The 55,864-nt window shown below is 63.0% G+C and carries 56 protein-coding genes and 1 pseudogene (2 of these 57 cut by a window edge); 30 read left to right on the top strand and 27 right to left on the bottom strand.

Annotated features, from left to right (window positions below; translation table 11 throughout):
* From ACXAJT_RS06920 to ACXAJT_RS06900, 5 genes are all read left to right on the top strand, one after another.
* Window positions 1-105, top strand: the final stretch of a protein-coding gene (locus tag ACXAJT_RS06920; protein WP_475234135.1) for a hypothetical protein. It extends 111 nt beyond the left edge of the window; only the last 105 of its 216 coding nucleotides appear in the window; its start codon lies beyond the left edge, outside the window; the stop codon is at window positions 103-105.
* Window positions 106-698: 593 nt separating this feature from the next.
* Window positions 699-2,009 (top strand): flagellin N-terminal helical domain-containing protein, encoded by a 1,311-nt coding sequence (locus tag ACXAJT_RS06915; protein WP_475234134.1) that lies wholly within the window; start codon window positions 699-701, stop codon window positions 2,007-2,009.
* An 83-nt stretch (window positions 2,010-2,092) separates the two neighbouring features.
* Complete coding sequence (gene flaF / locus ACXAJT_RS06910; RefSeq protein ID WP_475234131.1) at window positions 2,093-2,524, top strand: flagellar biosynthesis regulator FlaF; 432 nt, start codon at window positions 2,093-2,095, stop codon at window positions 2,522-2,524.
* A complete protein-coding gene (gene flbT, locus ACXAJT_RS06905; RefSeq protein WP_475234130.1) occupies window positions 2,521-2,925 on the top strand; it encodes a flagellar biosynthesis repressor FlbT in 405 nt (134 codons plus the stop codon). The genes flaF and flbT overlap by 4 nt, the downstream gene beginning before the upstream one ends.
* Window positions 2,922-3,731: a DUF1217 domain-containing protein gene (locus ACXAJT_RS06900; protein WP_475234128.1), complete on the top strand. Its 810-nt coding sequence runs from the start codon at window positions 2,922-2,924 to the stop codon at window positions 3,729-3,731. Before flbT ends, ACXAJT_RS06900 begins: the two co-directional genes overlap by 4 nt.
* Before the next feature lie 24 nt (window positions 3,732-3,755).
* Here the strand turns inward: ACXAJT_RS06900 and ACXAJT_RS06895 are convergent.
* A pseudogene (locus ACXAJT_RS06895) lies at window positions 3,756-5,230 on the bottom strand (FliI/YscN family ATPase).
* 85 nt (window positions 5,231-5,315) lie between these two features.
* Here ACXAJT_RS06895 and ACXAJT_RS06890 point away from each other — a divergent pair.
* From ACXAJT_RS06890 to ACXAJT_RS06850, 9 genes are all read left to right on the top strand, one after another.
* Window positions 5,316-5,765 (top strand): flagellar basal body protein, encoded by a 450-nt coding sequence (locus ACXAJT_RS06890; protein WP_475234127.1) that lies wholly within the window; start codon window positions 5,316-5,318, stop codon window positions 5,763-5,765.
* A gap of 110 nt (window positions 5,766-5,875) precedes the next feature.
* Window positions 5,876-6,268 carry a flagellar basal body rod protein FlgC gene (gene flgC, locus ACXAJT_RS06885; RefSeq protein ID WP_475234125.1) on the top strand — a complete coding sequence of 131 codons (393 nt, stop codon included), beginning with the start codon at window positions 5,876-5,878 and terminating at the stop codon, window positions 6,266-6,268.
* 86 nt (window positions 6,269-6,354) lie between these two features.
* Window positions 6,355-6,645, top strand: coding sequence for a flagellar hook-basal body complex protein FliE (fliE, locus tag ACXAJT_RS06880; protein WP_475234124.1), 291 nt, complete (start codon window positions 6,355-6,357; stop codon window positions 6,643-6,645).
* 3 nt (window positions 6,646-6,648) lie between these two features.
* Window positions 6,649-6,918, top strand: a complete 270-nt coding sequence (locus ACXAJT_RS06875) for a flagellar biosynthetic protein FliQ (RefSeq protein WP_475234122.1) — start codon at window positions 6,649-6,651, stop codon at window positions 6,916-6,918.
* A gap of 1 nt (window position 6,919) precedes the next feature.
* Window positions 6,920-7,633 carry a flagellar hook-basal body complex protein gene (locus tag ACXAJT_RS06870; RefSeq protein ID WP_475234120.1) on the top strand — a complete coding sequence of 238 codons (714 nt, stop codon included), beginning with the start codon at window positions 6,920-6,922 and terminating at the stop codon, window positions 7,631-7,633.
* A gap of 12 nt (window positions 7,634-7,645) precedes the next feature.
* On the top strand, window positions 7,646-8,431 hold the full coding sequence (flgG, locus tag ACXAJT_RS06865; RefSeq protein ID WP_475234118.1) for a flagellar basal-body rod protein FlgG: 786 nt from the start codon (window positions 7,646-7,648) through the stop codon (window positions 8,429-8,431).
* A 1-nt stretch (window position 8,432) separates the two neighbouring features.
* Window positions 8,433-8,873: a flagellar basal body P-ring formation chaperone FlgA gene (gene flgA / locus ACXAJT_RS06860; RefSeq protein ID WP_475234115.1), complete on the top strand. Its 441-nt coding sequence runs from the start codon at window positions 8,433-8,435 to the stop codon at window positions 8,871-8,873.
* Between the two features lie 3 nt (window positions 8,874-8,876).
* Complete coding sequence (flgH, locus tag ACXAJT_RS06855) at window positions 8,877-9,614, top strand: flagellar basal body L-ring protein FlgH (RefSeq protein WP_475234113.1); 738 nt, start codon at window positions 8,877-8,879, stop codon at window positions 9,612-9,614.
* 9 nt (window positions 9,615-9,623) lie between these two features.
* Window positions 9,624-10,181, top strand: coding sequence for a flagellar basal body-associated FliL family protein (locus ACXAJT_RS06850; protein ID WP_475234112.1), 558 nt, complete (start codon window positions 9,624-9,626; stop codon window positions 10,179-10,181).
* 6 nt (window positions 10,182-10,187) lie between these two features.
* Here ACXAJT_RS06850 and ACXAJT_RS06845 read toward each other — a convergent pair whose 3' ends face one another.
* From ACXAJT_RS06845 to ACXAJT_RS06790, 12 genes are all read right to left on the bottom strand, one after another.
* A complete protein-coding gene (locus ACXAJT_RS06845; RefSeq protein ID WP_475234110.1) occupies window positions 10,188-10,613 on the bottom strand; it encodes a hypothetical protein in 426 nt (141 codons plus the stop codon).
* Window positions 10,610-11,719 (bottom strand): EscU/YscU/HrcU family type III secretion system export apparatus switch protein, encoded by a 1,110-nt coding sequence (locus ACXAJT_RS06840; protein ID WP_475234108.1) that lies wholly within the window; start codon window positions 11,717-11,719, stop codon window positions 10,610-10,612. The genes ACXAJT_RS06845 and ACXAJT_RS06840 overlap by 4 nt, the downstream gene beginning before the upstream one ends.
* A gap of 6 nt (window positions 11,720-11,725) precedes the next feature.
* Window positions 11,726-12,493, bottom strand: coding sequence for a flagellar biosynthetic protein FliR (locus tag ACXAJT_RS06835; RefSeq protein ID WP_475234106.1), 768 nt, complete (start codon window positions 12,491-12,493; stop codon window positions 11,726-11,728).
* Window positions 12,490-14,571 (bottom strand): flagellar biosynthesis protein FlhA, encoded by a 2,082-nt coding sequence (gene flhA, locus ACXAJT_RS06830; protein ID WP_475234104.1) that lies wholly within the window; start codon window positions 14,569-14,571, stop codon window positions 12,490-12,492. The genes ACXAJT_RS06835 and flhA overlap by 4 nt, the downstream gene beginning before the upstream one ends.
* A gap of 65 nt (window positions 14,572-14,636) precedes the next feature.
* Window positions 14,637-15,272: a transglycosylase SLT domain-containing protein gene (locus tag ACXAJT_RS06825; RefSeq protein ID WP_475234102.1), complete on the bottom strand. Its 636-nt coding sequence runs from the start codon at window positions 15,270-15,272 to the stop codon at window positions 14,637-14,639.
* Window positions 15,273-15,719: 447 nt separating this feature from the next.
* Window positions 15,720-17,948: a hypothetical protein gene (locus tag ACXAJT_RS06820; RefSeq protein WP_475234100.1), complete on the bottom strand. Its 2,229-nt coding sequence runs from the start codon at window positions 17,946-17,948 to the stop codon at window positions 15,720-15,722.
* 131 nt (window positions 17,949-18,079) lie between these two features.
* Window positions 18,080-18,949, bottom strand: a complete 870-nt coding sequence (gene motA, locus ACXAJT_RS06815; protein WP_475234098.1) for a flagellar motor stator protein MotA — start codon at window positions 18,947-18,949, stop codon at window positions 18,080-18,082.
* 62 nt (window positions 18,950-19,011) lie between these two features.
* The gene (locus ACXAJT_RS06810) at window positions 19,012-20,097 is read right to left on the bottom strand and encodes a flagellar basal body P-ring protein FlgI (RefSeq protein ID WP_475234179.1); all 1,086 of its coding nucleotides are present in this window, start codon (window positions 20,095-20,097) and stop codon (window positions 19,012-19,014) included.
* A gap of 53 nt (window positions 20,098-20,150) precedes the next feature.
* Window positions 20,151-21,152, bottom strand: coding sequence for a flagellin (locus ACXAJT_RS06805; protein WP_475234096.1), 1,002 nt, complete (start codon window positions 21,150-21,152; stop codon window positions 20,151-20,153).
* Window positions 21,153-21,163: 11 nt separating this feature from the next.
* Entirely contained in the window at window positions 21,164-22,624 is a 1,461-nt protein-coding gene (gene flgK / locus ACXAJT_RS06800) for a flagellar hook-associated protein FlgK (RefSeq protein WP_475234094.1), read from the bottom strand.
* Between the two features lie 76 nt (window positions 22,625-22,700).
* Window positions 22,701-23,999 (bottom strand): flagellar hook protein FlgE, encoded by a 1,299-nt coding sequence (locus ACXAJT_RS06795; RefSeq protein WP_475234091.1) that lies wholly within the window; start codon window positions 23,997-23,999, stop codon window positions 22,701-22,703.
* A 261-nt stretch (window positions 24,000-24,260) separates the two neighbouring features.
* Window positions 24,261-25,097 carry a flagellar motor protein MotB gene (locus tag ACXAJT_RS06790; RefSeq protein ID WP_475234089.1) on the bottom strand — a complete coding sequence of 279 codons (837 nt, stop codon included), beginning with the start codon at window positions 25,095-25,097 and terminating at the stop codon, window positions 24,261-24,263.
* Window positions 25,098-25,356: 259 nt separating this feature from the next.
* Here ACXAJT_RS06790 and ACXAJT_RS06785 point away from each other — a divergent pair, with 259 nt between their 5' ends.
* Together ACXAJT_RS06785 and ACXAJT_RS06780 are read left to right on the top strand one after the other, a co-directional pair.
* A complete protein-coding gene (locus ACXAJT_RS06785) occupies window positions 25,357-27,486 on the top strand; it encodes a YjbH domain-containing protein (RefSeq protein ID WP_475234087.1) in 2,130 nt (709 codons plus the stop codon).
* Entirely contained in the window at window positions 27,483-28,160 is a 678-nt protein-coding gene (locus tag ACXAJT_RS06780) for a YjbF family lipoprotein (protein ID WP_475234085.1), read from the top strand. Before ACXAJT_RS06785 ends, ACXAJT_RS06780 begins: the two co-directional genes overlap by 4 nt.
* 4 nt (window positions 28,161-28,164) lie before the next feature.
* Here the strand turns inward: ACXAJT_RS06780 and ACXAJT_RS06775 are convergent, their stop codons facing one another.
* Window positions 28,165-28,776 carry a sugar transferase gene (locus tag ACXAJT_RS06775; RefSeq protein ID WP_475234083.1) on the bottom strand — a complete coding sequence of 204 codons (612 nt, stop codon included), beginning with the start codon at window positions 28,774-28,776 and terminating at the stop codon, window positions 28,165-28,167.
* A 154-nt stretch (window positions 28,777-28,930) separates the two neighbouring features.
* On the opposite strand from ACXAJT_RS06775, the gene ACXAJT_RS06770 reads away from it, so the two are divergent.
* Complete coding sequence (locus ACXAJT_RS06770; RefSeq protein WP_475234081.1) at window positions 28,931-30,058, top strand: polysaccharide biosynthesis/export family protein; 1,128 nt, start codon at window positions 28,931-28,933, stop codon at window positions 30,056-30,058.
* An 87-nt stretch (window positions 30,059-30,145) separates the two neighbouring features.
* Here ACXAJT_RS06770 and ACXAJT_RS06765 read toward each other — a convergent pair whose 3' ends face one another.
* The gene (locus ACXAJT_RS06765) at window positions 30,146-30,562 is read right to left on the bottom strand and encodes a c-type cytochrome (protein ID WP_475234079.1); all 417 of its coding nucleotides are present in this window, start codon (window positions 30,560-30,562) and stop codon (window positions 30,146-30,148) included.
* A 150-nt stretch (window positions 30,563-30,712) separates the two neighbouring features.
* On the opposite strand from ACXAJT_RS06765, the gene idi reads away from it, so the two are divergent.
* On the top strand, window positions 30,713-31,228 hold the full coding sequence (gene idi, locus ACXAJT_RS06760; RefSeq protein WP_475234077.1) for an isopentenyl-diphosphate Delta-isomerase: 516 nt from the start codon (window positions 30,713-30,715) through the stop codon (window positions 31,226-31,228).
* Between the two features lie 30 nt (window positions 31,229-31,258).
* Here idi and ACXAJT_RS06755 read toward each other — a convergent pair whose 3' ends face one another.
* The 3 genes from ACXAJT_RS06755 to ACXAJT_RS06745 are packed head-to-tail and all read right to left on the bottom strand — an operon-like array spanning window position 31,259 to window position 33,587.
* Window positions 31,259-31,867, bottom strand: a complete 609-nt coding sequence (locus ACXAJT_RS06755) for a Smr/MutS family protein (protein WP_475234075.1) — start codon at window positions 31,865-31,867, stop codon at window positions 31,259-31,261.
* Window positions 31,864-32,877, bottom strand: a complete 1,014-nt coding sequence (mltA, locus tag ACXAJT_RS06750; RefSeq protein WP_475234072.1) for a murein transglycosylase A — start codon at window positions 32,875-32,877, stop codon at window positions 31,864-31,866. The genes ACXAJT_RS06755 and mltA overlap by 4 nt, the downstream gene beginning before the upstream one ends.
* A gap of 50 nt (window positions 32,878-32,927) precedes the next feature.
* Window positions 32,928-33,587: a Tim44/TimA family putative adaptor protein gene (locus tag ACXAJT_RS06745; RefSeq protein ID WP_475234070.1), complete on the bottom strand. Its 660-nt coding sequence runs from the start codon at window positions 33,585-33,587 to the stop codon at window positions 32,928-32,930.
* 105 nt (window positions 33,588-33,692) lie between these two features.
* Between ACXAJT_RS06745 and ACXAJT_RS06740 the strand changes: the two genes are divergently transcribed.
* Both ACXAJT_RS06740 and secB read left to right on the top strand, forming a co-directional pair.
* Window positions 33,693-34,217: an FxsA family protein gene (locus tag ACXAJT_RS06740; protein WP_475234068.1), complete on the top strand. Its 525-nt coding sequence runs from the start codon at window positions 33,693-33,695 to the stop codon at window positions 34,215-34,217.
* A gap of 53 nt (window positions 34,218-34,270) precedes the next feature.
* Window positions 34,271-34,792: a protein-export chaperone SecB gene (gene secB, locus ACXAJT_RS06735; RefSeq protein ID WP_475234066.1), complete on the top strand. Its 522-nt coding sequence runs from the start codon at window positions 34,271-34,273 to the stop codon at window positions 34,790-34,792.
* Window positions 34,793-34,808: 16 nt separating this feature from the next.
* On the opposite strand, the gene dnaQ is transcribed toward secB, so the two are convergent.
* The 4 genes from dnaQ to ACXAJT_RS06715 are packed head-to-tail and all read right to left on the bottom strand — an operon-like array spanning window position 34,809 to window position 37,510.
* The gene (gene dnaQ / locus ACXAJT_RS06730) at window positions 34,809-35,501 is read right to left on the bottom strand and encodes a DNA polymerase III subunit epsilon (RefSeq protein WP_475234064.1); all 693 of its coding nucleotides are present in this window, start codon (window positions 35,499-35,501) and stop codon (window positions 34,809-34,811) included.
* Window positions 35,494-36,084, bottom strand: a complete 591-nt coding sequence (gene coaE / locus ACXAJT_RS06725) for a dephospho-CoA kinase (RefSeq protein ID WP_475234063.1) — start codon at window positions 36,082-36,084, stop codon at window positions 35,494-35,496. The genes dnaQ and coaE overlap by 8 nt, the downstream gene beginning before the upstream one ends.
* Window positions 36,084-36,914 (bottom strand): shikimate dehydrogenase, encoded by an 831-nt coding sequence (locus tag ACXAJT_RS06720; protein WP_475234062.1) that lies wholly within the window; start codon window positions 36,912-36,914, stop codon window positions 36,084-36,086. Before ACXAJT_RS06720 ends, coaE begins: the two co-directional genes overlap by 1 nt.
* Window positions 36,911-37,510, bottom strand: coding sequence for a Maf family protein (locus ACXAJT_RS06715; protein WP_475234060.1), 600 nt, complete (start codon window positions 37,508-37,510; stop codon window positions 36,911-36,913). The genes ACXAJT_RS06720 and ACXAJT_RS06715 overlap by 4 nt, the downstream gene beginning before the upstream one ends.
* A gap of 526 nt (window positions 37,511-38,036) precedes the next feature.
* On the opposite strand from ACXAJT_RS06715, the gene rho reads away from it, so the two are divergent.
* The 6 genes from rho to ACXAJT_RS06685 are packed head-to-tail and all read left to right on the top strand — an operon-like array spanning window position 38,037 to window position 44,860.
* Window positions 38,037-39,320, top strand: a complete 1,284-nt coding sequence (rho, locus tag ACXAJT_RS06710; RefSeq protein ID WP_475234059.1) for a transcription termination factor Rho — start codon at window positions 38,037-38,039, stop codon at window positions 39,318-39,320.
* A gap of 24 nt (window positions 39,321-39,344) precedes the next feature.
* A complete protein-coding gene (gene mnmE / locus ACXAJT_RS06705) occupies window positions 39,345-40,628 on the top strand; it encodes a tRNA uridine-5-carboxymethylaminomethyl(34) synthesis GTPase MnmE (RefSeq protein WP_475234057.1) in 1,284 nt (427 codons plus the stop codon).
* A 3-nt stretch (window positions 40,629-40,631) separates the two neighbouring features.
* Window positions 40,632-42,509 carry a tRNA uridine-5-carboxymethylaminomethyl(34) synthesis enzyme MnmG gene (mnmG, locus tag ACXAJT_RS06700; RefSeq protein ID WP_475234054.1) on the top strand — a complete coding sequence of 626 codons (1,878 nt, stop codon included), beginning with the start codon at window positions 40,632-40,634 and terminating at the stop codon, window positions 42,507-42,509.
* Window positions 42,506-43,126 (top strand): 16S rRNA (guanine(527)-N(7))-methyltransferase RsmG, encoded by a 621-nt coding sequence (gene rsmG / locus ACXAJT_RS06695; RefSeq protein ID WP_475234052.1) that lies wholly within the window; start codon window positions 42,506-42,508, stop codon window positions 43,124-43,126. The genes mnmG and rsmG overlap by 4 nt, the downstream gene beginning before the upstream one ends.
* Window positions 43,119-43,928 (top strand): ParA family protein, encoded by an 810-nt coding sequence (locus ACXAJT_RS06690; protein WP_475234050.1) that lies wholly within the window; start codon window positions 43,119-43,121, stop codon window positions 43,926-43,928. The genes rsmG and ACXAJT_RS06690 overlap by 8 nt, the downstream gene beginning before the upstream one ends.
* A 26-nt stretch (window positions 43,929-43,954) precedes the next feature.
* Window positions 43,955-44,860 carry a ParB/RepB/Spo0J family partition protein gene (locus ACXAJT_RS06685; protein WP_475234048.1) on the top strand — a complete coding sequence of 302 codons (906 nt, stop codon included), beginning with the start codon at window positions 43,955-43,957 and terminating at the stop codon, window positions 44,858-44,860.
* A 241-nt stretch (window positions 44,861-45,101) separates the two neighbouring features.
* Here ACXAJT_RS06685 and hemW read toward each other — a convergent pair whose 3' ends face one another.
* Genes hemW through rph form a run of 3 tightly spaced genes read right to left on the bottom strand, consistent with a single transcriptional unit; the run spans window position 45,102 to window position 47,582 of the window.
* The gene (hemW, locus tag ACXAJT_RS06680) at window positions 45,102-46,259 is read right to left on the bottom strand and encodes a radical SAM family heme chaperone HemW (RefSeq protein WP_475234178.1); all 1,158 of its coding nucleotides are present in this window, start codon (window positions 46,257-46,259) and stop codon (window positions 45,102-45,104) included.
* Window positions 46,252-46,875, bottom strand: coding sequence for an RdgB/HAM1 family non-canonical purine NTP pyrophosphatase (rdgB, locus tag ACXAJT_RS06675; RefSeq protein ID WP_475234046.1), 624 nt, complete (start codon window positions 46,873-46,875; stop codon window positions 46,252-46,254). Before rdgB ends, hemW begins: the two co-directional genes overlap by 8 nt.
* Entirely contained in the window at window positions 46,872-47,582 is a 711-nt protein-coding gene (gene rph, locus ACXAJT_RS06670; protein ID WP_475234044.1) for a ribonuclease PH, read from the bottom strand. The genes rdgB and rph overlap by 4 nt, the downstream gene beginning before the upstream one ends.
* Before the next feature lie 114 nt (window positions 47,583-47,696).
* Here rph and hrcA point away from each other — a divergent pair, with 114 nt between their 5' ends.
* On the top strand, window positions 47,697-48,761 hold the full coding sequence (gene hrcA / locus ACXAJT_RS06665; RefSeq protein ID WP_475234041.1) for a heat-inducible transcriptional repressor HrcA: 1,065 nt from the start codon (window positions 47,697-47,699) through the stop codon (window positions 48,759-48,761).
* Between the two features lie 9 nt (window positions 48,762-48,770).
* Window positions 48,771-49,325: a nucleotide exchange factor GrpE gene (locus ACXAJT_RS06660; protein ID WP_475234039.1), complete on the top strand. Its 555-nt coding sequence runs from the start codon at window positions 48,771-48,773 to the stop codon at window positions 49,323-49,325.
* Between the two features lie 148 nt (window positions 49,326-49,473).
* Here ACXAJT_RS06660 and mutS read toward each other — a convergent pair whose 3' ends face one another.
* A complete protein-coding gene (gene mutS, locus ACXAJT_RS06655) occupies window positions 49,474-52,113 on the bottom strand; it encodes a DNA mismatch repair protein MutS (protein ID WP_475234037.1) in 2,640 nt (879 codons plus the stop codon).
* A gap of 133 nt (window positions 52,114-52,246) precedes the next feature.
* Between mutS and ACXAJT_RS06650 the strand changes: the two genes are divergently transcribed.
* Both ACXAJT_RS06650 and ACXAJT_RS06645 read left to right on the top strand, forming a co-directional pair.
* A complete protein-coding gene (locus ACXAJT_RS06650) occupies window positions 52,247-54,502 on the top strand; it encodes an NADP-dependent malic enzyme (protein WP_475234034.1) in 2,256 nt (751 codons plus the stop codon).
* 72 nt (window positions 54,503-54,574) lie between these two features.
* The gene (locus ACXAJT_RS06645) at window positions 54,575-55,447 is read left to right on the top strand and encodes a ribokinase (RefSeq protein WP_475234032.1); all 873 of its coding nucleotides are present in this window, start codon (window positions 54,575-54,577) and stop codon (window positions 55,445-55,447) included.
* Window positions 55,448-55,514: 67 nt separating this feature from the next.
* Here ACXAJT_RS06645 and msrA read toward each other — a convergent pair whose 3' ends face one another.
* Window positions 55,515-55,864, bottom strand: partial view of a peptide-methionine (S)-S-oxide reductase MsrA gene (msrA, locus tag ACXAJT_RS06640; protein ID WP_475234030.1) — the 3' portion only. The gene runs 301 nt beyond the window's last position; only the last 350 of its 651 coding nucleotides appear in the window; its start codon lies beyond the right edge, outside the window; its stop codon occupies window positions 55,515-55,517.

Below are 55,864 nucleotides of genomic sequence, written 5' to 3'. Positions count from 1 at the left end.
GGCGGTTCGGGCGAAGCGCAGTTCGCATCGTTCCTGCGCGAGGCGTACGCGGCCCAGCTCTCCGAAGCGCTGACAGTGCTTCCCGTCGACACCTTCCGAACATGACCGGGTCATCGCGCAAAGTCGGAAAGGCCGCGCACTCCCAAAGTATGATCGCTGCGCTTCTGTCTCTCCTCGACGCAGAGAAACGGACTCTACTGAGTGGAAACTTGGAAGCACTTGAAGAGCTAACGAAGTTCAAGGAAGAGCATTTGAGGCAATGCTTGAGTGACCCCGCTCTTTTGCGGCGCGCACCGGAGCTTGCCGCAGCGCTGCGCCGAAATCAACGGCTTCTTGAGGCCTCATTGCGCGGCCTGGCCGAGGTGTCGGCGCGGATCGACTCTCGGCAAGAACTGTTGTGTCGTATGGACACCTATGGCCCTTCGGGACGAAAGACACAGATCGGGCCCTCGGAGACGCAAGGCGTTTTCAAGAAATTTTAGCTGTTCAGTCCAGATGTTATCATCGAGAGCCTCAGGCGATTTAGCGTTGTCTTAAGACCCTCAAGGTTAGCGTGACACCGCATCCAAGCTGGATGGCGCAGCGGGACATGGCGCCCGACTGCTTCGTCAGAACGACGTCCGAATGGGCTGCCGCGGCTAGGTCCCGGCGGCCGATGGAAAATGGCGCAAAGCGCCCAAGCCAAGGACGAATAAACTATGTCTAGCATCCTGACGAACAACGGCGCGATGGTCGCGCTGCAGACGCTGAAATCGATCAATATGAACCTCGCGACGACTCAGGGAGAGATTTCCACCGGGAAAAGCGTGGCCAATGCCAAGGATAACGCCGCAGTTTGGGCTATTTCCAAGGTGATGGAAGCCGACGTGAAGGGCTTCAAAGGCATCTCTGACAGTCTCAATCTCGGCCAGTCCACTGTCGCTGTCGCGCGACAAGCGGCGGAGACGGTGACCGAACTTCTGACCGACGTGAAGGGCAAAATCGTCGCCGCGCAGGAAGAGAACGTCGATCGCGCCAAGATTCAGGCCGATATCGACGCGCTGCGCGGCCAGATCGGCGCCGTGGTCAGCGCCGCGCAATTCAACGGTCTCAACCTTCTGTCGAACATCGAAGAAACCGAAGGATCGGGCAGCATCAACGTACTTGCGTCGCTCGATCGCTCGGTCACAGGTGTCGCCGCCTCTGACATCAACGTCGGAAAGCAGGATCTCGGCACCGGCGCTGCCGCCATCGCAGGCACCGTCGCCGCGACCGCACTGACCGCCTCTGTGGACAGCGTGTCTTTGGCTGCCACGCAGACAGACACGATCGATGTCGGCGCGACCAACAGCGGATTCGAAGCAGGCACCGGCTATACTCTCACGGTCTTCGGCACCGATGCTGACAATTCGAGCTTCACCCAAACCGATTATCGCGAGACCACCGCCGCCGGCCCGACAGCAGCTGAAGCGCCCGCGCTTTCGATTGTCTACGTCGCGCGCGAAGGCGATACAGCTGCGGATGTCGCCAAGGGTCTGCATGCATCATTCAAGAGCTTCATGGCCGAGAACGAGCTGAACACCGACGTGGTCGACGCGACGGTCTCTGGCGACACGTTGACTTTCACCTCGACCGTCACCGACGCGACCGACACAATCGCAGTGACCATGTCGTCGGTCGACGCCTCCGAGGGCAATACGATCGGCGGCAAACTTGAGCAGCTCAGCAATCTTGATGTGACCACGCAATCGGGTGTCGACTCGGCGCTCGACCAGGTCGAGGGACTGATCCAAACCGCAATCGATTCCGCTGCAGCCTTCGGTTCCACACAGGGCCGCATCGAGACCCAGACCGAGTTCATCTCAGGCCTGACCGACGCGCTGAAATCGGGGATCGGTACGCTGGTGGACGCGGATATGGAGGAAGCCTCGGCAAGGCTGCAGGCCCTGCAGGTTCAACAGCAGCTTGGCGTACAGGCGCTGTCGATCGCCAATCAGGCGCCACAATCCCTCCTGTCGCTCTTCCGCTGATTTGAACCGCTCGGGGCCGGCCCCTCCGGCCCCGGCTTTCCGCCAGGATGGACGGCACAGCACCCAGAATGAAGGGGCTCGTCATGAATGCACAGCTCATGGCACGGCGCGCCTATGCGCTTTCGAATTCAAGCACACGGACCGAGCGCGCGATCGAATACGATCTCATCGCGCGCGTCACACATCGCATCAAGGCGGCGGCAGAGGCAGGCCCGCGAAGCTACCCAGCGCTTGTTGCCGCGCTGCACGACAACCGTCAACTCTGGACTACGCTCGCCGTGGACGTGGCCGACAGCGACAACAAATTGCCTCAGGATCTACGCGCACGAATATTCTATCTCTCTGAATTTGTGCAACTTCACACGGCCAAGGTCCTTGCCCGCAAGGCCAAGCTGGCACCTTTGATTGAGATCAACAGTGCGATCCTCGCCGGCCTCAAGCAACTTCCGGCAAAGCCATCCCCCTCTCCCGGAGCAACATCGGCACGCAGTTCTAAAAGGGCACCCCTGCAATGAGCGGGCTGGTCCTGAAGCTCGGTCCGCATGAGCGGTTGCTTATCAATGGCGCGGTGGTCGAAAATGGCGACCGCCGCAGCAAGTTATCCATCATGACACCCGGCGCAAATATTCTGCGCCTCAAGGACGCGATTCATCCGGAAGAGGCCTGCACCCCCGTGCGCCGCCTATGCTATGCAGCGCAGCTTCTGCTCACTGGGGACGCGGCCCCGGAAGAGGCCTGCAGCCAGCTTTTGCGCAACATTGAGGAGTTAAGCCGAATTCTCACTGATCCCGACAGTCGCGCTCTGCTCACCCGGGCGACGGAGGCGCTGCTGGATGAACAATTCTATCAATGCCTGAAATCCCTGCGGGCGCTCATCCCAAGAGAGGACCGGCTGCTTGCCGCAGGACGCGCATGAGTTTTCAGCCAATCATCACAGGTCGAGGCCTCGTCGCATGGCAGTTCCTGCAAAATACTGGCGAACTGCAGCGTGCGAGCTTTGACAAGGCCCCAAACCTTGTCCGCGAAACCGATTATTTCGCTCAGACCATCGGCACGATCACCAGCGCCGAAGATTTGGTGGCCGACCGCCGTCTCCTGCGTGTCGCTCTCGGCGCATTTGGCTTGCAGGACGACATCGACAGCAAGTTCTTCGTCCGAAAGCTCTTAGAAGAGGGAACAAGCGCTTCGGATTCCCTCGCAAACAACCTCGCGGATGAGCGCTACAAGGCATTTTCCCGCAGCTTTGGCTTCGACCGCGCAGATGGTCCGCTGACGCAGACTGAGGGGTTTGCCGATATCATCGTATCGAAGTACCGCGCGCAGCAATTTGAGGTCGCGGTGGGGGAGCAGGACAACGCCCTTCGCCTCGCCCTCTCATTGCAGCGCAACCTACCCGAGATCGGCGCAACCGATCTCCCGAACGACACCAAATGGTTTCGCATCATGGGCGATCAGCCATTGCGCACGGTTTTCGAGGGGGCGCTCGGCCTGCCCAGCGCTTTGGGACAGCTCGATATCGACCAGCAGCTGGACATCTTCAAGGACAAGGCCAGCGCCCGTTTCGGCACCAGCGACCTCGCTGAACTTTCGACGGATGAAAACCTCGACACAATCGTGCAGACCTATCTGCTGCAGGAGCAGGTGAAAGAGATCAACGTCGCAGGACGTGGCCAGATCGCCCTAACGATGCTGCAGAGCCTGCCGCGTTGGGATGAACTCTGAGGCGCTGACCTGCGAACTTCACGATCACATACCGAGCTTTCGGGCGCCTTGCCCCGAAGGGTCCCGCTTCGAAACACCTTGATCGAGTTTGCCCTGAGCCAAATCTACCGAACCCGAAGCCCCCTGCCTACCTGTGCCCAATCCCTGAGCGGAGCGAGGGGCATTTCGTCCAGTGTTGCCCGCCTCGGCCCGACGAAGCAGGAGCTCAAGTCGGGAAAAGGCTGCAGCCGGGCCGTTGGGGGCGCTCTCGGTCATGAACAAATCCAAACCTTCCCACACCCGAATAGCTCGATCTAGAACCGGGTCCTCTCCCTCACGATACAGTCCGGCGCGGATCATTGCTTCGGATCTGTCATAGGCTCCGAGCAGCTTGCGCACCGTCAGAATAAGGTGGTTTTCTGAAGCGCTCGCGGCCTCCGGCAGGCTCCGCGAGACCGAGCGCAGCACATCTATCGCGGGATACCGCCCGCGCTCGGCGATCTCACGGCTTAGCACCACGTGCCCATCCAATACACCGCGCAGGATATCGGCAATGGGTTCTTCCATGTCCGATCCTGCAACGAGGACTGAAAAACCGCAGTGATGTCCCCGCACAGCCCAACACCGGGCCCGGCACGTTCGGCCAGCCGCATGATCTGATGCGCAGTCGAGGGCGGGAACCCTCGCAGCGCGGGGAGTTCCCCCGCGGCGATGGCCACCTCTCGGTGCGCCTCGGCAAACCGGGTGATGGAATCCACAAGCAAAAGCACCTGCTTTCCCCGGTCGCGAAAATGCTCAGCCACGGTCATAGCTGCCATAGCGCAGCGCCGGCGTTCCAGCGGTGACCGGTCCGAGGTTGCCGCCACGATCACGGTGCGGGCCATCCCCTCGGGACCTAGAACATTCTGCACGAAATCATGTAGTTCGCGACCACGCTCGCCAACCAACGCCAGCACCACCACGTCTGCCGTCATCCCCTGCGCAAGCGCCGCCAAAAGCCGCGATTTCCCCACACCCGAGCCCGCAAACAGCCCCATCCGCTGTCCCCGGACAATCGGCAAGAGCGTATCGAACACGGCCAGACCGGTCGCCAGTCGCGGTCCAAGGCCGCGCCGCTCCGCCGCCGCAGGAGGCCCCCTGCGCACCGCGCGCAGCTGTGGCCCCGGACTGATCGCCAAACCGTCCAGCGGCGCGCCGTAAGGGTCAATCACGCGGCCGATCCAACTGTCCGCCGGCGCCAACCCCGGCTGCCCCAGAACCGCGACCCGATCACCCTGCGAAACGCCATCAGACCCATCATCGGGCAGCATGGCCACCAGATCGTCGCGGATGCGCAGAACCTCGCCCTCCAGCGGTGCACCGCTGCGGTATAGCCGCAGCCGATCACCGATACGCGCCAGATGCGCCAGACCACGCACCCAGATCACCGTCCCTTCGACAGAGCGCACACGCCCCACCGCACGCACCGGCTGCACGTCCGCGATCCGCTGGCGGAGGCTGGAAATCTCGCTCTCGTCCATCGGGCGATCCCTTCATGCGTCTCAAACCATTTCTAAAGGAATCACCGTTAAGCCTTGATTGAAGCCAATCGAGGGAGAAGCCCCGATGTTCCAGAATCTGGACGTGTTTCGAACCGCCATCGCCATGGCCCGCCACGCGGGCCTGCGACAGGCCGCAAGTGCACAGAATATCGCGAATGCGGATACGCCCGGCTACCGTGGGGTAGATCCACCGGATTTCGTCGAGAGCCTCAGGCATCCGCGTACCGCCATGCAGGCCTCTCGAGGAGCACACTTGAACGGTCAACCCTTGGGAGGAGGCCTGTTCCCGACCTCTGCCAATCGTCAGGCCGGGCTGATTGGGGACACGGCTGGATTGAGCCCACACGAGGCGCCAAACCTGATCGAAAGACGCGGCAGTTGGGACCCGAACGGAAACACCGTCTCGCTGGAGACCGAAATGCTCACTGCGGTGGATGCACTTCGGGCCCACAACAAGGCTCTGGCGATCTACCGATCGAACCTCACGATACTGCGGGCCAGCCTTGGGAGTTAGAGCTGTACCCCGCGCCTGGAAAACACCCGCCAGATCAACCGGATCTCTAGCCCCACAGCGCCCCCAACACGGCACAAAAATCGCGCAGCAGACACAGAAAGGAGCCTGCAATGAGCGCTTTTGCTGACGCCCTCTCCGTCACATCCAGCGGACTGAAGGCGCAATCCCTCCGGCTTCGCACGCTGGCCGAGAATATCGCAAACGCCGACACACCGGGCTACCGGCGCAAGACACTCCCCTTCGAGGCAGACCCCAATCCGCAATCCACGCTTGCCATGGTGCGCCCGGGAAGGGTTTCTCTCGATCAAAGCAAGCGGCCGCAGATTTATGACCCCGACCATCCCTTGGCGAATGCCACCGGGCACTACGAAGGGTCCAATGTCGATCTGTTGATCGAGATCGCTGACGCCCGCGAAGCGCAGCGCAGCTACGAGGCAAATCTGAGGATGTTTGAACAGACCCGCAAGATGTCCTCCGGTCTGCTCGACCTGCTGCGGCGCTGACCAATCGCCACCCCCTCGCGCCGCCGCACTGAAGAGCCGGAGGCGAACGCATGACACCAACACATCAATCGTGAAAGGAATTCAGAATGGATGTCCGATCGCTCTTTGCCGCGCAGCAATATGCGGCGTCCCGGCCTGCGACCGATCCCGATCCCAGCGCTAACTCTCCGAGCGCGCAGCTTGCCTCGGCAACAGAGGATTTCACCGAAACTCTCCGCACAGCTGAATCCACCGCACAGGCGGCAATGACGGGCGATGCGGACCCGCATGCGCTTGTTCAAGCGCTCGCCCAGTCCGAGTTGGCCGTCGAGACGGTCGTCACCCTGCGCAACAAAGTCGTGGAGGCCTATCAGGAACTGCTGCGGATGCCGGTCTGACCCATGCTCACGGAAACGCTCTTCTTCGACACGCTTCGACAGGGCCTTTGGGTCGCCACGGTCACCTCCCTGCCGATCCTCACCGCCGCGCTTCTGGCTGGCGTCGGCGTCGGCTTGTTTCAGGCCCTCACGTCGATTCAGGAAATGACGTTGACCTTCGTGCCGAAACTGCTCGCCATCATCCTCGTCTTCTGGGCGTCCATGAGCTTCATGACGGAAACACTGGTCGCCTTCTTTCAGACGCGGATCATCCCGCTGGTCACCGGAGGCTGAGATGGAAATCACCGGCTATACGATCCTCTCCCGCCAGCGCGGTCTGATGCGCGAGATGCAACTCATCGCGAACAACGTCGCCAATGCCGGCACCACAGGATACCGCCAGCAGGGCCTGATTTTTTCCGAGTACATCAGGCCCACCGCAATTGGCGGCTCTGTGTCGATGAGCGCCGCACATGTGCGCAATAGTTCCTTCGCGCAGGGCAGCATCACCCGCACCGGCGCGCCTCTCGATCTCGCCATCGAGGGGGAGGGCTTCTTCATGCTGCAGACCCCCGCGGGCGAGCGTCTTACCCGCAACGGCGCCTTCACCACCAGTGCGCAAGGCGATCTTGTCAGCCACGACGGCCATCCGGTGATGAGCGCCGGCGGCGGGCCCGTGTTCATTCCCCCCGGTGCTGCGGATCTCGCCATCGCGCAGGACGGCACGATCAGCAGTGACGGTCAGCCCATCGGGCAGATCGGTGTCGTCGCGCCGCCCGACCGCGGAAGCCTCGAACGCGATGGGGCCACGATGTTCCGTGCCCCCGACGGGGCCGAGCAGGTCGCCGCACCTAAACTCACCCAAGGCGCTTTAGAGTCCTCGAACGTCGACCCTATCTTGCAGTTTGCCCGGATGATCGAGGTGCAGCGCGCCTACGAACTTGGCCAGAGCTTCCTCGACCGCGAGGACCAACGCCAGCTTGGCGCCATAAAGACCCTTTTCAGCTGATGGAGACCGCCCATGCGCCCCCTGAAAATTGCCGCCACAGGTATGAGTGCCCAGCAAATGCGGGTCGAGGTGATATCGCACAACCTCTCGAACATGAGCACCACAGGCTACAATGCGCGGCGGGCGGAATTTGCCGATCTGCACTACCAGCAGCTGCACCGTGCAGGAACCATCAGCGCCTCGGATGGCACCATGCTGCCCACCGGCGTGCAGCTTGGCCTCGGTGTGCGGCCGTCTGCGGTGTCGGTCAACCTCGCGCAGGGCAGTTCCTCGGCCACCGGCGGCGATCTGGACGTCGCGATCGAAGGTCAGGGCTACCTTGAGGTGACCCTGCCTTCGGGCATTCCCGCCTACACCCGGGACGGCGGGCTGAAACGCAGCGCCGAGGGGGTGATTGTCACCTCTGAAGGACTGCCCATCGCGCCCGACATCACCATTCCCGACGATGCCAAGAGCATCTCGATCAACCAAGAGGGCGAGGTCTACGCCTATTTCGACAATCAGGTCGACGCGCAGTTGCTGGGGCAATTTACCCTCGTCGGCTTCACCAATCCGCGCGGTCTCGAGGCGATCGGCAGCAACCTTTTTACCGAAACCGAAGCCTCCGGCGCGCCGCTGCAAGGCACCCCTGGGATCGACGGTCTGGGAATGCTGCGGCAGGGTTATCTTGAAGAAAGCAGCGTCGATCCGATCTATGAAATCACCGAACTGATCGAGGCACAGCGGGGCTACGAGCTTAACTCAAAGGTGATCACCGCCGCCGATCAGATGCTTGGCGCAACGGTACAGGTGCGCTGACATGCTGCGCTCGTATCTTGCCCTTCTCACAATTGTCTTCGCCGCGTCGGCAGGTCCCAAGATCGCCCAAGCCGAGAGTGTCGTCGCGACCCGTACCATCCGCGCTCAGCAGATCATCGAGGCCGACGCCGTGCGTCTCGATCCCAAGCAGATCAACGGCGCAGTGCGTAGCCTCGACGCGGCCATAGGCAGAGAAAGCCGCAGCGCCATTTACGCCGGTCAACCGCTGATGGCCGCGGCGCTGACAGAACCAGCGCTGATCGAACGCAACCAGATCGTCGAGCTCATCTATGCCCGCGGGGGTCTGCGGATCAGCGCCGAGGGCCGCGCCATGGGCCGCGCCCGCGCCGGAGAACAGGTCCGCGTGATGAACCTTTCGTCGCGAAACATGCTCGTCGGCACCGTCGGGCCCTCGGGCCTGATTGACGTTTCTCCGGAGTGATCCATGCGCATTAATTCAAGGCTCCCGAGTTTTCTTCTGCTGCTTGTCGCCATAAGCGCCTGCGAGCGGATAGACCATCTGGGCAAGGCACCCGGCTTCACACCAAAGAACGATGGCGAGGAACACGCCGCCATGGCCTATTCAGCTGTGCCAGCCACGGGCCTGCCGCTTCGCGTCAGCGATCACGCCTCGCTATGGGATGGCGGCCGCAGTTCGCTCCTTGGCGACCGGCGCGCGATGCAGGCGGGCGACATCCTCACCGTTGTCATCGAAATTGACGAGCAGGCCGAGATATCGAACGCCACGGATCGCTCGCGCTCTGCCTCGGAAAGCCTCGGGATTCCGCAGCTTTTCGGCATCCCCCAGCGACAAGATCCAAAACTTCCCGAAGGGGCCACGCTCGGCAACGCGGTCGACATCGGCAGTTCCAGCAACGCCAGTGGCGACGGATCGGTCCGGCGTCAGGAAAGGCTCACCCTGCGTGTGGCCGCGACGATCACGCGGGTTCTGCCCAATGGCGTGCTGGAGATCACCGGCTCGCAGGAGGTTCGGGTGAACTTCGAACTGCGCGACCTGCAGGTCTCAGGTTTCGTCCGGCCCGAGGACATCACCCGGCAGAATGAGATCACCTATGACAAGATCGCCTCTGCCCGGATCGCCTATGGCGGGCGCGGACAGATCAGCGACATGCAACAGCCCCGCTACGGTCAGCAGGTGCTCGAGATGATCCTGCCGTTCTGAGGAGGGCCAATGAAAAAGCTCCTACCCGTTCTGCTCGCACTGATCGGTACTGCCGCCGGCATCGGTGCCGGGATATTTCTGGCGCCCGTCCCTCAGGACCACGCTGCGCAGGAGCAAGAGAGTCATGACGAAACGGAAGCTGCCGGGCATGACGGCGCGGCAGGAGCTTCTGTCGAGACGCCCCGGAACGAACATCAGGCTGAGGCAGACCACGGTGCAGACGGTCACGGGGCGGAGGCGGGCGATACAGAATATGTGAAGCTCAACAATCAGTTCGTCGTCCCCGTGGTCGAGGACTCCCGCGTGGGCGCGCTGGTCGTTCTGTCTATTTCACTCGAAGTGCCCACAGGAAGCGCCGCAGAAATCTTCGAACAGGAACCCAAGCTGCGTGACGCCTTTCTGCGTGCGCTGTTCGATCACGCCAATATCGGCGGTTTTGACGGGAATTTCACCCAGACCGCGCGGATGGATGCTTTGCGCAGGGTGCTGTTCGAGACAGGGCGAAACCTGCTCGGAGGGCAGCTACATGACGTTCTGATCACCGACATCGCCCGGCAAGACAACTGAGGCGCCTCACCCACCGCCGTGCCACAGCCGCAACCGTGCCAGATCTTCCAGTGAGCGCTCCTCCGCAGCGAGCCTTTTTGCCCGGCGCGCCAAATTCGCCCGAGCAGCCAAGGTCCGCGCCGCCTCATCCCGCGCAAAAGCCGCCTGAGCGGCCGCGCCGGTATACCCCTGCCCCGCCCGAGCCTGCGCGATACCGATCTGAAGCTCCGTGCGCCTTTGCATCAACCAGCCCTGCCACAGACCGTTCAACCCCAGTGCCTGCCGTACGCCGGGCGTCAAATCCTCCCGCAGCGCCGACTGCCTCAGGCCATCGATCTGCGCGCGCTCTTGCCGCAGCGCTGCCTCGGCCTCAAGGTCGGCGCGATAGCGTACCAGCGCACGGTCGCGCAGCAGCGCTGTGATATGAAGCAATTCCCTGTCGGGCGAGCTCATTCTTCGGTCCTCTTGTCGCGTCGCCAGCCCCTTTGCCGCGCCCGAGCGCGCATCTCTTCGGAAAAGCGGATGGCCGCAGCCACCGGGCGATATAGGTCGGGGGCGATTTGCGCGCCGATCTCGACTGTTGCGTGCAGCGCGCGCGCTGTCGGCGGATCGGCATGGATCGGCACGCCATGTTCGATGGCAATTTCGCGGATACGCCGAGCCACCTCGTCCTGACCTTTGGCAATGCAGACCGGGGCGGTGCCCGGCGCACGATCCCACCGCAGCGCAACGGCGATATGTGTCGGATTGGTGATCACGACATCCGCGTTGGGCAAGTCCGCGATCATCTGGTTGAGCGCAATTTCCTGCGCCCGCGCCCGACGCTGCTGCTTAAACATTGGATCGCCTTCCGCTTCCTTATGTTCGTCGCGCAATTCCTTTTGCGACATCCTGTTGCGGCGCAGATGCTCGCCGCGCTGCCAAAGATGATCGAGCAGCCCGAGCGCTAGCGCCACCAGCACTGCGAGCCCCAGAAGATCGCGCAGCAGAGTCACCAGAAGCAGCGCCGCCTCGCCCGCAGGCAGCGCCGCGCTTGCCGCGATCCGCGCGAGGCGGGACGACAGGAAGACGCCGAGCACCGCCGAGTAAAGGCCGAGTTTCGCGAAACTCTTGAAGAACTCGAAAAGCCCACGGCGCCCGTATTTGTTGCGCGCATTTTCAAGTGGTGACATCCGGGCGGCTTTGAACGCCAGTTTGGAAGGGGTGAAGACCAGCCCGCGCGTCGCGAACAAAACCGCAAGAACGGTCACCGCCGGCACAAGAAGCCACGGCAGCACAGCAATGAGCACCGCGTACATTAAGCCCCCGACCGCAGATAGCGCGGATCCGTCAAGCAGTAGCGCCGCCATGGGTTCCGGACGGTCGACCAGCGCAACCAAGATCCGTCCGAGATCTTGCAGCGCCATGGGCCCCACCGCCAGTGCCACAAGCATCAGCCCAAGATACCCCGCTCCGGTGAGCAGATCCGGGGCGCGCGGGATTTCGCCCTTGCGGCGGGCCTCGCTCAGCTTGCGCTGGGATGGCTCGTGACTTTTCTCGGCGCTGTCGTCCTGTGCCATCCGCGACTACCGGAATGGACGGGCGAGAAATGCGTCGAACTGGGCCACCCACGCGGCCAGCAACACCGGCGCCACAAGGCCCAAGAGCGCGATGGCGCCGAGCGTGATCACCGGGGCGCCAACAAAGGCCACCATGAGCTGCGGCATCGCCTTGTTGATGAAACCAAGCGTCAGGTTGTAGAGGGCCGAGAGGATGACGAATGGTGCGGCGAGCGAGAAAGCCAGCGCGAAGGCGCGACCGACCTCTTTGCGGCCCGACCCGGCGAGCGCCGCCGGGTCGGGAAATCGCAGTGGCGGCAAAAGATCGTATGAGAGAATAAGGTACCCCGCCGCCTTCACGTGAAAACCGGTAACCATCAGCAGCGCCAGTGCCGCCACGCTGAGCACATGACCGAGAGCCGGCATCGGCTCCGCCGCGGCATTGCCCAATAGCTGCGACAGCGAAGTGGCCTGAGCGGCGATGGTGCCGGCGGTCTGGATTGCGAAAACAAAGAGCCGCAGCACCAAGCCGAGAAACAGCCCGGTCACGGTCTCTGTCGCCAACGCCCGTAAGAGCACAGGCAGGGAAGCTGGGCCGGCTGGCAGAGTGCTGCTGACCGCCGGAAAAATCGCGAGCGAGAGCAAAACCGCGAGCGCCAGTCGAACACTGACCGGAATCCAAGTCTCGCCAAGTCCCGGCAGCGCAAAGAGCGCCGCACCGACACGCAACAGCACCAGCACTCCGAGCCAAAGTGCCTGGCCCCCTGAGTGCACAAGCGACTCGAGCGCGATCATGCCGCGACCGGGCCGGGTGACGCAGACCCTGCGCTTTCTGAACCAGCAGAGGGCGCGGTGGTCACCAGACCGACAAGCGCCGGGCGCGCCTCGAGCCCGATCTCCTCGAACGACAGGACCGGTGTCGCCAGACCTTTGGCCGCCGTGATCGTACGCAGGAAGCGGCGACGCCGGGAGGAGGTGACCAATGCCGGATAGATGCCGCGTCCGCTGGCGCTGCCGACCTCGTCGGAAATACCGCGCGTGAGCGCCTCGAATGTGTCGGGCGGCAGCGCCACATCAAGGCCGCCACGCCCGCTTTCGACCTGGTAACTGGCAAAAATATCCTCCCATTCCGCAGCGAGCTGAATCAGCGGAATCGTTCCATCCTCACGCCGCACCTCGGCAACCAGTTGGAACCCGAGGCGCTGGCGCACATGTTCACAGATCGTCTCGGGGGTGCTCTGCTGACCGCGCGTTTCGGCCACTGCCTCAAGAATTAGGGGCATATTCCGGATGCTCACCTGCTCCTCGAGCAGAAGGCGCAACACCGCATGCAGCGTATCGATCTGCACCTTGTCGGGGATCAACTCGTCAAGCAGGCGGCGGTTGGCCTCTGCGCGTGCGGTGTCTGACAGAGAGACCATTTCGTCGAGCAGGCGGCGCAGCGCCTTCAGCGTCAGGAGCCTGCCGAAATTGCGCTTGATCACTTCCAGCAGATGCGTGGCCAGAACTTCCGCAGGGGTGACGATGGTGGCGCCGGTCAGCGCGGCGCGGTCCTGCGCCTCTGGCGGGATCCAGCGCGCCGGTGCGCCGTAGACCGGCTCGCTCACGTCGCGCCCCTCGGGCATAGCCTGCGCATCTTCGGGAACCAGTGCCAGAACATGATCGGGATTGAGCGCGCCGCGCGCCACTTCGACCCCATGAACGAAGATCACATAAACGCCGGATGCGCGCGCCGCGGCGTCGGTCAGGCGGATTTCCGGCAGGATAAGCCCATAGCTCGCCGCGACGTGGCGCCGCATATTGGCGATGCGGATATCGAGACCGGTGCCCGGGTCGAGCACCATATTGACCAGATCAGGCGCGAATTCGACGTGAATCTCATCCACATCGAGCACATCCCCGATCGGTTGCGGGCGCGGTGTCTCGGCGACAGCCTCTGGATCGGGTGCCGCTGCGCGGGTCGTCGCCCGGCGCTGCATGCGCAACGCGAGCGCTCCGAGGATCGCGCCGCCAATCATGAAGGGCACAAAAGGCAGCCCGGGGACCAGAGCGAAGAGCGCCATCAGCACGCCCACGGTTCCCAAGGCCGCCGGATGCCGCGCCAATTGCCCGGCAACGGCCACATCGGTGGCACCCGTGGCGCCGCCCCGCGCGAGAAGCAGTCCCGAAGCAATCGAAATGATCACCGCCGGGATCTGCGAGACCAGCCCATCGCCAACGGTGAGGATCGCATAGGTTTCAAACGCGTTGCCCAGCGCCATCCCATGCACGAAGATGCCCATAATCATCCCCATGACGAGGTTGAGCAGGGTGATCAGCAGCCCGGCGACCGCATCGCCCTTGACGAACTTCGAGGCCCCGTCGAGCGAGCCAAAAAACGTCGTTTCCTGTTGTTCGCGTTCGCGCCGCGCCTTCGCCTCGGCGTGATCGATGGCACCGGCGGACATGTCGCTGTCGATTGCCAGTTGCTTGCCCGGCATGGCATCGAGCGCAAAACGCGCGCCGACCTCGGCCATACGCGCCGCGCCTTTGGTGATCACTGCGAAATTCACAATCATCAGGACGCCGAACACGACCAGACCGAGGAAGACACTGCCGCCCATCACGAAATTGGCGAACCCTTCGATCACGTCGCCGGCGGCACCGGTGCCCGAGTGCCCCTGCCCGATGATCAGTTTGGTTGAGCTGACGTTGAGCGAAAGCCGCAGCATCAGTGAGCCAAGCAGGATCGTTGGGAAGGACGAGAAGTCCAGCGGCCGCTCGATAAAGAGGGTGACGGTGAAGATCAGGATTGCCAGCCCGAAGGACGCAGCGAGACCGAGATCGAGCACACCGGAAGGCATCGGCAAGATCATCATCACAATGATCGCCATCAGTGCTACGGCCAACAGCACCGTTGGGCGGACCGGCGCGGAAGGGGGAGAGGTACGCGCCGCGCTCATCCGCCTGCCAGGTCCACGAGGGGTCGGGGCGCCAGGCCGAGGGGTGTCAGCGATCCGCGGCTTTGAACCGCGCCGGCGGCTTGCAACAGCGGAAATCCATTCTTCGTGGCGCGTTCGCCGGGGGGCATCTGCTGCCCCTCTAGCCCCGCCAGTACGGCGCGGTATCTGGCCAGGTATCGCTGCGCGTATTTTGGCGTCCGGCTATGATAGGCCGCGACCGCGGCGTTCCAATCGCCATGTTCCGCCTGCAGACGGCTCAGAAAACCTGCGGCATAGAGCGCATTTGCCTTTGGGTCGAACATTTCGTCGGTGGAGCGGAACCCATCGCCATGCCAACGGTAGTTGACCTGAAAACAGCCAATATCCATGTTCCGCTGGCCCCGCATCACCTGTGTTGCCGCAAAGCGCTGCGCCTCCTGGGCGGTCTTGAACCAATACCCGTCGCCTCCGAGGTTTACCGCCCAAGGCCAAGGTTGGAGTTCACCGTCGCGGAGGCGACCGGTTTCAACCCGTGTGATGGCCCGCATGATCGGGAGCGGAACATCGGTCGCCCGCGCCGCCTGCTGCGCGGCACTGTCGCAACGGCCGGATGTGTCAGCAGTTGCGGTGACTGGCCCTGCGAGAAGGCCCACACAAAGAACCAGCCTACCCAACAAGAGGCGCCGAGCGGCCCGAATGGCCCCGGCGCTTCGTCGCATGGCGCCTCGCCCGTTTGACCAACGCCTCGCCGCCCCGTTCCCCCGCACGCATATGAGACTGCGCGAATAGATAAGGCGGGTGCTGGCGCCCTGGGGAAACTGCGCCTTCACAACGCAACACCGCACTTCGTGAGATGGAGCCTTTCCAGCATTCTTTGACCCTAGGAACGCACTGAGAAGATCGCCGTGCCCGACATGATCCGTTGCGCAATCGCCAGCGTGTTGTGTCTTAGTCTCCGTCATTCCGCATCCTGCAGATCTTCCACGATGACCGGCACCGCGCCTGTCTTCGATTCTAGCCTGGATGCCTTTCGAAATCGTTGCCGCCTCCGGCGACCCGTGGAACTGGCCCAATCGCCTTCGACCCGAAGCCGCAGGGCCTCATGGATCGGGCAGCGCGGTCTGAGCGAGCAAAGCGCGGATCGTCTCGACTGCCGTCTGCCCGCTTTCGGCAAGCGCCCTGCCCTGCGACAAAGATGGTTCCTGCGGCAGATCGGAAGCCGCCGCCCCAGCCTCCGGCTCGGAAAGCTCTGCCATGGCGGCAAGCAAGGGATCCCCGCTTTCGGAAACTGCCGAAAAATCGCCTGCAAGCCACGCAAGGCGCGCGGCCCCCTCCGCATCGCCAAGAGTTTCGTAGGCATCCAGAGCGAAGTCATAGTCCCCCATCATCTCGCGCGCCTCGGCGCGCAGACGCAGAATGTCGTCTCCCTGCAGCCCGATGAGCGCGATCTCGGCCTCCTCAGGGTTACGCAATCCAAGAGAACGCCGCGCCTGAAGAACGCGCCAGGTTCGATCCTGACCGGGCGGTGTAGGTCCCTCGAGCCAGCGGCCCGCTTCTGCCGGAAGCCCGAGGCCAAGCAAGCGGTTCGCCATCAGTGCCGCTGTGCGCGGATAAGCCGACGCCAAGGCGATATTTTCCCGCTCTACCGCGCGGCGCAGGAAGGCCCCGTCGCCGCCCTCTTCCGAAAGCGCGCGCAGGGCTTCGTTCCGCGCCTGACGGCGGATGTCCGGATCGACCCCCTCCGCTGTGGAAATTTCTTCAAACGCTCGGTCGAACTCCGCGTTCGCCCACGCCGCACGCACATGCGACAGCCAGACACCTGCGCGTGTCTCGGTTGTCCGTCGCTCGGTGGAATAGGCCGCGGTGAGGTCCACCAGCCCGGGGTCCACCGAACGCCCCTGTTCGGTGGCGAGGTCGATGCTTTCGACCGCCGCCGCGACACCCAGTTCGCCCGGCGCTGCGAGCAGAGACGCCAGCAGGTCCTCGGCCTCTTCGGGCTCGCCCGACGCCCGTGCGATGCGCGCCGCCGCCAGACGCATGTCTTCGGTGACACGACCCAGAGCGCGGCCGAGCCGCGAGAGCACGTTGCGCGCCGCATCGAGTCGCCCCTCCTCGGCAAAGCGCTCGGCGAGCCGCGGACCCAGCGCGCGCCGCAAACTTTGGGGGAGCTCCTCGAACGCACGGAGGATCGCGGCCTCGGCGATCTCGGAGTTGTTTGGCAGCGCCCGAGCGCCAAGCAATGCCCAGAGCGCCGCCCGACCTTGGCACTCGCTTTGTCCGGCAAAAACCCCCGCAGGGTCGCGCCCACCTTCACTGAGCGTCGCAAGCGTCATCAGCAGCGGATCGGGCAGGCTGTCATCGAGCTGCAGCAGCGCCCGTGCCTCGGCGCCAAATCCCAACGAAATGTAGAGTTGAGCAAGGTCCCTTTGGACCCGCCGATCGATCCGGTCGAACTCGCCCATAAGCTGTGTGCGCAGTTGCCCCATGGCCGCCAGAGCCCCCGCCTCTCCCTGCGCTCCGAACCAGCCCGGCAGATCCAAACGGGCGTCTGAAATGCAGGCGCTCTGACCACCGATTCGCAGAACGGAAGACGCGCCGAAACCACGTGATGGCGAAGATGTCTGCATCTCGGCACTCAGGGGCGGTGCCTCCGTCATCGGGCGATTGTCATCGGCATCTGCCGATTGCGGAGTTTCCGTTGGCAGCGGGCGTGGGATGATCGGTCCCTCTGGCTCAAGCACTCCTTGCGTGGCACCCTGTGCGAGCTGCTCGGCCAGCGCGCGACCGAATTCCTCGGCGATCTGCCTATCCTCAGGCGTCTCACGCGCCGGGTTGGGTTCGTCCGGCTCTGGCTGTAGCCCGATCCCGCTGCCCCCCGGAGAAAACCGCGGCAGCAAGGCCTCCACACGCCGACTTGCTGAAGGCTCCGGCAATATACCAAGCCCGAGAGCAGGCGCAGGCCTGCTCGTATTCTGGGGCATGCCGCGATCCGCTTCGACATCGTCTGAAACAGAGGTACTTATGGGCTCAGTCGGATCTCTAGGCCGGATATCGAGGACAATCATCCGCCCCTCAAACTCCGAGGCATCCACCCGACAATCGCAACCCAATGAGACCTCGACGCCCGCGCCTTGCGGCAGAGCACGCACCGACGCCACGCGCGCGCGGTCGATCCGGTCGAACACCCGATCAAGGTCGATGCTGTAGCCGGGACGATCGAATGTCACACGATAGATCGCTTCCGTGGCATCCGCCTCGCCCGACCATGACAGATCTTGCGGAATATCAAGCGCCAGCCGGGTATACCCATCATGCGCACCGCTGCGCATGGTCACCTGCTGTGCCAGGGCCGTACTGGCGCCAATGACCCAGGCCAGAGCAGCAAGTCCACACGTTCGCCAAAATGGCATATGCCATAGACGCCAGTGGCGCAGGATAGCCGCCTGCACATGAGCCCGTGTCATGCGGCCTCCTGCTTCACCGATTTCAGCGCCTCTTCGAGGTCCACAAAGCTGGGCCGGAAATGCGCGGGCGTGTTCTGACGTCCAACCTCGATACAGATGTTGGTGGCATGGTTGTGCAGGTTGGCCACCAGAACCTCGCGGATCAGCTTGTAGAAATGTAGATCCTCTTCCACCACCGCCTTTACCTTGTTGGCGAAGGGACCCATGAAGCCATAGGCGAGAAAGACACCTAGGAACGTCCCTACCAGCGCCCCGCCGATCAGCTTGCCAAGAACTTCCGGTGGCTGGTCGATCGACGCCATGGTCTTGATCACCCCGAGCACCGCGGCGACGATTCCCAGCGCCGGCAGAGAGTCGGCCATGCTCTGCAGCGCGTGACTGGAGTGCATGCGATGTTCCTCCAGCGCCTCAATGCGTTTGTCGAGAACCTCTTCCACCTGATGCGGATCATCATAGTTCATCGACATCGAGCGCATGGTGTCGCAGATCAGTTCGATGGCGATCTTGTCGGACTGGATCTTCGGGTATTTCGAAAAGATCGCAGACTCGCCCGGCGATTCCACATGCTCCTCAATCGCCACAGGGCTCTGCCGCGCGAGTTTGATCAACTCGAACAACAGGCAGAGAAGCTCTTTGTAGTCACCAGGTTTCCAGTTCGCTCCTTTGAACACTTTGCCGATGTCCTTGAGCGTGTGCTTGACCACGCCGCCGTCATTTCCGAGCAGGAATGCCCCCGCCGCAGCGCCCCCGATCATCATCATCTCGAAAGGAAGCGACTTGAGGATGATGGCCATCTTCCCGCCTGCGGCGAGATAGCCACCAAAAACCATGCCGAAGATGACCACGATGCCGATGATACCGAGCATTTCCGTGACTCCTTCACCTCTGATCCAGCCGCTGCGGCGCGGGAGCGGCGCCGCAGCGCGGCTCACATGACGACAAATTCCGCATGCAGCGCCCCCGCGGCCTTGATGCTCTTGAGGATGTCAATCATGTCTCGCGGCGAGACGCCCAGCGCGTTGAGCCCGGCGATCACCTCTGACAGAGAGGTTCCCCCCGGGACCTCCGCCAAGCCGATGCCCGGCTCCTCGACGATATCGGCATTGGTGCGCGGCACGACGATCGTCTCGCCTTCGGCAAATGGATTGGGCTGCACAACCAACGGCGCGTCGTCGATGCGCAGGGTGAGATTGCCCTGCGAGACCGCCACCCGGGAAATGCGCACATCCTCTCCCATGACGATGGTGCCGGAGCGTTGATCCACCACCACCCGGGCCCGGCGCTGCGGTTCTACCGGCAGATTTTCAATTGCCACCACGGCGCGGGCAGGCGAGCCCGCACCGGTGTTTTGCAGATCCACCGAGACGGTGCCCGCATCAAGCATCCGTGCCGCGCGGCGGCCCACGGCGCCGTTGATCGCCCGCTCGATCCGTGCAGCGGTGGTGAAATCAGGTTCACGCAGGGCCAGCCGCAAGTTTGACAACTGGCTGAAATCGAAAGCCACTTCGCGTTCGATCCTTGCGCCTGCCGGGATCACTCCGGAGGTCGGCACACCCTGAACGACGCGGGCGGCGTCGCCTTCCGCCTCGACACCACCGGCAATCACCGTGCCCTGCGCCACCGCGTAAATCTGACCATCCGCCGCATTGAGCGGGGTCATGATCAGCGTTCCGCCGAGCAGGCTGCTGGCGTCGCCAATCGCCGACACGGTGACGTCTATCTGGCTGCCAGCGCGCCCGAAGGGAGGCAATCGCCCTGTGACGAAGACAGCCGCCACATTTCGCGGCCGAAACTGCTCTCCGGTCACGTTGACGCCCAGCCTTTCGAGGATGTTCTGCATGATCTCCTCGGTGAAAGGGGCGTTCCGCAGCCCATCGCCCGTGCCGTTCAAACCGACCACCAGCCCATAGCCCACAAGGTCGTTCGACCGCACCCCGTCCAGTTCCACGAGGTCCTTGATGCGGACCGATTGCGCGAAAGCGTTTGACGCCGTCAGGAGCAGTAGGGCGGTCAGCGTGACCGCGAGGCGGCTCAGAACGAGGCCAAGCGCCGGATGCCGAAACCGCCTCACAGGAAATCAACCAGAGAAAGCTGCGAAGAGCGTGCGGTGATTGCATAAAGGCTCTCGAGTTGCCCGCGCACGTTTTCGTATTTCGCGGCGACCTGGAACTCATCGGCGCCGACGAGTTCGAGCCGCGTGAGAGAGAGCGCCGTACGCTCGGCGGAATTGCGGGCGACAACCTCTTCGATCCGCGCTTCCTTTGCACCGAGGCCCGCGCGCAGTTCGACCAGCGCCTCCTGATGGCCAAGCAATTCGCGACCCGCCTCTGACAGAAGTTCGGTTTGGACGGGCGCAGCCAGTGCCAAATCAGGGTCCGTCGCCAGCGCAGCCTTGGCCACGGATTTCAGCAGATCCCGAAACAGTTGCTCGTCTGCGCGGATATCCAGCGCCACGGCATCTCCTTGTCCGATACGGATCGGACTCGCATCATCGGTCGCCCCCAGATAGCCAGACGTTTCAAAGCCACCACCGGGCGTGTCGAACCAACCGTTCAGCGACGTTTGCACATCCGCTGCGGTCACCTGCCCGGCCAGCGCTGCGCGCAGATCGCCGAGCATCATATCGAGACCGGCCACCGCTGGCGTATCATTCGCGGTGCCGGAGAAAAGAAAACGTCCGCCTATGGTGCGGTTGAGCCCGTTCAGCATCTGTCCCATGGCGTTGCGCGCCTCGTCAGAAAAGGTCTCCCGCATCTCTTGCGTCGGGGTCAGTTCGGCCGAAAGGAGAAACTGCGACAGCAGTTCGCCACGACTCTGGATCTCCTCAAGCGTGGTTTGCATGGTTGCGGCACGCGCCGCAGCTTCGGTTGTGCTGACGCGGAACGCCTCGAGACGCGAGAGATCCCGGTCAAGTGCCACCAGCCCGGTGACATCGCCATGGAGGTGGCGCGCCGGGTCACGCACCAGCCCCGTCGCGATCTCGACGCCGAGTTTGTCCATCTCGCTGTTAAGCCGTGCATGATGGCTGCGAAGCACCAGATTGCGCGCCAGATCGCCAACCGTATCCATGTTCATCCTCCTTAGATGGCCAGCAGACGCTGCATGAGGTCATCGACCACGCTGATCACCCGCGCATTGGCGGCGTAGCTCTGTTCGATGCGCATCAGCGCCTGCAGCTCTGCGTCTGTGTCGACGCCTTGCGACAGTTCCAGCTCGCGCAGCGCGGTGGTTCTGGCCTGCGCGAAACTCAGCTCGTCCTCGGCGCGCACGCGGGACAGGGAGATCGCTGAATGAAGCTCTGCCACATGCTGCGAAAACGCCTTGCTGCCGGACCCGAGCGCCGCTGAGGCGGGCACGGTGAGCGCTTCGAGGGCGCTGCTGTATCCGGTGAGCAATGTGGCATCACCGACCGGGCCCTGCGCTGTCGCGCCGAGCCCGTCGCGCAGGCGCCAACTGCCAGTGCCCGACGGGTCGACCAGCGTGTTGAGGGTGATACGTCCGGCCAGCCCAGCCTCGTCTAGCGGGTCGAACACCGTGCCAGCATCGGTGAACAGCCCCAGATCTGTGGCAGCGAGCGTGGTGTCTGGACCTCCCGGGCCGAAGCGGCCGATCAGGTCGCGAGCAAGCCCGTCGAAACTGGCCTGTAGCTCGGGGGCCAACGCGTCGCGGATGGTCAGCTGCGCGCCCAGCGCACCGCCACCTAGCGGTCCCTCGTTGGTGCTGGAGATCGCGACATCGTCGATCGTCAGCCCCGACAGCGCGCCGCCGGCCAGCGTCATATCCGCCCCGATCGCGCCGGTGGCGGAGAAACCGATCCGTGCCGGAACACTGTTCACCGTGGGATCAAGCAGGACCCGGCCCGAAGCGGCGTAGATCGCCTGCGCTCCGAACTTCCGGTCGACCACACGCAGCGGCACGATATCGGATATTTCGTCGATGACGCGTTGTCGTTCATCCATCAGCGTCGACGCATCGCCGCTGCGGATCACCGTGTCGGCGATGGCCTCGTTGAGCGCGCGCACCCGCTGAAGGCCCGTATTGAGACCATCGACATGACGTGCGATCGCTGCGTCGGCGCTGACCCGTTCCTGCTGCAGATCGAGGCTCAGCGTGTTGAGCTTGTCGGTGAAGTCGAGGGCCGACTGCGCCAATGTCTGCAGCCGCTGGGTTGAGGCCGGGTCCGCCGTGGCCGAAACCAGCGCGGTCTCGAACGCCGAGTAAAGGCCGGTGAGGGAGCCAAGCGCTCCGCTGTCTCCAACACGGCCCTCGAAACGGGTGACAAAGGCTTCCATACTGCCAGCGAAACCGCTGCCCGCATCCGCCAGGCGACGGTCGGAGAGCACCGCCGGGTCAACCAGCCTCAGCACCCCCTCGATCGACACGCCACCAAGCCCGCCGGTGCCTCGGGAGGATGTTTCCAAAACCCGGCGCCCATAGCTTTCGGTGGTCGCATTGGCGATATTCGACGCCACCAGACTGGCGGCGCGGCTGCTGGCGGTGAGCCCGCTCATCGCGCCGGAGAGTGCTCCGCTCAAAGACATGCGCTTCGCTCCTCAGCAGGCCTTCGGCTGTCCAGACTGCAAGACCCCTGCCCCGCAGCGGATCACGCCGAAGGGGTTAACGTTTGATGTTGGTGGTTTCTTGCAGCATCTCGTCGACCGTCTGGATCACCTTGGCGTTCGACGAATACGCCCGCTGCGTCTGAATCATATCGGTCAGTTCCTGCGCCACGTCGGTGGTGGATTCCTCGCGGGCGAAGGATTTGATGTCGCCCGTTGGCCCGTCACCGGCATCCCACAGGAAGTAGGATCCGCTTTCCGGAGAGGGCTTGAAGGTCTGGTTGTCCATCGGGATCATGCCGTTCGGATTGGGCAGATCGGCCAGCGGAATCTGATAGAGCGTCTTGCTCACACCACTGTCGTAGAGCGCGTTCACATAGCCGTTCTCATCGACCTCGACCGCGACCATATTGCCCACCGGCGAACCGTCCTTGGTGATGGCGATCGGTGCGAAACTGTTGGAAAGCTGCGACAGGCCGTTGCTGTCACCGATGGCGCCGATATCGAACTCGATCGGCCCGCCATCCACATCGACCGTGAACAGCCCCGTGGCCCCATCGTAGGCGCCGCCGGTCACCGTTGTGACAGCATTGATCGTGCCACCACTGCCGCGCGTGGCATCGAAGGTCACAACATATTCGCCGATCACCGCGCCGTCCGAGGCGGAATCGGTCATCACGATGGTCCACTCGTTTGACATGCCTGTGGCCGGGACGGTTGGCGTGAAGGTCATCGAGATATTCTGCGACACGCCGAGATTGTCGAAGTATTCCACCGAGAGGGTTTCCGAGGCGCCGTCGGAATCCGCCATCGTCGCCGTGGCGGGCAGATTGAGGCTCATCTCGACGGCGGTGGTCGGATCGCCCTGCAGGTTGAGGCTGAACTGTACCGGCTCCAGCCCGTCAACGGTGTCGCGCGGGAAATTCGGAATGGTGCCGTCGATATCGGCGGGCCAGCCCAGAAGGTAGTAGCCCGCCTCGTTCGACAGATAGCCATCCTCGTTGATGCGGAACGAGCCGGTGGAGGTCAGCAACAGCTCCGGCTCGCCCGGGCTCGCCTCGAACTGCGGGCCAGAGACCACCGGCAGCATGCCCCTGCCCCGCACCGCCAGATCGGTGGCATTGCCGGTGGTCACCAGAGACCCTTTCTGATCCACCAGCCGCATGTTCGAGGACATTACACCACCAGCGGTGTAGGACCGGCCCCCGTCAGTCATCACCAGAGAGTTGAATTCGGTTTCGGCGCGGCGATACCCATAGGTCGAAGAATTCGCGATATTGTCCGAAATCGCCGCCAACCGACTGGCATTTGCCGTCAGCCCCGAGACACCCGCGTTGAGAGACGAAGAGATGGTCATGGACGCGCCTTTCTGCTGTCACCTGTTCCCGTCACCTCAACCCTAGAGGCGCTGACTTAAGGCCGCGCTAATAGGTAAAATCCAGACGATTTCCGCTTCCCGCCCGACCTCCCTGCGAACCTCCTTGCCGACATGGCTGCCGACATGCCTGCCCCAGCACCGCCCCGAACTCTCCTGTCCATGACGGGGAAGAACCGTAGGACGCCGCAGACACCGGACGGTGCGCGCACCTCGCCGGCATCGCCGCGCGCGCCCCTGCGGTCACTCACGGCGCAGGAAAATCACTTCGATGCGGCCGTTGCGCGGGTCCATCGGGTTGCTGCGGGCGGGCTCTCGGTCGGCATGCGCCGTCACCCGCGCAAGACGGACCTTTGGCACCCCCGCAGCACCCAGAAGCGCGCGCATGCGCCCTGCCCGATCCGCCGACCTGTCCCATGAGGAATCGCGGGCAAGCACGATAGGCGCAGCAGGCACATGCGCTTCGACGGCCAGCGGGTTGCGCACCACCTCGGCCGCCCCGGCGATAATCTGAGACAGCCGCCGCAGCAGGAAAGTCGGGTTACCACCTGTGTCAAAAAGCGGCGCGTCGGCAGTCTCGAAAAGCTCGACCACAAGCCCTTCGTCGGTGAGCCGCGTCACCACATGCCGCATCAGCCCGTCATCCACCATGCTCTCGCCATGGCGCGCAGTGAGACGATCGCGCAGCTCTTCCAGAACGGCCTGCTCGGCGGCATCGGGTTCGGCGGTGCCGGAACTGACACTGCCCCGCGCCGCATGCATCTCTGTCGCCTGTATCGAGGTCGAGCCAGTGCCCATGCGCGGCAATACGTTTTCGGAGAAGGTGCTTTCCCCTCCCATCAGACCATCACCGCCGCCCGATATGCGGGCCACCGCGATCGTCGGGTTGAAATAATCGGCCAACCCCTTGCGCTGTTTTTCGGTCGTCGCGTTGAGCAGCCACATCAGCATGAAGAAAGCCATCATCGCCGTGACGAAATCCGCATAGGCGACCTTCCAGGCGCCGCCATGATGACCATGGCCGCCCGCCTTCTTCTTACGCTTGATGATGACTGGCGCGACATTGCTGTCGACGGCCATTTCCACCACCTTCCAAACACCCCGCCACAGCAATAGGGTGGCGCCGGTTACCCCTGCCTTAAAATTTCGGATTTTGGGGAATTTGCCGCGCGGGGTCGGACCCCGTGCCGCCGTTTCAGGACGGATCGTAGCTGGCCGGGACGTGCCGAGGATCCCACACTCGCCCGCCCGCCCGGTTCTGATCAATGGACAGACCGGGGAGAAAGCACTAGCTCTGGGCAAAAGACGTCAGGGCAGTTCAAGAACAGGTGAGGGCAGGATGGCAAGACGGGCGGGTATCGCGGCACTTCTGGCCGGGGCGACGGCGCTTGGCGGCGCTGTCTGGGCCGACACCGTGCCAAGCTTCAACCTTTATGGCCTGCCGGGTTTGGTTGATATGCCCGACGCCAATATGGCGCCCGACGCGACGCTGGCCCTGACCTATGGCCGCATGGGCACCGCCAACCGCGGCTCGCTCAGCTTCCAGATGGCGCCGCGGCTGATCGGCACATTCCGCTACACAGGCATCGGCGATTTCGACCATCCCGCCTCGGTCGACGGCGTTTATTATGACCGCAGCTTTGATGTCCGCTTCCAGCTTCTCAAAGAGAGCGGCTGGCGCCCCTCGGTCGTCATCGGCTTGCAGGATTTCATCGGCACCGGCATCTACAGCGGCGAATATGTCGTCGCCACCAAGACGGTGTTTCCCGGCGTGCAGGTGACCGGAGGTCTCGGCTGGGGCCGTCTGGCGAGCCACGGCGGATTTGGCGGGTTTGGCGAGCGCTCCGAAGAGATCCTTGGCACCGGTGGCCAGCCAACCGCCGACCGTTGGTTCCGCGGCGATATCGCCCCCTTCGGCGGCATCAGCTGGTCGCCCAACAAGCGGCTGACCTACAAGATCGAGTATTCCTCGGACGCCTATGACACCGAAAGCGAGCGATCTGATTTCGACCAGAACTCGCCGGTCAACATCGGCGTCGACTACCGCTTCGACGGCGGCACGCAGCTGTCGCTCTACCTTGCCCATGGCAGCGAGATTGGCGCTCAGGTGACGCTGCCGATGAACCCCAAGACACTGGGTGTGCCGGGCGGCGTCGAAAGCGCCCCAAGCCCGGTCAAGCCGCGCCAGCCTGCCGATGTGAACGATCTTGGCTGGACCACCGATCTGGCCTCGGCGCAGGCCTCGACGGAAGCGCGGCTGGCCCGCAGCCTCGAACGCGACGGGCTTGATCTGGAAGGCTTCGAACTAGAGCCGCGCCGCGCGACCCTGCGCCTGCGCAACGACAAATATGGTGCCCCGGCGCAGGCCATCGGCCGCGCCGCGCGCAGCATGAGCCGGGTGCTGCCCGCCTCGGTCGAGGAGTTCGTGATCATCCCGTCGCAGAACGGCATGCCCGCCTCGACGGTGACCATGCGCCGCTCGGACCTCGAGGCGCTGGAGAACGACGCCGCGACCGACATGCTGGCCCGCACCCGCTTCGGCGAAGCCAGTGCCGCCAACACGCCAGCGATGAAGCTTGACGACTATCCGCGCTTCCGCTGGTCGCTTGCGCCGTACTACGCCTATAGCACCTTCGATCCCGACGGACCGCTGCGGCTCGATCTCGGTGCCTCGCTGCGCGGCACCTATGAGATCACCCCGAACATCGTGCTCAACGGGTCGGTCTCCAAGAGGGTGATCGGCAACCTCGATGAAATCGCGCGCGAGGACGAGTCGAAGCTGCCGCGCGTGCGCACCGACTACGGCGAGTTCGCCCGCGAAAGCGATCCGTCGATCCCGCGCCTGACGCTTGGCTTTTATGGAAAGCTGGCACCCGAGGTCTACAGCCGGCTGACGCTGGGCTATCTCGAGCCGATGTACGCCGGTGCGTCGACCGAAGTCCTGTGGAAGCCCGCCGACAGCCGCTTCGCCCTCGGCGCAGAGCTCAACTACGTCGAGCGCCGCGATTTCGACATGCTGTTCGGCGTGCAGGGCAATGAGACCACCGATCCGGTCAGCGGCATCACCCGCAGCTTCCCGCATCTGAATGGCCATGTGTCGGCCTATTACGACATTGGTCAGGGCTATAACGCGCAGCTCGATGTCGGGCGCTATATCGCAGGCGACACCGGTGCGACGCTGACCGTCACCCGCGAGTTCGTCAACGGCTGGCGCATCGGCGCCTTTGCCACCAAGACCGACGTGTCTTCTGAGGACTTCGGCGAAGGCTCGTTCGACAAGGGCCTGTTCATCACCATCCCGGTGGCGATCGGCACCGGCGAACCGTCGAAGGCCGACAGCACGATCACCCTGCGCTCGGTGCAGCGTGACGGTGGCGCGAAACTCAATATCGACGATCGTCTCTACGAGCGCATCCGCGACGACCACGAGCCCGATGTGGCTGCTTCCTGGGGGAGATTCTGGCGATGAGCTTCAAGACCCTGCGCCGCGCCGGCCTGTTTGCCGGGCTGCTCGCCACGCTGGCCGCCTGCGGCAACGACCAAACCCGCGACCCGATTTTCGAGGCAGCCTACACCGGCTTCTTCCAGCGCTCGGACGATGGCGAAAATCCGGGCATCTCGGACGAGGTGATTGCCCAGACGCTGGCCGCCACCGATCTTCCGGTGATCCTGCTGCGCATCAACGCGCGCAACTCCGAAGCCATTGCCGCGCAGATCGAGCGCAACGGCGCGCATCGCACCTATGGCACCGCGGATCGTCAAGCCGTGGTGCTGCGTCACGGGATGATCACCGGGACGCGGGGCCTTGGCGGCGATCTGATGTCGGTAGAGGAAGATGCGCTGCTGGCGCTTGTGCGCGGCCGTGGCACCGGCAACGTCGCCTATGTGCAGCGCTACCTCACGGCGGAGGACGTCACCCGGGAAATCACCTATCGCTGTAACGTCGAGCCGGACGAGCGGGTGGATCTTGCACAGGGCCGCATCCGCGCGGGCGTGACCGAAATGCTCGCGGCCTGCACCAGCGAGGAGGGCAAGCCCTTCGTCGATTACTACCTTGTGGATGGCTCCGGCGAGATCCTCGGATCGCGGCAGTGGCTGGGTGAGACCACCGGCTACATGACGATGACGCAGCTGCAGCGCTGAGGCGTCAATGCAGCGAGATACGCCTGACCACTGTCGCCGCCATGAGCCTCAGATCATAGCACAGGCTGCGGCGCCGGGCGTAGATCAGGTCGAGCTGGGCCTTGCGCGGCACACAGCGCCGACAATAGACCGCTTCGGTCTCGTCGGCGTCGCGACAGGGCGCCAGCAAGCGTTCCTCGGTGCGGTGAAAGGCGAGGGTGGCCAGCCCGGTCACGCCGGGCCGCGAGCGCAGCACCTCGGTGTAGAGCGCGGGGAACATCTCGGTATAGCGGCGCAGCGGCGGGCGCGGCCCGACAAAGCTGATGTCGCCGCGCAGGATGTTCCAAAGCTGCGGCAGTTCGTCGAGGCGATAGCGCCGGAGAAATTTTCCCGTTTTCGTGATGCGCGCCGCTTTGTCGCCGCCCGAGACACCACGATCAGCGCTGTCGGGGCGCATGGTGCGGAATTTCCACAGCCGAAAACCCTCGTCCGGCGTTTTCATCCGTTCCGACAGGTAAAGCACCGGCCTGCCATCAAGCAGCAGGATCGTCACGCAGAGTATCAGGATCGGGATCGCCAGCAGAACCAGCAGCACAGCCGCCAAAATGATATCCAGCAGCCGCTTTGAAAGCGTCATATCCGTCCGGTCCCCGCGAGCAATCGCGCAACGAAGCGCAAAGAAATGCCAAGCCATGGGATCGCCACCGCGCAAGCGGCTTTTCCCAAGCGTCGAAACTGTCTATCACCTTGTCAGTAAGTTTAGAAACCCTCGGAAGCGTCCGGAGCCTATTGTGTCGAAACTCTCGCGTAACCTGATTGCCGCCCTCGCAGGCGTCGCCCTTTTGGCCGGTTGCTCGTTGCCGCGCGGCGCCGCCGTGCAATCCGAGGTTCTGGCCGAGGCCGACGCCGAATTCCCGAGTTTTCAGGTGATCGAGGTCACGCGTGCCAATATGCCGCTGATCGCGTCTTGGCCGCGCACCGGCCCGGAAATGGATCGCAACTGGATTGGTACCTCCACCGGAGCGAACCAAAGCGTGATCCAGACCGGCGACCGCGTCGATATCCGCATCTGGGACAGTCAGGAAAACTCGCTGCTGACGAACCCCGCCGAGAAATCGACGCAGATGCCCGGGGTCGAGGTCGGCTCGAACGGCGCGATCTTCCTGCCGTACATCGACGAGGTGTTCATCCGCGGCCTGACGCCAAACTCGGCACGTCAACGCATCCAGAGCAAGCTCGAAGCCATCGTGCCCACCGCGCAGGTGCAGCTGAGTCTGACGCAGGGCCGCAGCAACTCGGTCGAGATGGTCGGCGGTGTCAGCCAGCCCGGCAGCTTTCCGATGCCCTCGCGCAACTACAAGATTCTTGGCCTGATCGCCGATGCCGGGGGGATCAACACCTCGATGCGGAATCCGCTGGTGCGCCTGATCCGGCAGGGCGCAACCTATGAGATCTCCGCCAGCACGCTGCTCGAAAGCGGCGGCTACAACACGCTGCTGCAGCCCGGCGACACAGTGGTCGTGGAAGAAGATGACCGCACCTTCACCGGCATGGGCGCCTCGTCGCAACAACGCGTCGTGACCTTCCCGAAAGAGAACATCAACGCGCTTGAGGCGCTGTCGCTGATGGGCGGTCTTTACGACGTGCGCGCCGACCCCAGGGGCGTGATGGTGCTGCGCGAGTATTCGCCGCGGCAGCTGCGCTCGGACGGCAGCGCGCCCCGCATGCAGCAGGTTGTCTTCACCTTCGATCTGACCAGTGCCGACGGGCTCTTTTCCGCGCGCAAGTTCCAGATCTATCCCGACGATGTGGTTCTGGCGACCGAAAGCCCGCTGGCTGGCCTGCAGACGCTGCTCAGCATCGTCAACAGCGGCGTCACCACGACCCAGCGCACCGCCGCCGCGGCCAACGCCTTCTGATCGGCCCGCATACAGGCCTGCCAACGAGAAGGGGCGCTCCATTTGGAGCGCCCCTTTGCCTTCATGGCCATCGGCCTGCCGCGTCGCTTAGTCAGAGAAGGTCGCCAGATAGGCGTAAACGTCTTCCATACCTTCGCGCAGTTTGAACGTCATGCCCGAACGCGCGCCGGGATCCCCGAGGTACTCTTGCAGAAAGCCACTGGGGTCCTGAACGTAGGCCTCAAGCGAAGCTTCGTCCCAGACCAGCCCGTTTTCACCGGCCTCGACAATCGCGTCGCGGTAGCGAAAGCCATCCATGCTGCCCGCGGTGCGCCCGACAATGCCGTAAAGGTTCGGCCCGGTCCGACCGCCGCGCTGGATCGCCTCTCCGGCGTCATCCTGTATCATATGGCAGGCGCGGCAACGGCGTTCGAAGGTTTTCTTGCCTTCCTCAACATCGCCTTCCGCCTGCGCGGTGCCCGCCATGGCGAGCAGGGCAAAGCTCAAAATCATCTTGGTTTTCATGACCATCTCCCGTTGCGCGTCTCCGTAAGACCTTCCTAGACCACATTATTGCACCATGCGCTGCGACCTAATGACAGCGCGAGCGGAAATCACGCTTCTTGACCTTCCCGCTGCACCGGAGGAAACAGACGCCTCGAAAGGAGGCGCGGCATGGCGCAGGACATTCCCGCATGGATCGACGGTGATCTGGTTCCGGCGGACAAGCTCGAGGTGCATCTTCGCGGATTGCGGCACAAAGCCGTGTCGGTCTTCGTCATGCGCAACGGCCGGACACTGCTGCAACGGCGCGCGCTCGAGAAATACCACACGCCCGGTCTTTGGGCCAACGCCTGCTGCACGCATCCGCATTGGGAGGAAGACCCGCGCGTGTGTGCCGAGCGGCGGCTCGAAGAAGAACTGGGGCTGACCGCGCTGGAGCCGCAGCACCGCGGGCAGGTGGAATACCGTGCCGACGTCGGTGGCGGCATGACCGAACACGAGGTGGTCGACATCTACGTCGCCGAGGCTGGGGCAGGGGTGGAGCCCACGCCAAATCCCGACGAGGTGATGGACACGGTTTGGCTGACACTGGAAGAGCTTCGCGCCCGCATCGACAAAGAGCCCGAGGCGTTCACCCCATGGCTGCGCATCTACCTCGCCGATCACGCCGATATGATCCTCGGCTAAGACCGGAGGTTCGCGCAGCGGGGTCGCTCGCTACCGTCGCCGTTTGAGATAGACGTAATACGCACCACCGCCGCCGTGCTTTATGTGCGCTTCAGAGATCTGCAGCACGCATTGGCCCACAGGCGGCATCCGCAGCCATTGCGGCACCTGTGTCTTCAACACCCCACGGCGGCGCGGCATCGGATCGTGCGGGTCCTCGCGCAGACCTTTGCCGGTGATCACCAGCACCAGACGGAAACCGCGCACCTGCGCCCCAAGGATAAAGCGCGCCAGTTCGCCATGCGCTTGGTCCAGCGTCATGCCGTGTAGGTCGAGCCGGGCCTCGGGCTGCAGCTTGCCGCGCTTCAGGCGGCCAAAGGCCTTGGCATCCATCCGCACCGGATCTTTCGCCAGCCGGTCCGACGTCGAGGCATAGAAATCGTGTCGTTCCGCGGCGCTCGGTGCGCGGGCGCCCAGGGCGAAATCAGACATCGGATCGCGCGGCGGCGGCATCGGTTTGCGCGACTTGGCGGGCTTGGGTTTCGAGGGCTTCGGGGCAGGGGCCTCTGGCGTAACCTTGCGACCGGGCAGCTTTTCGGCGCTGCGGGCGACCATCTCCCACAGTTCGACCTCCTCGGGACGCAGCTTGCGCCGGCTCAAAGGATCGACTCCGGCAAAAGCGCATAGGCCCGCTGAATCGGCAAAAGCACCACCAGCCGCCCCGGATCCTTCATCGTGCCAGCCCGGCGTCCGGCCTCATCCCCCGTTCCCATAAAGACATCAGCGCGCTGCGGGCCCTTGATCGCCGAGCCGGTGTCCTGCGCCACCATCAGACGGCGCATCGGCTCTGCGCCCTCTTTCTCGATCCACACGGGCGCGCCAAGCGGCACATAGGCCGGATCGACGGCGATAGAGCGCAGCGGGGTGATCGACCGGTTCATCGCGCCGAGCGGCCCCAGATCGGCAGGCACCTCGCTGACCTCACGGAAAAAGACATACGAAGGGTTGTGATACAAAAGCTCCAGCCCTGCCTCGGGGTTCTCGCGCACCCAAGTCTTGATCACTTGCGCCGACACCTGATGCAGATCGAACGTGCCGCGCGTGACCAGTTCCTTGCCGATGGACCTGTAGGGGTGACCATTGGCACCACCGTAGCCGACCCGCAGATGATGGCCGTTCGGCAGGCGAATGCGGCCAGAGCCCTGCACCTGAAGGAAAAACAGCTCGACCGGATCATCGACCCAGGCGATCTCGAGCCCGCGATCCTTCATCACATCGCCGCTGAGAATGTCGCGGCGCGACAGCCAAGGCCCTTCGGTTTCGCCGATCTCGGGCGGCAGGCTGTAAATCGGGTAGGCGTAGCGGTCATCAGGCTGAAGAGATCCGGTCAGCTCCGGCTCGAAATAACCGGTGAACAGCCCTTCTGTGCCCTCTTCTTCATCTTCCGGCGCACCGGTGATCATCACCGGACGAAAGAACAACTCAAAGAACCCGCGCGCATCGTCGGTATCGCTCGCCAAGGCGCAGAGCGAGGCCCAGTCGGGATCGTTCATGTCGCCGCAGGTATTTAGAAAAACCGAAAGGGCGGCGGAATGATCATCCGTCGCCCATCCGTCGAGATCGCCGAAGCTCAGGATCTCGTAATTGGTGTCGCTCTCCGCAGCGGCCATGGCACCTGTCAGTATTGCTCCTGTCAGCACGGCCGCCCGGATCGCGCGCCTCATTCGTCGGTCGCGACCAGCTGCCAGTTCGGATCGTCGCTACCCATGTTGCGGGCATAGGTCCAGACGTCCTTCTGACGTTTCACCGAGGTCGGGCTGCCCTCGATGACCGTTCCGGTCGCATCTTTCACAACCGAGGTCAGCTCGCCAGTGTAGCGCACCGTGATCTCGGCCAGTTTCGTCGCGTCGTCGAACGTCGCTTCGACGAGGGACATCTCCCGCACGCCAACAAATTCCGCCTCGATGGTCAGCCCCTGCTGGCGGCGGCTTTCGACCACCTCGGCAAAGCTGTCGTAGACATCGGGCGCGAGGAACGGCTTCAGTTCCTCGACGTCGCCGCGCTCGAACCCCATGAGGATCATTTCGTAGGCGCCGCGCGCCCCGCCAAGGAACTCCCCGACGCTGAAACTCGGCTCGGCTGCCTTCATCTTGGCCAGCGCTTGCGCCGAGGGGCTGCCCTCGGGAACGTGATCGATGATATCATGGTCGGGCCCGCCTTCGATCACTTCGAAGTCGCGGCGATTGGTATCACGCGAGGACGGCGCCTGCACCGGGGGCTTCTCAAAACCATCGCGTGTGCCCAACACGCTACGCAGGCGCAGGATCAAAAAGATCGCGATCGCGGCAAGAACCAGCAGCTGGACGATCGGCATATTCATCGGCACCTCATGGGCAAACATGGAAAATTCTATGGTGCCTTCCTATGTAGGCACTGGGCGGCGCCAAGTCTACCGGTGCACGCTCAGCGAAAAAGGAGTGAGGCCATGTGGCTTTTTCTGGCATTCGTCGCAGTGCCGCTGATCGAGATCGCACTTTTCATCCAAGTCGGAGGGCTGATCGGGCTCTGGCCGACGCTGTTGATTGTTGTGGTGACCGCCATCCTTGGTACGGCGCTGGTCCGCCGCGAGGGCCTGCGTGCGATTTCCGACCTGCAAAACTCGTTCTCGCAGTTGCAGGACCCGACCCGGCCACTGGCGCATGGCGCGATGATCCTGTTTTCGGGCGCGCTGCTGCTGACACCCGGCTTCTTTACCGATGCCTGCGGCTTTGCGCTGCTGGTGCCGGCGGTGCGCGACGCGGTGATGCGCTTCATCTCCAGCCGCATAAAAGTGCAGCGTTTCGAAATGGGCGGGCAGGGGCCGCGCACCCACAGTGGGCCGCAGACCGGCCCCAAAGCCGAGCCCTACCGTCCTGGTCCGCGCGAAGATGACGTGATCGAAGGCGATTACACCGAGGTGCCGCCGTCGAAACGTGCCAATCACCCCGGGTCAGGATGGACTAAGCATTGAGCCGCCTATCCCGGGCTGCTATTCGGGATACAAAATCCCAACAGGAGCTTTCCATGGCTGAAGAAGCAACCGAGAACGGCGCAGCCGCCGAACAGCAGACCCCGGCACCGGTGAAGATGAATGTGCTCGCACAGTTCGTGCGCGACATGAGCTTTGAGAACATTCTCGCCCAGAAGGGTGTCAGCGGCGACGTCCAGCCCGACGTGCAGGTTCAGGTGAACCTCGACGCAAAGAAGCGTTCGGCCGAGAACCAGTACGAAGTAGTTCTGAAGCTGAAGGTCGAATCCAAGTCGAAAGCGAACGGCGACATGCTGTTCATCCTCGAACTGGACTACGCTGGCGTGTTCAACATCGAAGGCGTGCCGCAAGAACAGCTGCACCCGTTCCTGCTGATCGAATGCCCGCGGATGCTCTTCCCGTTCGTGCGCCGCATCGTGTCCGATGTCACGCGCGACGGTGGCTTCCCGCCGCTGAACCTCGAGACCATCGATTTCGTCGCGCTTTACCGCAACGAGATCGCGCGCCGTCAGCAGGCAGCCGCCGCGTCCGGCGAAGAGCGCAAGCTCGACGCGTAATCTTGGGGGCGGGGCGTCAGCCCCGCGACCACAACGCGTTCTCTCCGAGTTTCTCGACAAAGGCGGCGTGAGCCGCCTTTTCTTCGTCCGTCAGCCGCGAGGGCAGGGGCTGTGCCCGCCGCTGCGGCCGCCATTCCGCGTCGCCGCCTGCTTCGTTGCGGCCCGATGAGACTGGCGCCAGCACAAAATCGGGCTGCTTGCCGCCGATCAGTTCCAGATACACTTCAGCCAAGATCTCGCTGTCGAGCAGCGCGCCGTGCAGCGTCCGGCTGGAGTTGTCGATCCCGAAGCGCCGGCAGAGCGCATCCAGCGAGGCAGGCGAGCCGGGAAATTTCTTGCGCGCGATCATCAGCGTGTCGATGGCGCAATCCTTCGGCAGCTGCGGACGGTTCGCCCATTTCAGCTCTGCATTGAGAAATTTCACGTCGAAGGTGGCGTTGTGGATCACCAGCTTGGCATCGTTACCGACGAATGCGATGAATTCATCGACGATCTTCGCGAACACCGGCTTGTCGCGCAGGAAATCATCGCCCAGCCCGTGCACTTCGAACGCCTCTTGCGGCATCGACCGCTCGGGATTGATGTACTGATGGTAAACCTTGCCCGTCGGCACGTGATTGAACAATTCAACAGCACCAATCTCAACGATACGGTCACCCTGTTCCGGCTCAAAGCCGGTGGTTTCGGTGTCGAGAACGATCTCACGCATCGATCCGCCTTTCGATTTCTCTCAGCACATTTTGAACCTGCGCACGCGCATGGTCCAGCGTATCAGTTGTGATCACAAAATCCGCTCTGGCACATTTTTCGTCGTTCGGCATCTGTCGCGCAAGGATGCGCTCAAGATCTGCAGCGCTCATCGTCCCACGGGCCAGCACACGCGCGCGCTGCACCTCCGCCGGGATGGTGACACAGGCGACCGCGTCGAACTCCGCCTCCGAATTGGTCTCATAGAGCAGCGGAATGTCGAACACACCGATTTTTTCGGCGTTCTCGTCGGCAAACTGCGCGCGGTCCTGCCGAACCAGCGGATGCACGATTTCTTCGATGCGTTTCAGCGCCGTCGGATCACCGGCGATGACCTCGCGCAAAGATTCACGTGAAACCACACCATCTTTGATCGCCTGCGGAAAGATCTCTTCGATCGGCGCCACCGCCGCGCCCCCGGGACCGTAGAGCCGGTGCACCGCCGCGTCCGCATCCCAGACCGCGCAGCCCGCCTCGGCGAAGAAGGCCGCGGTCTGCGACTTTCCCATCCCGATCGATCCGGTGAGGCCAAGCCGAAAGCGCATCACAGAACCGCAGCGCGCGCGTCCGCATCAACTTCGGGCCGTTTGCCGAACCACCGCTCGAAGCCGGGCACCGCCTGATGCAACAGCATGCCGAGCCCATCGACGCAGGTGCAGCCCATTTCGCGCCCGATGCGCAGAAGTCGGGTCTCGAGCGGGGTATAGACAATATCAGTGACCAGCGCGCGCGAGCACAGACCGTCCAGCGGCACCCGCAGTTCCGGCTTGCCAACCATGCCCAGCGAACTGGTGTTCACCACCGTTGTCGCCTCTTCCAGCACGTTCCCAGCCTGCACCCAGTCGATCACGTGAATGCGCTGGCCGAAATCTTCGCGCAGCACTTCGGCGCGGGTGCGCGTGCGGTTGCTGAGATAGAGCTTTGGCACGCCTGCTTCGAGCAAAGCCGCAATCACCGCGCGCGAGGCACCGCCCGCACCCAGAACCACCGCCGGCCCGGCCGAGGCCTGCCAGCCCGGCGCGGATTGACGGAGGTTTTCGATGAACCCATAGCCGTCGGTGTTGTCGGCATAGATCGTGCCGTCATCGCGAAAGGTCAGCGTATTGGCCGCACCGATCAGCGTCGCCCGGTCAGAGACCACGTCGGCGATCTCTATCACCCGTTCTTTATGCGGAATGGTGATGTTCACCCCAACGAACCCGATCTGCGGCAGCAGGCGCAGCGTTTCGGCCAGCTTGTCAGCGGGCACGTCCATCGGGATGTAATGTCCCGGCAGGCCATAGCGCTTCAGCCAGTGGCCATGCAGAAGTGGCGATCGCGAATGCGCGATGGGCGATCCGATGACGCCGGCCAGTGGAATCTTGTGATCGGTCATCCTGCAATGATCCCCCGAACCTGAAGAAAAGCGAGAAGTTCGAGCAGCGGAAGCCCGAGAATGGTGAAATGGCTGCCCTCGATGCTGGCGAAGAGGCGCACACCCTCTTCTTCCAGTTTGAAACCACCGACCGAGCTGCGCAGGCTGTCCCAGTTTCTCTCGATGTACGCGTCGAGATACTCTTCGGAAAACTCCCGCATCCGCAGCCGTGCCACGCCCACATGGCGCCACACGGGCTCTGCGTTCTCATAGATCACCGCCGCCGACAGCAGGCTGAGCCGCTGGCCGCGCAGTTCCATAAGCTGCGCGCGGGCGTCCTCGGGGCTTTCCGGCTTCGAATAAAGCTTGCCGTTGCAGCTCAGCACCTGGTCACACCCCAGCACCAGCGCGCCGGGGGTCTTTTCGGAGACTTTACGTGCCTTGTACTCGGCAAGAGCGTCCGCGACGTCGCGCGGCGGCGCGCCATCGGCCAGCAGCGAGTCGCGAATCATGGATTCATCGACGCGCGCCACCTCGATTCCAAAGGAAACGCCCGCTGCACGCAGCAGATCGGCACGGATTTGCGAGCCGGAGGCGAGGATGAGCGGAAGACTCATGTGGATAAACCTGTTCGCAGCCTTGGGTCTATGTCAGAGGAAGCTTCTGGGGAAAATCGCCCGCAGTTTCAAGGCTGGGGAGATCTCTCCTGTTTCACGACGTTCCACGGTGATTCCTGAGTCTGTGGGTTTGGAAAACTCCTCGCTGTGGAGAAGCTCGTGGAGGACCACCTGTTTAAGATCTTTCCACAATGAAGCAAAACCCCGAAAGATCCCTTGTGACGTTGAGCTAAAGGCCGATTCCTCCAAAACTACGCGTAGGGATCTCCGCAGATCTATCCACAGGATCTTTCAGCGTGGACCAAAGCGCCTGAACCATTTGATCCACCGGTTCAGAGCTCCCCTAAAAACAAAATCATCTTTCTTTTTTTCTTTATTTAATTTGAGAGAGACACCGGCCCGTCCGACACCGTGCCGGGAATTGACTTCGACGGGGGGAGGGGATAGGCATTCTCTCAACACCCGTCCGGGTGGGATCTTCCCGAAAGACATGACAAAGACGGCCGACCGCGGCCCGGAGGAATGCATGACAAGTGCCGAAAGCACTGAACGTCTGAACCTGTCCGATCTGAAGGCGCAAAGCCCGAAAGATCTCCTCGCCATGGCCGAAGAGCTGGACATCGAGAACGCCTCGACCATGCGTAAGGGCGAGATGATGTTCCAAATTCTCCGCGAGCGCGCGGACGAAGGCTGGACCATCTTCGGTGACGGCGTTCTTGAGGTGCTGCAGGACGGCTTCGGCTTCCTTCGCTCGCCCGAAGCGAACTATCTGCCCGGTCCCGATGACATCTACGTCTCGCCCGACATGATCCGGAAGTATTCGCTGCGCACCGGCGACACCATCGAGGGTGAAATCCGTGCGCCTGAAAACGAAGAGCGCTACTTCGCGCTGGTCGACGTCTCTGCGATCAACTTCGAAGACCCGGATCGTGCCCGTCACAAGATCGCCTTCGACAACCTGACGCCGCTCTATCCAGATGAGCGCCTGAAGATGGAAATCGAAGACCCGACGATCAAGGACAAATCGGCCCGGATCATCGATCTCGTCGCGCCGATCGGTAAGGGCCAGCGCTCGCTGATCGTGGCGCCGCCGCGCACCGGTAAGACGGTTCTGCTGCAGAATATCGCCACCTCGATCGAGAAGAACCACCCCGAGTGCTATCTGATCGTTCTGCTGATCGACGAGCGCCCGGAAGAAGTGACCGACATGCAGCGCTCGGTGAAGGGTGAGGTTGTCTCCTCGACCTTCGACGAGCCCGCCACGCGCCACGTTGCCGTCTCGGAGATGGTCATCGAGAAGGCCAAGCGTCTTGTGGAGCATAAACGAGATGTTGTCATCCTTCTCGACTCGATCACAAGACTTGGTCGCGCCTTCAACACGGTCGTCCCGTCCTCGGGCAAGGTCCTGACCGGCGGTGTCGATGCGAACGCACTGCAACGTCCCAAGCGCTTCTTTGGTGCCGCGCGGAATATCGAAGAGGGTGGCTCGCTCACCATCATCGCCACCGCGCTGATCGATACAGGCTCGCGCATGGACGAGGTGATCTTCGAAGAATTCAAGGGCACCGGTAACTCGGAAATCGTGCTGGACCGCAAGGTCGCCGACAAGCGCGTCTTCCCGGCGATCGACATTCTCAAGTCGGGCACCCGGAAAGAGGACTTGCTCACCGACAAGATCGACCTGCAGAAGACTTTCGTCCTGCGCCGCATCCTCAACCCGATGGGCACGACGGACGCGATCGAGTTCTTGCTCTCCAAACTTAAGCAGACGAAGACAAACGGCGAATTCTTCGACTCCATGAACAGCTAAACATAAACCGCAAAGGAGGCGGGGATGGATACGATCTTCGCACTTGCCAGCGCGGTCGGCAAAGCAGGCGTTTCCGTGGTGAGGGTTTCCGGACCCTCCGCATGGGACGCCTGTTCTCGTCTTTGCGGGGACGTTCCCGCGCCGCGGCGCACGGCGCTGCGGCGACTGACCGACGGTGCGGGGCAAATTCTTGACGAAGCGCTGGTGCTGGTCTTCGAAGATGGCAAAAGCTTTACCGGCGAGCGGGTGGTGGAATTTCACCTGCACGGCAGCATCGCAATTCTGCGGGCCGTCCTGCGCGAACTTGGCGCGATGGAGGGCATCCGTCAGGCAGAACCCGGCGAGTTCACCCGTCGCGCGCTCGAACACGACCGGCTGGACCTGACGCAGGTCGAAGCGCTGGCGGATCTGATCGAAGCCGAGACCGAAAGCCAGCGCAATCAGGCGATGACCGTTTTCGCAGGCGCGCTTGGACAGAAGGTCGACGCTTGGCGCGAAGAATTGATTTTCGCCGCCTCTCTGCTTGAGGTCACCATCGATTTCGCTGACGAAGAAGTTCCCGTCGACGTCTCGGACGATGTGCGCGCCGCGCTCACCAAAGTGAAGTCCGAGGTTGACCGGGAACTGGCCGGCGTTGATGCGGCAGAGCGTATCCGAAGTGGTTTTGAGGTCGCGATCGTCGGCCGGCCAAACGTTGGAAAGTCGAGCTTGTTGAACGTCCTTGCGGGACGTGATGCGGCGATCACTTCGGAACACGCGGGCACAACACGGGACGTGATTGAAGTGCGCATGGAGATCGCGGGTCTTCCAGTGACGCTGCTCGATACGGCGGGACTGCGCGAGGCTGCCGATCCGGTCGAGAGAATTGGCATTCAGCGTGCTCGGGACCGCGCAGAACTAGCGGATCTGAGGGTTTTCCTGCTGGAAGCCGATGAGACCTTGGATGTGAGCCCACGCGATGGCGACATCATTCGCCGGTCCAAGGGAGATCTCTCTGGCGACGATCAGGCGATTTCCGCTGCCACGGGGCGGGGGATTGATGCGCTTGTGGCGCAGATCGGTGAGACCTTGTCACAGCGCGTTCAATCGAGCGGTCTCGCCACACGCGAACGTCACCGGCTGGCCTTTGCCGAAGGCAGCACAGCCCTTGAAACTGCGCTGGAATTGCTTGATTTCGGACCCGAGCGGTATGATATCGCTGCAGAGGAAGTCCGGGTCGCGATTCGACGCCTTGAAGCCCTGATCGGCCGCGTCGACGTAGAAAACCTGCTGGACAAGATCTTCTCGAGCTTCTGCCTGGGAAAGTAAGGAGTGTTTCACGTGAAACAGCTCGACTTTGACGTCGTTGTCGTCGGTGGTGGACACGCCGGCACTGAAGCCGCTGCCGCTGCGGCCCGATTTGGCGCGTGTACCGCACTGGTGACACTGACCCGCGGCGGAATTGGCGTAATGTCCTGCAATCCGGCGATTGGCGGTCTTGGGAAAGGCCATCTCGTGCGTGAGATTGACGCCATGGACGGCGTGATGGGGCGCGTTGCTGATCAGGCCGGTATCCAGTTCCGTCTTCTCAATCGGCGCAAGGGGCCAGCTGTTCAGGGGCCCCGAACCCAAGCGGATCGGAAACTGTATCGAGAAGCGATGCTCCGCGAGATGGAAGACTCGCCGAACCTGACAATCGTCCAAGGCGAAGTTACAGATCTCCTCAAAACAGGAGATCTGGTGCAGGGCGTCGTTCTTGCAGACGGATCCGAACTCAAAGCTGAAGCGGTGGTGCTAACCACGGGCACCTTCCTGCGCGGCGTCATCCATATCGGCGACCAAAAGCGCCCCGGCGGCCGTATGGGCGACAAGCCGGCGGTCAAGCTGGCTGAGCGCCTCGACGAGATGGCGCTCCCTCTCGGACGACTCAAAACCGGCACGCCTCCGCGCTTGGATGGCCGCACGATCAATTGGGACATTCTCGACAGCCAGCCCGGTGACGATGACCCGGTGCTGTTCTCATTCCTGTCGAAAGAGCCTTTCGTCCGGCAGATCTCTTGCGGCATCACCCACACCAACGCACGTACTCATGATCTAATCCGCGAAAACCTCGACAGATCTGCCATGTACGGCGGTCATATCGAGGGGATTGGCCCGCGCTACTGCCCATCAATTGAAGACAAGGTGGTGCGCTTTTCGGACAAGGAATCCCACCAGATCTTTCTGGAGCCGGAAGGGCTGGACGATCACACCGTCTATCCGAACGGTATTTCAACCTCGCTGCCGGAAGACGTGCAAGAGGCCTATGTCCATTCAATCGTTGGGCTCGAAAACGCCAAGATCCTGCAGCCGGGCTACGCAATCGAATATGATTACGTCGACCCGCGGGCGCTCGACCTTCGCTTGTCGGTAAAGGCGGTGTCCGGCCTCTATCTCGCGGGTCAGATCAACGGCACCACTGGGTACGAGGAAGCGGCTGCCCAAGGGCTTGTGGCGGGTTTGAACGCAGCGGCGCAAAGCCTCGGACGTGAAGAGATCACGTTTAGCCGCACCGACAGCTATATTGGCGTCATGGTCGATGATCTGACGTCGCGCGGCGTGACGGAACCTTACCGGATGTTTACCTCGCGCGCTGAATTCCGTCTTTCGCTTCGGGCCGACAACGCTGACCAGCGTCTGACCCCGCAGGCCATTGAGCTTGGCTGCGTCTCCGACGCGCGGAAATCTGCATATCTGGATAAAGCCGAGAAGCTTGAGCAGGGGAGGGAGGTCCTTTCGGATCTGACCATGACCCCGCGGCAGCTCACGGAACTTGGCCTAAAGATGAACGCTGATGGTGCGCGTCGTAGCCTTTTCCAGCTCTTATCGTTCCCTGACATTTCGATGAATTTCTTGCGGGAGCACGTCCAAGAACTGTCCAAAATTGACGAAGAGATTGGCAGCCAGCTTGAGAAAGACGCGCTTTATGCCAATTACATCGATCGCCAGAAGCGGGACGTTGAGGCGTTGAAGCGGGATGAAACCTATCAGGTTCCCGCCGACTTCGATTTCTCGTCAATTGAAGGGCTGTCGAACGAACTGAAGCAAAAGCTCGAACGCGCCCGCCCGTCGACGCTTGCGCAGGCATCCAAAGTTGACGGAATGACGCCGGCGGCGCTGTCGCTCTTGCTGATCCGCCTCCGCCGGACGGAAAAGGCGCGCAGCGCATGAGTTCACGAGACCTTGGAGGTGGGCTGTGTGTTTCACGTGAAACATGGGACCGCCTTGAGCACTACACGGACCTTCTGAGGAAGTGGAATCCGCGGATCAACCTCGTTTCGCCGACCACTTTGGCAGAAGCATGGACCCGCCACATCGTCGATTCCGCTCAGATCTGGCAGATCCCGCAGGATAAACCCGCTCACTGGGCAGATCTGGGCAGTGGCGGAGGTTTTCCGGGGCTCGTTGTCGCCATATTGCGTGATGAATTTGCGCCAGAGATGAAAGTCACGCTGGTCGAAAGTGATCAGCGCAAATGCGCTTTTCTTCGGACCGTTCTGCGCGAGACAGGGGCTCCTGCGCAGGTGGAAGCACGGCGGATCGAAGAGATCCCGTCGCTTAAAGCTGACATCCTGAGCGCCCGCGCCTTAGCGTCGCTAGATAAGCTTCTGGGCTTTGCTGATCGTCACTTGGGCGAGGGGGGCACGGCGCTCTTCCCAAAGGGCGCGCAAGCGGAAAAAGAAATCGCCGAGGCACGCAAGATGTGGCAGTTTGAAGTGACACGGCATACAAGCTTTACTGATCCCAACGCGGTTGTCTTGCAAATCGGAGTTCCGACTCATGTCTGATATCTTCCGGCCCGGCGCGGCCAAGATCGTAGCCATCGCCAATCAGAAGGGTGGGGTGGGCAAGACCACGACGACGATCAATCTCGGAGCTGCGCTGGCAGAACGCGGGCTGAAAGTACTGGTTGTCGACCTCGATCCGCAGGGGAACTCTTCCACCGGCCTCGGAATCGAGCCCGAAGCACGCGAATACACCGCCTATGAGCTGCTTTTGGAAGATGCGCCGCTGTCGGACATGATCCTGTCGACGGAAACCCCGAACCTGCAGTTGATCCCGGCAACGGTCGATCTGGCGTCCGCAGATATCGAACTGGTCGCCAATGAAAAGCGCAGCTTTCTTCTGCATGACGCACTGCGGCAGGCCGAGATGGCCCAGTTCGGCTTTGATTTTGTGCTGATCGACTGCCCGCCGTCGCTCAACTTGCTCACCGTAAACGCGATGGTCGCGGCGCATTCGATCCTCGTGCCGCTGCAGAGCGAGTTTTTCGCGCTTGAAGGGCTGTCGCAGCTGATGCTGACGATCCGCGAAGTGCGTCAGAGCGCCAACCCCGATCTGCGGATCGAGGGCATCGTTCTCACCATGTTTGACGCGCGGAACAATCTGTCTCGCATGGTGGAAGAGGATGCGCGGGCCAATCTGGGCGATCTGGTGTTCAACACGGTGATTCCGCGCAACGTGCGTGTCAGCGAGGCGCCGTCTTATGCGTGCCCGGTTCTGACCTACGACACAAATTCGAAGGGGGCTCTGGCCTATCGCGCCCTGGCGGAAGAATTGCTGCGCAACAACGCGCAGATGGCGGCATAAACAAGAAACGACACGAGAGGGCAGAAATGGCAGAGAAACGCGAAATGCGGCGAGGGCTCGGGCGCGGCCTTTCGGCGCTTATGTCCGATGTCGAGGTGCGGCCTGCCGACGCCGAAGCGGAGGCACCAGCCCGCAATCCCGATCGTATGATCCCGATTGAAAAACTCTTCGCGAACAAAGATCAGCCGCGCCGGACGTTCACCCCAGAGCAACTGAACGAGCTGGCTGAATCGATCCGGACCAAGGGCATCATTCAGCCGATAATTGTACGGCCGCGTCCCGACTCCGAAGGCGAGTTCGAGATCGTTGCCGGTGAACGCCGGTGGCGCGCTGCGCAAATGGCGCAGCTGCATGAAGTACCGGCGCTGGTTCGTGAGTTTGACGACATCGAGGTTCTCGAAGTCGCGATCATCGAAAACATCCAGCGGGCGGATCTGAACGCGATCGAAGAGGCGGCCGGCTACAAGCAACTGATGAACCGCTTCGGGCACACGCAGGAAAAAATCGCCGAGGCGCTTGGCAAAAGCCGCAGCCACATTGCGAACCTGCTGCGCCTGCTGAACCTGCCGGAAACGGTGCAGACGATGGTGGTCGACGGGGAGCTGACTGCAGGCCACGCGCGGACGCTGGTGACGGCCGAGAATCCCGAAGAGGTGGCGAAAGAGATCGTTCGTCGAAAGCTGTCGGTGCGCCAGGCCGAACAACTTGCAAAGCCGCAGCCGCCGAAGGAGCAAAGTCAGGCTCGAAACGGCTTCGCAGGCTCTGAAAAAGACGCCGACACGCGGGCGCTGGAAGGAGATCTCTCGGCGGCGGTCGGGATGAAAGTCGCGATTCAGAACCAGCCGGGGCAGGAGAACGGCAAGCTGACGATCAGCTACCGGACGTTCGAAGAACTCGACAAGCTCTGCGCCATACTGAGCGCCGCGCGGTGAAGAGATCTCCACAGGCTCCTGTGGAGAGATCTCGCGACCGCATCGGCCACTTAACGCGAAGAAACAACTGGTAGTGTTTTGATGGTCAGATCTGCCCAGATCTGGCGGATCTCTTCAACAATACAAAGGCCGAGCAAATTTTGCTCGGCCTTTTGCTTTTTAAGTCTGTTTTCGGTGTCAGATCTGTCCACAGGATCTCTATCAGATCTACACAGGATCCTGTGGGTATGTTTCACGTAGATCAGCTTGTCAGTAATTCTGCAATCACCGCGTTGAGCACCAGACGACCCTCTGTGGTTGCGCCAAGCAGGTCGTTGTCCTGCCACAGCAAGCCCATGTCGCGCAGGTCTTTTATCTTGGGCAAGGGCAGGGAGGCCGGCGATATCTCGGCGAGACGCGAGGTTGAAATGCCCTCGGAGAGCCGCAGACCCATCATTACAAACTCGGTCACGATATCTGACGTATCGAGCGGGTCGAACACGCTGTCGGCGCGCCCGGCCTCGGCCTTTTCGATCCAAGCGCCGGGCATTTTCCATGCTTCGGTGGCGTGCCGGGTGCCGTTGACGGTGACCCGCCCATGCGCGCCGGGCCCGACACCGACGTAGTCGCCGCCGCGCCAATAGACGAGATTGTGCCGCGATTGCGCGCCGGGCAGGGCGTGGTTCGACACTTCATAGGCGGAATAGCCGGCCTTGGAAGTGATCTCTTGCGTCGCGAGGAACATATCGGCGGCGAGGTCTTCGCCGGGCAGATGCTTCATCTGCCCACGCTGCGCGCGCTCCCAGAACATCGTGCCTTCCTCGATGGTCAACTGGTAGAGCGACAGGTGGTCGCCGGCGAGGTCGAGCGCCTCGCGCAGTTCCACCTCCCAGTCGGTGATCGACTGGTTCTCGCGCGCATAGATCAGGTCGAAATTGACCCTGTCAAAGACCGACTGGGCGGTTTGCAGGGCGACGATAGCCTCATCCACGTCGTGCAACCGCCCCAGGCGGCGCAGATCGTCGGGACGCAGGCTCTGAATGCCCATAGAGACCCGATTTACCCCAGCTTCTCGAAAGCCTTCGAACTTTGAAACCTCGACAGAGCGCGGGTTGGCCTCGAGCGTGATCTCGATGTCGTTGGCCCATGTCCAGTGCTCACGGGCGGCGTCCAGAACTGCCTTCACGGTCCGGGGCTCCATGAGAGAGGGCGTGCCGCCACCAAAATAGATCGAGTTGAGAAGACGCCCCGAGGTCATCTCGCCATAACGGCGGACCTCGGAGCTTAGCGCTTCGGCCCAGCGGGTCTGGTCGATCGACCGGACGACATGGCTGTTGAAGTCGCAATAGGGGCATTTGGCCTCGCAGAAAGGCCAATGCACGTAGAGGCCAAAGCCTCCTTCACGCCAGGTTTCAGGCATCGTCTTGGGCAAAGCACCCTTTCACGAATTTGGCAAAGGCATCGGCGCGGTGGCTGATGCGGTTCTTCTCGTCACTGTCCATCTCGGCGAAGGTGATCTCATAGCCATCGGGCTGGAAGATCGGGTCGTATCCGTGGCCGTTGTCGCCGCGCATGGGCCAGACCACGCGGCCTTCCATAACGCCGGGGAAAACCGCGTCGGTGCCATCGGGCCAAGCCAGAACCAGCGTGCAGTTGAAGCGCGCGGTCCAAGGCTGCTCGGCACCGGTCTGGCGCAGCGCGTCGTGGGTCTTGCCCATGGCCATGATGAAATCGCGGCCTTTTCCGGTTTCTGCCCAATCGGCGGTATAGACACCGGGCGCACCGTCCAGCGCATCCACCGAGATGCCGCTGTCGTCGGCGAGGGCGGGCAGGCCGGTGGCCGTTGCTGCCGCGTGCGCCTTGATGCGGGCGTTCTCGACGAAGGTCGTGCCGGTTTCCTCGGGTTCGGGAAGGTTCAGCTCCTTGGCGCCGACCACCTCGATGCCGAAGGGTTTCAGCAGATCGGTGATCTCTTCGAGCTTGCCGGCGTTGTGGGTGGCGACGAGCAGCTTCTTGTCGGTGAACTTGCGGCTCATGCGGTCACCGCGAGCTGTTTCTCGACAAGCTGCGCGACGCCCGCTTCGGCGAGGTCCATAAGCTTATTCATCTGGTCGCGGCTGAAGGTGGCGCCTTCGGCAGACATCTGCACCTCGATCAGCTGGCCATCACCGCGCAGGATGAAGTTGCCATCGACGCCGGCCTCCGAGTCCTCGGCGTAATCAAGATCGAGCACCGGCTGACCGGCGTAGATGCCGCAGCTGACGGCGGCAACCGGGGTCAGCGGGTCGGTGGTGATGACGCCGGTCTTCAGCAGCTTGTTGACCGCGAGGCGCAGGGCCACCCAGCCGCCGGTGATCGCGGCGCAACGGGTGCCGCCGTCGGCTTGGATGACGTCGCAGTCGATGGTGATCTGGCGTTCGCCAAGCGCGACCCGGTCGACGCCGGCGCGCAGCGAGCGGCCGATCAGGCGCTGAATTTCGACGGTGCGGCCACCTTGCTTGCCGCTCGATGCCTCGCGGCGCATGCGCGAGCCGGTGGAGCGCGGCAGCATGCCGTATTCGGCGGTCACCCAGCCAAGGCCCGAGCCTTTGACGAAGGGCGGCACGCGCTCTTCAAGCGTGGCGGTACAGATGAGGTGGGTGTCGCCCATCTTGATCAGGCAGGACCCTTCGGCATGTTTTGTGACGCCCGTCTCGATTGAAACGGCGCGCATATCGCTTAGATCTCGTCCTGAAGGTCTCATTCGGTGCCCCTTTTCCTGGTCGCGCTCGGGATACTGGTGCAGATGCTTTGCCGCAACCCCGATTGACGGGGCGCGAGAGGCACCTTTAATGACCCTGAACAGCCGGAGTTTAGGATGAAAGAGGGCAACCGTCTTCTCGATGAAATGAACGATCGCTCGCGCGAAGTCTTTCGCCGCGTGGTGGAAGGCTATCTCGAGACGGGCGAGCCGGTCGGCTCGCGCACCCTGACGCGCAGCCTGTCCGAGAAAGTCTCGGCGGCGACGATCCGCAACGTCATGCAGGACCTCGAATATCTCGGCCTGCTCGACAGCCCGCATGTGTCTGCGGGGCGTGTGCCGACGCAGGTGGGGCTGCGCATGTTCGTCGACGGGCTGCTGGAGGTGCGCGATCTGGACATGTCGGACCGCGAGGCGCTGGACGCCACCACTTCGAACCGCAGCGACGATGTCGGCGGTCTGCTCGACCGGGTCGGGGCTGCGCTGTCGGGTGTGACACATGGCGCGTCGCTGGTGCTGACGCCCAAACATGAGGCGCCGGTCAAGCACATCGAATTTGTCTCTCTCGGCCATGACCGCTCTCTGGTGGTCCTGGTCTTTGCCGATGGCCACGTCGAGAACCGGCTCTTCACCCCGCCGCCGGGGCAGACCCCGAGTTCGATGCGCGAAGCGGCAAATTTCCTCAACGCGCTGATCGAGGGCAAGACACTGTCTGAATTGCGGGGAGAGATCGGACGGCAGATCAGTTCGCGGCGTCAGGAGATCGACGCGCTGGCGGCTGATCTGATCGAAACCGGCATGGCAGCGTGGGAGAAAGACGCCGACAATTCCGCGCGCCTGATCGTGCGCGGCACGGCGAATCTGCTCGGACAGGACAGCGAGGTTGAAGAGCTAGACCGCATCCGCTCGCTGTTTGACGACCTCGAGCGCAAGCGGGATATCGCCGAGTTCCTTCAACTCGCCGAAGCAGGCGACGGGGTGCGCATTTTTATCGGCTCAGAGAACAAACTTTTCTCACTTTCGGGTTCCTCTCTGGTGGTCTCTCCATATATGAACGCGGATCGAAAGATAATCGGTGCGGTCGGGGTCATCGGACCCACGCGGCTCAACTACGGGCGGATCGTACCCATCGTGGACTACACGGCACAGCTGGTCGGCAGGCTGATTGCCGAGCGGAGCTAGAGGTTAGACATGGCAGACGCGAAGAAAGACGAATTTCTCGACGATATCGAGGCGGCAGAGGCCGAGGCCCTGGCCAGCGAGATGGAAGAGATGGACGACGAGGCGATCGAACTCGACGAACTGCGCGCCGAGCGCGACGAGTACAAGGACCGCTTCATGCGGGCGCTGGCGGATGCCGAGAACGCCCGCAAGCGCGCCGACAAGGATCGCCGCGAGGCACAGCAGTACGGCGGCTCGAAGCTGGCCCGTGACCTGCTGCCGGTCTACGACAACCTCAACCGCGCGCTCAATGCGGCACGCGAGGCCGAGGCGGCAGATGCGCTGATCGAAGGCGTCGAACTGACCCTGCGCGAGCTTCTGAACACTTTCGAGAAGCACGGCATGACGGCAATCAAGCCCGAGGTGGGTGACAAGTTCGACCCCAAGCATCACGAAGCGATGTTCGAAGCCCCGGTGCCCGGCACCAAGGCGGGCGAGATCATCCAGGTCTCGGCAGAGGGCTTCATGCTCTACGACCGCCTGTTGCGTCCGGCGCAGGTGGGCGTCAGCTCGATGCAGGGCTGATCTCGTCACAGCGAACAACGCAAAACCCCCGGTCGAATGGCCGGGGGTTTTTCTTTGGGGGTGAGACACGGTGCGGCGCTCGTCCGGCGGCTTCGCCTTGATTCCGGACGGGCAGCGCCCTGACGCGCATGTTTCACGTGAGTCCGGCTTACCCTTTCAACAGAGACTTCAGATCGTAAAGCGCCTGAAGCGCATCGCGCGGGGTCATCTCGTCGGGCAGCAGCGTCGCCAGCTTCTCTTCCACCTCAGAGGGGCCCGTCGGCGCCGGGGCAGGCTCTGGTTTCGCAGCCGCGGAGAACAGCGGTAGATCGTCGATCAGCGCTTTCGGCGATGTCCGACCCCGCTCGCCTTCCTCCAGCGCGCTCAGCACGTCGCGGGCGCGAGCGATCACCGCAGGCGGCAGACCCGCAAGCTGTGCCACTTGCACGCCGTAGGAGCGATCGGCTGCCCCTTCGCGCACCTCGTGCAGGAAGATCACTTCGCCGTCCCACTCCTTCACCGCAACCGTGGCATTGCCGACGCCTTCGAGCTTGGCGGCCAGCTGCGTCAGCTCGTGGTAGTGCGTGGCGAAGAGCCCGCGCACGCGGTTCACGCCATGCAGGTGCTCCAGCGTCGCCCATGCGATGGACAGCCCGTCATAGGTGGCAGTGCCGCGACCGATCTCATCGAGGATCACCAGCGCACGGTCGTCCGCCTGATTGAGAATGGCGGCGGTCTCCACCATCTCGACCATGAACGTCGAGCGCCCGCGCGCCAGATCATCCGAGGCACCGACGCGGCTGAATATCTGGCTGACCACGCCCAGATGCGCGCGATCGGCCGGCACATAAGAGCCCATCTGCGCCAGCAGGGCGATCAGCGCGTTCTGCCGCAGGAAGGTTGATTTACCGGCCATGTTCGGGCCGGTCAGCAGCGTCACCGACGCGCCCTCGCCATTGGCGTTCAAGGCACAATCATTGGCGATAAAGGGCGCGCCGCCCTGTTGTTGCAGCGCGCGTTCCACCACCGGGTGGCGGCCTGCGACAATCTCAAACGCGCGGCTGTCGTCGACCTGCGGGCGGCACCAGTTCTGCGCTTTGGCCAGATCGGACAGGCCAAGCGCAACGTCGAATTCGGCCAGCGCCAGCCCGGTCTCAGACACCTGCGGCGCACGGGCCAGAATGGCACCTTTCAGGCTTTCATAGAGCCGCTTTTCGATCTCCAGCGCCTCGTTCCCGGCGTTCATAATGCGGGTCTCCAACTCGGTCAGTTCGACGGTGGTGAAGCGCACCTGATTGGCGGTGGTCTGGCGGTGGATGAAGGTCTCGTTCAGCGGCGCCGACATCATCTTCTCGGCATGGGTCGCCGTGGTCTCGATGAAGTAGCCCAGCACGTTGTTGTGCTTGATCTTGAGCGCATTCACGCCAGCCATCTCGGCGTATTTCGCCTGCATAGAGGCGATCACGCCGCGGCCCTCGTCGCGCAGGGTGCGGGCTTCGTCCAGTTGCGGATCGTAGCCCGGCGCAACAAAGCCGCCGTCGCGCACCATCAGCGGCGGCTCGGCCACCAGCGCCGCTTCAAGGAGGGCGATCAACTCGTCGTGGCCGGTCAGTGTTTCACGTGCATCAGCCAGCAAAGGCGGCAATTCGGCACTGCTTAGCGTCTCGGCGATCTCTTCGGCCTGTGCCAGCGCGTTGCGCACGGCGGCCAGATCGCGCGGGCCGCCACGGTCGAGTCCGAGCCGCGACAGCGCGCGGTCAAGGTCAGGCACCTTGCGCAAGCCGTCGCGCAGCTGTGGCGCCTCTGTGGCGCTCATTGCCCAGTCCAGAGCCTGAAGACGTCCTTCGATCACGCCAAGATTGCGGGAGGGGGAAGAAACGCGCCTTTCCAGAAGGCGGGCGCCGCCGGGCGTCACGGTCTTGTCGATTACCGACAGCAGCGATCCCGCGCGGCCGCCATTCATCGAATGCGTCAGTTCAAGGTTGCGGCGCGTGGCGGCATCGATCTGCAGAAGGTTCGACACCGCGTCACGCTGCGGTGGGCGCAGCAGCGGCAGACGACCCTTCTGCGTGATGTCGAGATAATCGACCAGCGCACCCATGGCCGACAGTTCGGGCCGCTCAAATGCGCCAAAACCCGAAAGCGTCTGCACGGAAAAGAGCCGTTTCAGGCGGTCCTCGGCCCCGGCACTGTCAAAGGAGGCAGCCCCAAGAGGCGTGGGGAAAATGCCGAGATCGCTCAGCACCGGGCGCAGATCCTCATCGGTGCTTTCCGAGACCAGAACCTCTGAAGGCGCCAGACGCGCCAGTTCGGCGCCGATGCGGGCGCGGGCAAGGGGCATCACGTGAAACGCGCCGGTGGAAATGTCGCACCACGCCAGCGCCCAATCGTCCCGAACACGGCCCAAAGCGGCCAGATAATTGTGACGGCGCGCTTCCAGCAGCGACTCTTCGGTGAGCGTGCCGGGGGTCACAAGCCGCACCACGTCGCGCTTCACCACTGATTTATGGCCGCGCTTCTTGGCTTCGGCGGGGCTTTCCATCTGCTCGCCCACGGCGACGCGAAACCCCTTGCGGATCAGCGTCAGCAGGTAACCCTCGGCGGCATGCACCGGGACGCCGCACATGGGGATGTCATCGCCCGCGTGCTTGCCGCGCTTGGTCAGCGCGATGTCGAGCGCCTCCGCCGCGGCCACCGCGTCGTCGAAGAACATCTCGTAGAAGTCGCCCATCCTGTAGAACAAGAGCGCGTCCGGATACTGCGCTTTGATCTCAAGATATTGCGCCATCATCGGCGTGACTGCCGTCATGTAGTCCCCCAGTGCTGCTTTGTGGTGGTTTAGCAAAGCCGCACGGTCCGGCGAAAGGTGAAATGCATGGAGTTGAGAAGAGCCTTACCCTGCGCTAAGAGGAACGCCGCTCATACTGGAGGGAAGCACGCTCATGTCGAAATCGAAGTTCACCCGCGAAGAGGCGCTGGCCTTCCACCTCGAGCCGACCCCCGGCAAGTGGGAAGTGCAGGCGACCGTGCCGATGACCACGCAGCGCGATCTCAGCCTTGCCTATTCGCCCGGCGTTGCCGTGCCCTGCGAGGAAATCGCGGAAAACCCCGAACTGGCCTATGATTACACCAACAAGGGCAACCTCGTTGCGGTGATCTCGAACGGCACCGCGGTGCTGGGTCTCGGCAATCTTGGCGCGCTCGGCGGCAAGCCGGTGATGGAAGGCAAGTCGGTGCTATTCAAGCGCTTTGCCGATGTGAACTCTGTTGATATCGAGCTCGACACCGAGGACCCCGAGGAATTCATCAAGGCCTGCAAGCTGATGGGCCCGACCTTCGGTGGCATCAACCTCGAGGACATCAAGGCGCCTGAATGCTTCATCATCGAGCAGCGCCTGAAGGAAGAGATGGACATCCCCGTCTTCCACGACGACCAGCACGGCACCGCAGTGATCTGCGCTGCGGGTCTGATCAACGCGCTGCACCTGTCGGGCAAGAAGATCGAAGAGGTTAAGATCGTACTCAACGGCGCGGGCGCGGCGGGCATCGCTTGTCTCGAACTGCTCAAGAGCATGGGCGCAAAGCACGACAACTGCATCATGTGCGACACCAAGGGCGTGATCTATCAGGGCCGCACCGAGGGCATGAACCAGTGGAAGTCGGCGCATGCCGCCAACACCCCGCTGCGCACGCTGGAAGAGGCGATGGACGGCGCTGATGTGTTTCTTGGCGTGTCTGCCAAGGGTGCGGTGACGCAGGACATGGTCAAAAGCATGGCCGACAACCCTGTCATCTTCGCCATGGCCAACCCCGATCCCGAGATCACCCCGGAAGAAGCGCATGAAGTGCGTGTCGATGCCATCGTCGCCACCGGCCGCTCGGACTACCCGAACCAGGTGAACAACGTTCTGGGCTTTCCATATCTGTTCCGCGGCGCGCTGGATATCCACGCGCGCTCGATCAACGACGAGATGAAGATCGCCTGCGCCGAGGCACTGGCCGAACTGGCGCGCGAGGACGTGCCCGACGAGGTGGCGCTGGCCTACGGCAAGTCGCTGAGCTTCGGCCGCGATTACATCATCCCCACGCCGTTTGACCCGCGTCTCATCCACCGCATCCCGCCCGCCGTTGCCAAGGCCGGCATGGACACCGGTGCGGCGCGGCGGCCGATCATCGACATGGACGCTTATCAGGCGGGCCTGATGGGCCGGATGGACCCCACGGCTTCGGTTCTGCGCAGCATCAACAGCCGTGCGCGCGCCTCGCAGGCGCGGATGATCTTTGCTGAGGGCGACGACCCGCGCGTGCTGCGCGCCGCGGTCATGTACCAGCGCAACGGCTTCGGTAAGGCGATTGTCGTGGGTCGCGAGGCCGACGTGAAGGAAAAGCTTGAGGCCAGCGGCCTTGCGGACGCGGTGCGCGAGATCAAGGTGGTGAACGCCGCCAACACCGAGCACCTCGAGACCTACAAGGACTTCCTCTACAAGCGCCTGCAGCGCAAAGGCTATGATCGGCAGGATGTGCACCGGCTGGCGGCGCGCGACCGTCACGTCTTTGCCGCGCTGCTGCTGGCGCATGGCCATGGCGACGGGCTGATCACCGGCGCGACGCGCAAATCGGCGCATGTGATGGAAGCGATCAACCACGTGTTCGACGCCGATGCCGAAAGCGGGGTCGCCGGCGTGACCGCGCTGCTGCACAAGGGCCGTATCGTTCTGATCAGCGACACGCTGGTGCACGAATGGCCCGAGGCGGAGGATCTGGCCAACATCGCCGAGCGTGCCGCCGGCGTTGCGCGGCATCTCGGTCTCGAGCCACGCGTCGCCTTCGTGTCGTTCTCGACCTTCGGTTACCCGGTGTCGGAACGCGCCTCGAAGATGCACCGTGCGCCGATGGTGCTCGATCAGCGTGGCGTCGACTTCGAGTACGAAGGCGAGATGACCGTCGACGTGGCGCTGAACCGCAAGGCGCAGGAGAGCTACCCGTTCCAGCGGCTCACCGGTCCGGCGAACATCCTCGTGGTGCCGGCGCGACACTCGGCCTCGATCTCGGTCAAGCTGATGCAGGAAATGGCGGGCGCGACGGTGATCGGCCCGATCCTCGCCGGGATCGACAGCTCGATCCAGATTTGCTCGACGACGATGACCGCCAATGACATCCTGAACATGGCGGTTCTGGCGGCCTGCAAGGTCGGCTGATCTGGCTTGTTGGCTCCTGCCGGATGCCTCCGGCGGGAGTATTTTTAGAAAGATGAAAGGGCAGGGCACAGCATGGCGATCTTCAACCTCGGGTCGATCAATGCCGACATGACCTACCGGCTGCCGCATCTGCTGGCACCGGGCGAGACGCTTGCCACCAGCCGCCTGACGCGCGGGCTGGGCGGCAAGGGCGCCAATATGTCGGTGGCGGCGGCGCGGGCCGGGGCGCGGGTGGTGCACCTTGGCGCCGTCGGCGCTGAGGGGCGCTGGGCGATCGAGCGGTTGACCGAATATGGCGTCGACACGCGGCAGATCGCGGTGATTAACGAGACCACGGGCCACGCCATCATCATGCTTGATGCCGAGGCCGAGAACAGCATCCTGATCTATCCCGGTGCGAACCGCGCCCTGTCGCCCGAGCGCATTGAAGCCGGGCTCGAAGAGGCCGGCCCAGATGACATCTTCGTCTTTCAGAACGAGACCAACCTGCAGCGCGACGCCGCCGAGATCGCCTCGCGCCGCGGTCTGCGCGTGGCCTATGCGGCGGCGCCCTTCGACGCAGAGGCGGTGACCGCCGTGCTGCCGCTGCTCGATCTTTTAGTGCTCAACGAGGTCGAGGCGGCGCAACTCGAAGAGGCAACGGGGCAGGGCATCGAGAGCATCCCGGTGCGCGATGTTGTGGTCACGCTGGGCGCCAAGGGGTGCCGCTGGATCAATACCGACAGCGGCGAGAACCACGCCTTCGCCGCGCTGCCGGTGACACCGGTGGACACCACCGGCGCCGGCGACACCTTCACCGGCTACCTGCTGGCGGGGCTGGACCGGGCGCTGCCCATGGCCACGGCCATCGAATTGGCGCAGCGCGCCGCCGCGCTGATGGTCATGCGCGAGGGCACCGCCGACGTGATCCCCGATCTCAAGGACGTCACCGAACACCGCTTCTGAGCGATCGCGGCTTCGTCTAGACAGAAATATCCCGGGGAGTCCGCGTCAGCGGACGGGGCAGAGCCCCTCAGCCGCCGGCGAAGGGTGCGGCGCTGCCCCACAGCTGCCGGACCCGCGCATCGCGCCCGCAGGACTCGCGGTACCGTTTGTAGGCCGAGGCTTTTCGCAACGGGCCGAAACGGGTCAGCACGAGGCTGTCTCCTTTGTAGTAGTCCTGATGATAGTCTTCGGCGGGCCAGAACCGCGCCGCAGGCAGGATCGGCGTGACGATCTGCCTGCCAAGCGCGGCCTGCGCCTGGTTCTTGGCCATCTCGGCGGCGGCACGTCGCGCTGCGCCATCGACGAAGATCGCCGTCCGGTAGCTTTCGCCCCGGTCGCAGAACTGACCGGCGGCATCCGTCGGGTCGATCGAACGAA

Source organism: Salipiger sp. ABF4_146, assembly GCF_056161345.1.
The sequence above is the reverse complement of the archived record's forward strand: the minus strand, read 5'-3'. Positions and strand labels throughout refer to the sequence as shown.

Coding starts and splice junctions, on each gene's coding strand:
- flhA (WP_475234104.1), bottom strand. CDS start 14,571: ATGGCGATCATTGTGATGATGATCTTGCCGATGCCTTCCGGTGTGCTC.
- ACXAJT_RS06765 (WP_475234079.1), bottom strand. CDS start 30,562: ATGAAAACCAAGATGATTTTGAGCTTTGCCCTGCTCGCCATGGCGGGC.
- fliE (WP_475234124.1), top strand. CDS start 6,355: ATGGATGTCCGATCGCTCTTTGCCGCGCAGCAATATGCGGCGTCCCGG.
- ACXAJT_RS06745 (WP_475234070.1), bottom strand. CDS start 33,587: ATGAATATGCCGATCGTCCAGCTGCTGGTTCTTGCCGCGATCGCGATC.
- ACXAJT_RS06715 (WP_475234060.1), bottom strand. CDS start 37,510: ATGAGTCTTCCGCTCATCCTCGCCTCCGGCTCGCAAATCCGTGCCGAT.
- flgH (WP_475234113.1), top strand. CDS start 8,877: ATGCGCATTAATTCAAGGCTCCCGAGTTTTCTTCTGCTGCTTGTCGCC.
- ACXAJT_RS06650 (WP_475234034.1), top strand. CDS start 52,247: ATGTCGAAATCGAAGTTCACCCGCGAAGAGGCGCTGGCCTTCCACCTC.
- coaE (WP_475234063.1), bottom strand. CDS start 36,084: ATGCGCTTTCGGCTTGGCCTCACCGGATCGATCGGGATGGGAAAGTCG.
- ACXAJT_RS06790 (WP_475234089.1), bottom strand. CDS start 25,097: ATGGCCGTCGACAGCAATGTCGCGCCAGTCATCATCAAGCGTAAGAAG.
- ACXAJT_RS06890 (WP_475234127.1), top strand. CDS start 5,316: ATGTTCCAGAATCTGGACGTGTTTCGAACCGCCATCGCCATGGCCCGC.
- flgC (WP_475234125.1), top strand. CDS start 5,876: ATGAGCGCTTTTGCTGACGCCCTCTCCGTCACATCCAGCGGACTGAAG.
- ACXAJT_RS06685 (WP_475234048.1), top strand. CDS start 43,955: ATGGCAGAGAAACGCGAAATGCGGCGAGGGCTCGGGCGCGGCCTTTCG.
- mutS (WP_475234037.1), bottom strand. CDS start 52,113: ATGACGGCAGTCACGCCGATGATGGCGCAATATCTTGAGATCAAAGCG.
- ACXAJT_RS06845 (WP_475234110.1), bottom strand. CDS start 10,613: ATGAGCTCGCCCGACAGGGAATTGCTTCATATCACAGCGCTGCTGCGC.
- rsmG (WP_475234052.1), top strand. CDS start 42,506: ATGAGTTCACGAGACCTTGGAGGTGGGCTGTGTGTTTCACGTGAAACA.
- hrcA (WP_475234041.1), top strand. CDS start 47,697: ATGAAAGAGGGCAACCGTCTTCTCGATGAAATGAACGATCGCTCGCGC.
- ACXAJT_RS06740 (WP_475234068.1), top strand. CDS start 33,693: ATGTGGCTTTTTCTGGCATTCGTCGCAGTGCCGCTGATCGAGATCGCA.
- motA (WP_475234098.1), bottom strand. CDS start 18,949: ATGCTCGGTATCATCGGCATCGTGGTCATCTTCGGCATGGTTTTTGGT.
- rdgB (WP_475234046.1), bottom strand. CDS start 46,875: ATGAGCCGCAAGTTCACCGACAAGAAGCTGCTCGTCGCCACCCACAAC.
- rho (WP_475234059.1), top strand. CDS start 38,037: ATGACAAGTGCCGAAAGCACTGAACGTCTGAACCTGTCCGATCTGAAG.
- ACXAJT_RS06645 (WP_475234032.1), top strand. CDS start 54,575: ATGGCGATCTTCAACCTCGGGTCGATCAATGCCGACATGACCTACCGG.
- ACXAJT_RS06720 (WP_475234062.1), bottom strand. CDS start 36,914: ATGACCGATCACAAGATTCCACTGGCCGGCGTCATCGGATCGCCCATC.
- hemW (WP_475234178.1), bottom strand. CDS start 46,259: ATGCCTGAAACCTGGCGTGAAGGAGGCTTTGGCCTCTACGTGCATTGG.
- mltA (WP_475234072.1), bottom strand. CDS start 32,877: ATGGCCGCTGCGGAGAGCGACACCAATTACGAGATCCTGAGCTTCGGC.
- secB (WP_475234066.1), top strand. CDS start 34,271: ATGGCTGAAGAAGCAACCGAGAACGGCGCAGCCGCCGAACAGCAGACC.
- rph (WP_475234044.1), bottom strand. CDS start 47,582: ATGAGACCTTCAGGACGAGATCTAAGCGATATGCGCGCCGTTTCAATC.
- ACXAJT_RS06870 (WP_475234120.1), top strand. CDS start 6,920: ATGGAAATCACCGGCTATACGATCCTCTCCCGCCAGCGCGGTCTGATG.
- ACXAJT_RS06795 (WP_475234091.1), bottom strand. CDS start 23,999: ATGACCATCTCTTCGTCTCTCAACGCGGGTGTCTCGGGGCTGACGGCA.
- dnaQ (WP_475234064.1), bottom strand. CDS start 35,501: ATGCGTGAGATCGTTCTCGACACCGAAACCACCGGCTTTGAGCCGGAA.
- ACXAJT_RS06780 (WP_475234085.1), top strand. CDS start 27,483: ATGAGCTTCAAGACCCTGCGCCGCGCCGGCCTGTTTGCCGGGCTGCTC.
- ACXAJT_RS06915 (WP_475234134.1), top strand. CDS start 699: ATGTCTAGCATCCTGACGAACAACGGCGCGATGGTCGCGCTGCAGACG.
- flgG (WP_475234118.1), top strand. CDS start 7,646: ATGCGCCCCCTGAAAATTGCCGCCACAGGTATGAGTGCCCAGCAAATG.
- ACXAJT_RS06875 (WP_475234122.1), top strand. CDS start 6,649: ATGCTCACGGAAACGCTCTTCTTCGACACGCTTCGACAGGGCCTTTGG.
- ACXAJT_RS06820 (WP_475234100.1), bottom strand. CDS start 17,948: ATGCGCAGCGGTGCGCATGATGGGTATACCCGGCTGGCGCTTGATATT.
- ACXAJT_RS06775 (WP_475234083.1), bottom strand. CDS start 28,776: ATGACGCTTTCAAAGCGGCTGCTGGATATCATTTTGGCGGCTGTGCTG.
- ACXAJT_RS06835 (WP_475234106.1), bottom strand. CDS start 12,493: ATGATCGCGCTCGAGTCGCTTGTGCACTCAGGGGGCCAGGCACTTTGG.
- mnmE (WP_475234057.1), top strand. CDS start 39,345: ATGGATACGATCTTCGCACTTGCCAGCGCGGTCGGCAAAGCAGGCGTT.
- flgA (WP_475234115.1), top strand. CDS start 8,433: ATGCTGCGCTCGTATCTTGCCCTTCTCACAATTGTCTTCGCCGCGTCG.
- idi (WP_475234077.1), top strand. CDS start 30,713: ATGGCGCAGGACATTCCCGCATGGATCGACGGTGATCTGGTTCCGGCG.
- ACXAJT_RS06785 (WP_475234087.1), top strand. CDS start 25,357: ATGGCAAGACGGGCGGGTATCGCGGCACTTCTGGCCGGGGCGACGGCG.
- flbT (WP_475234130.1), top strand. CDS start 2,521: ATGAGCGGGCTGGTCCTGAAGCTCGGTCCGCATGAGCGGTTGCTTATC.
- ACXAJT_RS06840 (WP_475234108.1), bottom strand. CDS start 11,719: ATGGCACAGGACGACAGCGCCGAGAAAAGTCACGAGCCATCCCAGCGC.
- ACXAJT_RS06850 (WP_475234112.1), top strand. CDS start 9,624: ATGAAAAAGCTCCTACCCGTTCTGCTCGCACTGATCGGTACTGCCGCC.
- ACXAJT_RS06690 (WP_475234050.1), top strand. CDS start 43,119: ATGTCTGATATCTTCCGGCCCGGCGCGGCCAAGATCGTAGCCATCGCC.
- flgK (WP_475234094.1), bottom strand. CDS start 22,624: ATGTCTTTGAGCGGAGCACTCTCCGGCGCGATGAGCGGGCTCACCGCC.
- flaF (WP_475234131.1), top strand. CDS start 2,093: ATGAATGCACAGCTCATGGCACGGCGCGCCTATGCGCTTTCGAATTCA.
- ACXAJT_RS06900 (WP_475234128.1), top strand. CDS start 2,922: ATGAGTTTTCAGCCAATCATCACAGGTCGAGGCCTCGTCGCATGGCAG.
- ACXAJT_RS06660 (WP_475234039.1), top strand. CDS start 48,771: ATGGCAGACGCGAAGAAAGACGAATTTCTCGACGATATCGAGGCGGCA.
- ACXAJT_RS06805 (WP_475234096.1), bottom strand. CDS start 21,152: ATGGATACGGTTGGCGATCTGGCGCGCAATCTGGTGCTTCGCAGCCAT.